This is a genomic window from Micromonospora sp. MH99, from assembly GCF_021442385.1.
Classification (GTDB): Bacteria; Actinomycetota; Actinomycetes; order Mycobacteriales; family Micromonosporaceae; genus Micromonospora.
In genome coordinates this window covers 1-55,303 of record NZ_MUZA01000040.1, presented here as the reverse complement: position 1 = coordinate 55,303, position 55,303 = coordinate 1, and the positions used below count along the sequence as shown (strand labels likewise).

Here is a 55,303-nt window from a genome sequence, read left to right as displayed (position 1 = left end):
CGACGTGCTGGCCCTGGTTCGGGCGCCGGACAACGCCGCCCTGCGGGACGTGGTGCTCGATCGGGTGCAGCGCATCGCCGGGGTGCTGTCGACGCGGTCATGGCTGGTCTTCGAGGAGTTCGACGGCACGCAGAGCCCGTGGCAGTAGGGCGGGCCGCGCCGTTCACCGCTCGGGCGGCGCCTCCAGGCCCTCGGAGTCGGCCAGCTCCAGCAGGGGCTCCAGCGAGTGCCGGTCACCGTCGAGGCCGGCGTGCGGGTCGCCGCGCTCGGCGAAGCGGGCCGGCATGCTGAGCACGTCGAAGTCCTCCGGCCGGGCGTCGTCCAGCTCCGCCCAGTCCAGCGGCGCCGACACCAGGGCCTGCGGTGTCGGCCGGATCGAGTACGCCGACGTCACCGTGTGGTCGCGGGCCATCTGGTTGTAGTCGACGAAGACCGGCCGGTCCCGCTGCTCCCGCCACCAGGTGGTGGTGACCAGCTCCGGCAGCCTGCGCTGCATCTGCAGGCCCAGCGCGAGCACCGCCCGGCGGCACTCGCCGAAACTCCACCTCGGCTCGATCGACAGGTAGACGTGCAGGCCGCGCCCGCCGGTGGTCTTCGGATAGCCGGTCATGCCCAGCTCGGCGAGGAACGCCCGCACCTCGTGCGCCACCGGCACCACCTGCTCGAAGCCCACGCCGGGCATCGGGTCGAGGTCGATGCGCAGCTGGTCGGGGCGTTCCACGTCGGCGGCGGTGACCGGCCACGGGTGGAACCGGAGGGTGCCCAGGTTGGCCGCCCAGATCACCACGGCCAGTTCGCTCGGCGCGACCTCGTCGGCGGTCCGGCCGCTGGGGAAGGTGATGTGCGCGGTCCGCACCCATTCCGGGGCGCCCGCCGGCAGACGCTTCTGATAGAAGGCGTCACCACGGTTGGTCTGCCGGGTGGCGATCGTCGCGCCCTCGAAGACACCGCGCGGCCAGCGTTCCAGCATGGTTGGCCGGTCGCGCAGCGCCCGCAGGATGCCGTCGCCGACCGCCAGGAAGTAACGGACCACGTCCAGCTTGGTCAGTCCGCGTTCCGGGAAGTACGGCTTGTCGGGGCTGGAGACGCGGACCAGCCGCTCCCCCACCCGGATCTCCTCCGCCGCCGTGGCCACGCACCCGAGGGTACGACGTCCCGGCGGGCCCGGTGGGCTACCGGCCGGGGACCAGCGTGGCGGCGCGGCTGAGACGACGCACCGGCCGTCCGGTGCCCAGCCGGGCGCGGTTACCGCGCCCGGCGCCCGGGTAGGGGGTCGGCATGGCGGAAATGTCGACCCTCTGGATCATCAGGCACGGTGAGAGCACCGCGAACGTGGCGGCCACCCGGGCCGAGGAGAACGGCGCGGACGTGATCGGGCTCAGCCACCGCGACGCCGACGTGCCGCTCTCGGGCACCGGCGAGGAGCAGGCGCGGGCGACCGGCCGCTGGCTCGCCGGGCTGCCCGAGGATCGGCGGCCCGACGTGGCGGTGGTCTCGCCGTACCTGCGGGCGGTGTCCACGGCCGAGCTGGCGCTGCACGGCACCGGGGTGCCGGTGAGCCGGGACGAGCGGCTGCGCGACCGGGAGCTGGGCATTCTCGACGGCCTGACCGGGCACGGGGTCCGCCGCCGGTTCCCCGACGAGGCCGAGCGCCGCACCCGGCTGGGCAAGTTCTACTACCGGCCGCCCGGCGGTGAGGCCTGGACCGACGTGGCGCTGCGGCTGCGCACGCTCCTCGGCGACCTGCGCCGCGACCACGAGGGCCAGCGGGTGCTGCTCTTCGGCCACGACGCGCTGGTCTTCCTCCTGCGGTACCTGGTGGAGGGGCTGACCGAGCCGGAGCTGATGGCGTTGACCCGCGAACACGTCATCGCCAACTGCTCGATCACCGACTGGTCCGCCGACGACCAGGGCAGGCTGACGCTTGGCGGTTTCAACGAGGTCGGCCACCTGCACCGGCAGGGCGCCGAGTCGACCAGGGAGGACGAGATCCATGCCGAACCGGTCTGAGGTCAAGGTGATCACGCCAGGGCTGCTGCGCGACTGGGAGCTGCCGGTGCCGGCCGGCGGCAAGGAGAGCCGGGGCACCGTCCTGGTGATCGGCGGCTCCCGCTTCACGCCCGGGGCGGTCCTGCTCGCCGGGGTGGCCGCGCTGCGCGCCGGCGCCGGGGTCCTCCAGCTCGCCGCCGCCGAGTCCACCGCCGCCACGCTGAGCATCCAGGTGCCCGAGGCGCTGGTGGTCGGGCTGCCCGAGACGTCCGACGGCGCGGTCGCCGCGGACCGGGCCGGCCAGCTCGGCGAACTGGTCGGCGCGGCCGACGTGGTGGCGCTCGGCCCCGGACTGAAGGGCATCGACGAGACCACCGAGCTGCTGGGTCTCGTCCTGGAGGCGGCGGGGACACGCACCCCGCTGGTCCTCGACGCGTACGCCCTGGGCGCGCTCAGCCACGAGCCGAAGCTGCTGGTCGGCTCGGGCCGTCCGGTGGTGCTCACCCCCAACGTGACCGAGGCCGGGCACCTGCTCGGCCGCGAACCCGGCGACGACCTGGGCGCCGAAGCCGCCGAACTGGCGCACCGGTACGAGGCAGTCGTCTCGCTCTACGGCCACGTGGCCGCCCCGGACGGGCGCGGGTGGCGGGAGGAGAGCGGCGACGCGGGCCTCGGCACGTCCGGCAGCGGAGACGTGCTCGCCGGCCTGCTCGCCGGGCTGCTCTCCCGGGGCGCCGACCCGGCGCAGGCCGCGTGCTGGGGAGCGTTCGCGCACGCCGTGAGCGGCCAGCGGCTCATCCCCCGGTACGGCCGGATCGGTTTTCTGGCACGGGAACTGCTCGACGAGATCCCGCGCACACTGGCCACCGTCTGACCAGGCGAGATCGGCCACATTCGCCCGTTTCGCCACTGACCGTCGGGGTACCGGATCAACACCCAGCCGAGCTACGAAAGGGGGCACGCCGGTGTCAACCGATGCCATCGTCCTGCTCAAAGAGGACCACAAGGAGATGCGTCGCCTGTTCAAGGCCTTCCAGGACGCCGAGGAGGGGCCGGCGAGCCAGCGGCAGAAGCTGGTGAACCAGATCCTCGAGGCCCTGACGGTGCACACCTACCTGGAGAACGAGGTGATGTACCCGGAGGTCCGCCGGCTCCTGCCCGACCTGGAGGACGACATCCTCGAGTCGTACGAGGAGCACCACGTGGCCGACGTGCTCTGCCTCGAACTGGCCGCGATGGACGCCGACGACGAGCGCTTCACCGCCAAGACGACGGTGCTGATCGAGAACGTCACGCACCACGTCGAGGAGGAAGAGGAGGAGTGGTTCCCCAAGGTCCGCGAGGCGCTCGGCCGTAAGCAGCTCCAGGAGATCGGCGAGAAGATGATCGCGCTGCGCGCGGACGCGCCGCGTACCCCCACCCAGCCGAAGGCGATCAAGAAGGCGCGCGACGCGGTGACCGCCTGAGCCACCAACTGTTCGACGAGGGGCCCGGCCGGACCGGGCCCCTCGTCGTGTCCGGCCGGGCAGCAGCGCCGTCCCACCACCTCGCCCGGCGCACGTCGGGAGGTCGGCCGGGTCGCCCCGGGCCGGCCCGGTAGGATCGGCGCGGGCCGTTACTGGCGCGTGGGGATGGACAACCATCGGGAAGCGGTCCCGTCACGAGGACGTTTTTGCCGAGCGCCTGGGCCTTCCGCACGTCTGTAGGAGGTCGTATGTCGCACAACGCCGAGTCCACCGCATTCCGGAGCGCCCTTGAGGTGATCCGGGCTGTCGAGCCGCGGGTGGCCGACGCCATCGGCGCCGAGCTGACCGACCAGCGGGAGTCGCTCAAGCTCATCGCCAGCGAGAACTACGCCTCCCCGGCCACCCTGCTGGCCATGGGCAACTGGTTCAGCGACAAGTACGCCGAGGGCACCGTCGGCCGCCGCTTCTACGCCGGCTGCCAGAACGTCGACACCGTCGAGGCGCTCGCCGCCGAGCACGCCCGGGAGCTGTTCGGCGCCGCCCACGCGTACGTGCAGCCGCACTCCGGCATCGACGCCAACCTGGTCGCCTTCTGGGCGATCCTGGCCGACCGGGTCGAGTCCCCGGCGCTCAAGAAGGCCCAGGTCCGCCAGGTCAACGACCTCACCGAGGCCGACTGGTTCGCGCTGCGCCGCGAGCTGGGCAACCAGCGGATGCTCGGCATGTCGCTGGACGCCGGCGGTCACCTCACCCACGGTTTCCGGCCGAACATCTCCGGCAAGATGTTCGACCAGCGCAGCTACGGCACCGACCCGGCCACCGGCCTCATCGACTACGACCGGGTCGCCGAGGCGGCCCGCGAGTTCAAGCCGCTGATCCTGGTCGGCGGCTACTCGGCGTACCCCCGGAAGGTGAACTTCCGGATCCTGCGGGAGATCGCCGACTCGGTCGGCGCCACCTTCATGGTCGACATGGCGCACTTCGCGGGCCTGGTTGCCGGCAAGGTCTTCACCGGCGACTTCGACCCGGTGCCGCACGCGCACATCGTCACCACCACCACCCACAAGTCGCTGCGCGGCCCGCGCGGCGGCATGGTGCTCTGCCAGCCGGAGCTGGCCGACCAGGTGGACCGGGGTTGCCCGATGGTGCTCGGCGGTCCGCTGCCGCACGTGATGGCCGCGAAGGCCGTCGCTCTCGCCGAGGCCCGCCGCCCCGACTTCGCCGACTACGCCCAGCGGATCGTGGACAACGCGCAGGCCCTCGCCGACGGGCTGCTACGCCGGGGCGCGACGCTGGTAACCGGCGGCACCGACAACCACCTGGTGCTGATCGACGTGTCCGGCTACGGGCTCACCGGCCGGCAGGCCGAGCAGGCCCTGCTCGACTCCGGCATCGTCACCAACCGCAACTCGGTCCCGCAGGACCCGAACGGCGCCTGGTACACGTCCGGCATCCGGATCGGCACCCCGGCGCTGACCACCCGCGGGCTGGGCACCGCCGAGATGGACCAGACCGCCGAGCTGATCCACACCGTGCTGACCCAGACCACGGCCGGCGCCAACGCCGACGGCACCCCGTCCAAGGCGAAGTACACGCTCGACGCCGACCTGGCCGACAAGATCGCACGCCAGGCCACCGACCTGCTGGCCCCCCACCCGCTCTACCCGGCCATCAACCTGACCTGACGCCGGCCCGCGAACCCCCACGTGAGTTCTGCGTCGATCATGGAGTCGTGGTGCCCGAATCAGGGCGGGTGGCAACCTTTGTCCACCACCACAACCCCATGATCGACGCGGACGGGGGCGGGGGCGCGCGGCGGGGGCGCGGCGGGGGGTTAGTTCAGGGGGCGCTTGAGGTGGTAGCGGTGGACTTCGGTGCTGCCCTGGACGTTGTTCACGTCCTCGGCGGCCGAGACCAGCTCCCAGCCCTCCCGGCCGGCGCGGTTCAGGTGCGCTATGGCCGTGTCGCCGTAGGGGGTGATGTCCTTACGCGACCCGTCCGGGCCGTACCAGACGAACGAGACGGTGAAATTGCGGCCCTGTCCCTGATAGCGGCGGACGAGCAAGGCGTACTCCCAGGCAACCATGCGGCCCATTATGACCGTCCACGCAGGAGCTCGTCAGCGATGAGGGCGGCGAGCCGGTCCAACCCCCTGTCGATCTGCTCGGGTGTCACCGCGCTCACCGACAACCGCAGCGCGCACACCGGCGCCGTGTCGTCGTAGAAGTGCGCCATCGGCGTCCAGAGCACCCCGTAGTCACGCGCCGAGGTGTCCAGCAGCGCGTCGTCGACAGCGAACGGCACTGTCACCACCACGAAGAACCCGCCGGCCGGCACCGTCCACCGCACCGCCGCCGGCCGGTCCGGCTTATCGGGGAAACGCCGGGCCAGCCCGGCGACCAGGTGACGCAGATTGCGGGCGTACGCGGCCCGCTCCCGGGTGTTCGCGGGCACCAGGCTGCACCCGTGCTCCAGCAACCGCCCACCGATCACCGCCTGCGCGATAGGTGAGGTGTTCACCGTGACCATGCTCTTGATCATCGCGAGCTGGTCGGCGAGCGGGCCCACCCGACCGTCGGAGCCGGCCACCCGCTGGTCGGCGACCACGTAGCCGACCCGCGCCCCCGGCAGCACCGTCTTGGCGAACGAGCCGAGGTAGACCACCCGCCGGTCGGTGTCCAGCGCCTTGAGCGTGGGCGGGCGCGGCCCCTCGTCGACGGGGAACAACCCATACGGGTTGTCCTCCAGCAGCAGCAGGTCCTCCTCGGCGGCCAGCGCCAGCAGCCGCTGCCGGTCCGGGACGCTCATGCTGATCCCGGACGGGTTGGCGAAGTCCGGCAGCACGTAGCAGGCGCGCGGCCGAAGACCCTCCGCCCGGGCTCGGCGGACCTGCGCGCGCAGGTCCGCCAGGTCCACACCGGACGGTCCACCGGCGACCGGCCACACCGGCAGGTCCACCAGCCGGGCCGCCCCGGTCAGCCCCACGTAGGTCGGGGCGACCGCCAGCAGCACGTCCTGCGGGCCGGCCCGCAACGCCCGCAGCACCAGGAACATCGCCTCCTGGCAGCCGACGGTCACCACGACGGCCTCCGGGTCGACAGTGATCCCCTCGTCGACCGCGAGGTTGCGGGCGATGAGGTGGTGCACGACGCCCTTGGTCCGGCCGTACTGCAACAGCAGCCGTCGGGCCTGCTCGGGCGTGTGACCCAGGTCGTCGACGAGGTGCCGGTGGAACGTGTCCAGGTGCCGGTGCACCGCCGCGACGTCGAAGAACTCCTCGTACGGGCGTCCGGCCGCGAGCGACACCGCCGCCGGATAGCGTTCGGACACCTCGTTGAGGAAGTTCATCGAGGTCAGCGCCGGGTCACCCAGCGCGGGGTGCAGGTCGGCGACGCTCAGGTCGACCGCCTCGGTCGGTGTCACCACTCAGCCCACCCCGAGCGTACGCAGCTCGGCCGCCGCCGCCGGATCGGCGCAGCCGGCCAGGATCAACGCGTCCCGCACCTCCGCGGCGAGCAGCGCCAACGCGTCCTGCGCGCCGCCCCGCCCCCCGACGGCCAGCGCCCAGAGCATCGGACGGCCGACCAGGACGCCCGCCGCGCCCAACGCCAGCGCCCGCAGCACGTCCGTGCCCCCACGGATGCCGCTGTCCAGCAGCACCTGAGCACCGTCGCCGACGGCGTCGACGACCTCCGGCAGCATGGTGACGCTGGCCGGCGTCCCGTCCAACTGACGCCCGCCGTGGTTGGACACCACCACCGCGTCCGCCCCGATCCGCACCGCCTCGACCGCGTCCCGGGGATCCAGCACCCCCTTGACGACCAGCGGCAGGTCGACGTGCTCCCGCAGCCAGGCCAGGTCCGCCCAGCGCAGGGCCGACTCGAACGACGCGTCGGTGTGGGTGGCGATCGCGGACACACCGGGGGCGCCGGCGTGCGCCAGCGCGTCCCGGCCGTGCGGCAGGTTCGCGGCGACCACGTCGGCCGGGAGGCGGAACGCGTTGCGCAGGTCGCGAGGGCGTCGGCCGAGCACCGGGACGTCCACGGTGACCACCAGCGCGTGGCAGCCCGCCGCGACGACCCGGTCCAGAAGATCGCGGACCAGCGCCCGGTCGCGCAGCCAGTAGAGCTGGAACCACACGTCCGCGCCCGCTTCGGTGATCTCCTCGATCGGCGTGCTGCTCAACGTGCTCGCCAGGTACGGCACGCCGGCGGCGCCGGCCGCCGCCGCGAGGCCCGGTTCCCCGTCCGGGTGCACGAGCCGCTGGTACGCCATCGGCGCGACCCCGACCGGCATCGCGTACGGCCGGCCGAGCAGCCGGGCGCCGAGGTCCACAGCGTCGTTGCCGCGCAGCACCCGGGGTAGCACGGCCACCCGGTCCAGCGCGGCCCGGTTGGCGGCCAGGGTCACCTCGGCGGCGCTGCCGCCGGCAATGTAGTCCCACACGTCCGGGGCCAGCACCGCCCGCGCCCGCTGGCCGTAGTCGGCGAACGTCACCGCCGCCGCAGGAACGATCGGCAGGTCCGCCAGCACCGGCTCAGCCACCGCGCACCTCCAGGTCGGCAGCGGCGGCGGCTGCGCCGACACCTGAGCCCGCGGCGGCCGGGTCACCGTCAGCCTCACCAGCGGCCGGTTCGTCCGGGCGGGGCGGCAGCCCGAACCGTTCCCGCAGGAACGCCGCCGCCCGCCGCTGCGCCCGCTGGCCGTCGGTGAAGGCACCGGGCATGGCGAAGAACCCGTGGATCATCCGCGGATAGTGGTCGAGGCGGGCGGGCACACCGCAGGCGCGCAGCCGCTGCGCGTAGCGCTGCCCCTCGGCGCACAGCGGGTCCAGCTCGGCGGTGACCACCAGCGCCGGAGGCAGGCCGGACAGGTCGTCGGCGAGCAGCGGCGACGCCAGCGGGTCCCGGGAGTGCGCCGGGTCGGCCAGGTAGTGCGTCCGGTACCAGGCCACCGACCGGCGGTTGAACAGCGCCGGGTCGTCGTCGAGCGGGCCGGACGGCTCGCCGCTGACGTCGGTGTTCGGATAGACCAGCAGCTGCGCGGCGAGCGGGGGCCCGTCGGCGCGGCAGAGCAGCGTCACCGCCGCGGCCAGGTTCCCGCCCGCGCTGTCCCCGCCCACCGCCAGCCGGGTCGGGTCCACGCCGAACCGGTCGGCGTTCGCGGCGATCCACACGGTGGCGGCGTGACAGTCGTGCACCGCGGCCGGAAAGGGGTGCTCGGGGGCCAGTCGGTAGCCGACGGTCACCACCTGGCATCCGGCCGCGTTGGCCAGTCGCCGGCAGATGCCGTCGGCGGTGTCCACGCTGCCGAGCGTCCACCCGCCGCCGAAGAAGTACAGCAGAGTGGGCAGCGGTCCCGACCCCGCCGGCCGGTACACCCGGATGGGCAGGTCACCGCCCGGCCCGAGGATACGCTCGTCGCGTACCTCATCGACCTGCTCGACCACGCCGCCGCCGGCGCGGATCGCGGCCAGGTCCGCGGCGCGCGCCTCGCCGAGGGTCTGCGTGTAGAGCGGCGGCGTGCCGGCCGCGACGCGGGCGGCGCGGTAGGCCGCCACCTCCGGGTGCAGGGCCATGCCGGTCTCCTATCCGCCGGTGCTGACCAGCAGCTTGTCGATGCCGCGCAGGAAGAGACTGCCGCTGTACGTCGGGGTCTCGGTGACCGCGAGCCGGGGGAACCGGGCGAACAGGCGGGGCAGGGCGAGGCGTCCCTCCAGCCGGGACACCGCCGCGCCGAGGCAGAAGTGCAGGCCCACGCCGAAGGCCAGCGACGGCGGGCCGGAACGGGTGGGGTCGAAGACGTCCGGGTCGGGAAACCGCGCCGGGTCGCGGTTGGCGGCGCCGATGATGATGAGCACGTTGTCGTCGCGGGCGACCGGCACGCCGGCCAGCACGGTGTCCTGCGGCGCGGCCCGGGCGAGGAAGTGCACCGGGCTCTGCAGACGCAGCACCTCGTCGACGCAGCCCCGGGCGAGGTCGTCGTCGGTGGGCAGCGTGGCGACCGCCCCCGGGTGGGCCAGCAGCAGCGGCAGGCCGTTGCTGAACATGTAGACAGTGGTGACGAAGCTGGCGTTGAACAGGACGATCAGGTTGCTGATCAGCTCCTCCTCGGTCAGCTCCACCTCGCCCGAGCCGACGGCCTCGACCAGCGCGCTGATCAAATCCTCGCCGGGAGCGCGGCGGCGGTGGGCCAGCAACTCCCGGTAGAACGCCCGCAGCTCCCCCGCCGCCGTGTTCGCGGCGGCCAGCCGCTGCGGGGTCTTTCCCGCCACGTCCAGGAACTCGTCGATGCGCTCCACCTGGTCCCGGTACCAGGGCAGCTCCCCCGCCGGGATGCCGATGAACTCCGCCATCACCAGGGCGGGAATCGGGTACGCGAAGTCGGCCACGAAGTCGACGACCCCGCCACCGGCGTCGGCCATCCGGTCCAGCAGCTCGTCGACGACCCGCAGGATCACCGGCTCCAGCGCGCCGAGGCGGCGCGGCGTGAAGGTACGGGAGAAGACGTGCCGCATCCGGGTGTGATCGGGCGGGTTGAGGAACATCATCGAGGTCTGGAAGGTGCGCAGGATCTCGTGCTCCTCCCAACCCGGCGGCGGCTGTTTGGTCCACTGCGGATCGCGCAGCAGCCCGTCGATCAGGTCGTACCCGACCGCCACCGCGGCCACCGTGCGGTGTTCGGCGCGGGGCGGCACCGCGCTGACCGGCCCGAGCCGGTGCAGTTCGGCGTACCACGGGTACGGATTCTGGCGGCCCTCTTCGCTGTAGAGGCCGGTGAGCAGGTCCTGCACCGTCACGACGTTCTCCTCCCCAGGATGTCGGTGCCCGGGGACGGCGGGATCGGCCGCCGCCCCCGGACCGGTGTCACAGGTTGAGCAGTCGCAGCGGGACGGCGTCGGCCATCGCCTGGTTGCCGGCGTCGTTCGGGTGGATGTGGTCCCCCGAGTCGTACGCGGGCAGCAACTGGCTGGGCCGGGCCGGGTCGCGCACCACCCGGTCGAAGTCGAGCAGCCCGTCGAACTCCCGGCTGCCCCGCAGGTACGCGTTCACTGCCTGCCGGGTGGCCTCCTTCTCCGGCGTCCACACACCAGGGGCGCCGTGCCCCTCGTACGGGGTCAGCGTGGCGACCAGGCTGGTCAGCCCGCGCTGCTGAAGCTGCTGGTTGATCTGCCGGAGCGTGGCGATGATCGCCTCCGGCGAGTCGTTGGACATCCAGATGTCGTTGATGCCCAGGTGCGTGACGACCGTACGGACCCCGGTCTGGGGGAAGACGTCCTCGTTGAGGCGGGCCGCCGCGTTCGGGCCGAGCTGGTAGTAGCCGGGGTAGTCGCCGGCGCCCGGCTCGGTGCCCTCGTGGTTGAGGCGGTTGCCGGCCAGGCTCAGGTTGAGCACGCCGGGGGTGCGCCGGTCCGGCCGGTCCGCGAGCAGCCGGTCGGAGAGCAGGTCCGGCCAGCGCCGGTTGGCGTTGACAGTGCTGCCGTTGCCGTCGCCGATGGAGTCACTGAGCACGACCAGCGCCCCCGGGCTGCCCTTGCGCTGCACGTCGACACCGGACAGGAAGAACCAGCAGCAGGTGGGTCGGATGGTGAACCCGCCGCCGTCGGCGGCCCCGGTCAGGTCGCCGGCGCCGATGAAGTTGCTCTGCTGGGACTGCCCGTGGAACGTCGTCGGCCCGGTCGGCGTCGGGAAGTGCAGCGTGACCACCAGGTCGCTGTCGTCCGCGACGGTGAAGGTCAGCGGGTCGCTGAGCAGCTCGGCGCCCCGGTTCATGGTGGCCGAGGCGGCGCCGGTGAACGTCAGCGCGCGCAGCGAGGCCGGGTCGATGTCGGAGACGTCGTCGACTGTCGCGGTGTTCGGCCGGGCGACTGTGGCGCGGCCCACCCGGACCGCCTGCTCGCCGTAGAGGTTGCTCAGCCGTACGCGCAACGCCGGGCCACCCACGGAGACGTGCACGACCATCCGGACGCTCTGGTCGTTCAGGCCGGTGTTGGTCAATCCGACCGAGTTGCCCCGGGTGACCGCGGCGGCCCAGCTGCCCGCCCACTCGCCCCGGTCCGGCCGGGCCGCGACGGTCGGGGATCCGCCGGCGGTGGCGACGACGGCGGGTGTTGCCGTGACCAGCAGCGCCGCGGCCGCGGCGACGACATGCCATCTCTTCGGGGTCGACATTGAACCTCCATCGTGTGGCAGCCCAGGGCCGTCCGCTGACGGCTCCCGCCTGGACGATGGTCCAGAAACCTAGCCGCCGCCGATGACGGGCGTCAATCAACCTGATCGACGCGATCAAATGTCCACCGGGCCTGCCGGATCGCCCTTCGGCCCGGTCCCGCAGCGCCCTCGCCGGCCTAGGCTCGCAGGCGGCGGCGGTGCGGTCGCCGAACGCGCGCCCACCGCCCGCGACGTCACCGGGAAGACCGACCCGGAGACCGCCGCTTCCTTGCGACGATGGGGGTTTGCCGGATGACTGACGGGCCCGGGCACGCGACCTATGTGGACAGGGCGCTGGATTTCTTCGCCGACTTCGGCGACCGGGAGGCGCTTGTCGGCGGTGGCCGCCGCATCACGTACACCGAGGCCGCCGCGCTGGTGCGGGCGATGGCGGGGGCTCTGACCCGGCACGGCGTACGGCCCGGCTCGGCGGTGCTGGTGACCGTCGCGAACGCCGTGGAGGGGCCGCTGCTCCAGCTCGCCCTGCACCTGATCGGCTGCCGGACGATGTGGGTCGTCCCGGTCACCGCCCGCCGGGAGGTCGACGAGTTCATCCGGCTGGCCCGCCCCGACGCCCTCGTCTACGACGCCCGCGACCCCGCCAGCCTGGGGCCGGAGCTGGCCGCCGCGCTGCCCGGCGTGCCGGTGTGCTGCCTGGGCCCCGGCGGCGCCGGCCCGGACGTCACGGCCGACAGCGATCAGGCCGGTTCCGTGGCGCTGCCGGCGGCCGCCCGCGCGCCGGAGTCGTTCCTGCAGACCAGCGGCACCACCGGCACACCCAAGCTGGTGCACCACACCGAGAGCTTCTACGCCCAGATCCTCACCCTCGCGGCCGACTTCCGCGCCGCCGGGTTCCCCCTGCTGCGGCACCTGTCGCACTCGCCGATGTGGCTGGCCAGCGGCCAGATCACCGCCCTGATCAACCTGTTCAGCGGTGGCGTGCTGTTCCTGCGCGACGACTGGGACCCGGCGGCGTTCGTGGCCACCGTGCAGCGGGAGCGGATCAACTCCACGTTCGTCACCCCGCCGATGCTCTACGAACTGCTGGACCATCCGGCGCTGGTGGGCGCCGACTTCTCGGCCATGTTCATGTTCAACGTGGGCGCCGGGCCCGCCGCGCCCGCCCGGCTGCGCCAGGCCATCGCGCGGTTCGGCCCGGTACTGCGCATCGTGTACGGCCTCAGCGAGGCCGTGGTCATCACCGCTCTGCCCGGCCTGACCGACGATCCGGAGCACCCGGAGCGGCTGCGCTCCTGCGGGCGGCCCTACGGCGACGTACGCGTCGAGATCCGCGACGACGACGGCACCGTGCTGCCGCCGGGCCGCGACGGCGAGGTGTGGGTGCACACGAAGCTGAGCTTCGCCGGCTACCACGGCGAGCCGGAACTGACCGCGCAGACGCTGGTCGACGGCTGGGTCCGCAGCCGCGACATCGGCCACCTCGACGCCGACGGCTACCTCTACCTGGTCGACCGGACCCACGACATGATCCTGACCCGCCAGCGCAGCTGGCCCATCTACAGCCGCCCGATCGAGGACGTGCTCGCCGGGCACCCGCAGGTACGCGCCGCCGCGGTGATCGGCGTGCCGGACCCCACGGCCGGCGAGGTGCCGTACGCCTACGTCGTGCCGGCGCCGGACGCGACAGTCACCGAACGGGAGCTGATCGACCTGGTGACCGCCGAGCTCAACGAGATGTGGGCGCCCGCCGGGGTGGAGTTCGTCGACAGGTTGCCGTTGAACCGGTCGGTGAAGGTGGACAAGCAGGCGCTGCGCGCGCGGTACGCCGCACGCCGGGCGGCGGCGGTCGGGACATGACGCCCCGCCGGCAGCTGGTCGTTCTGGTCAGCGCGGACCTGATCTCCAACCTGGGCACCCGCATCTCGGTGGTGACCATCCCCTGGCTGGTGCTGGTCACCACCGGCAGCCCGACCAAGATGGGACTGGTCGCGTTCGCCGAGACGCTGCCGTACCTGCTGTCCAGCGCCCTCGGCACGCCCTGGGCGGACCGGATCGGCCTGCGCCGCACCTCCATCCTGTGCGACGCGGGCAGCGCGGTGGCCATGGCCGTCGTCGCGCTGACCCCGTGGCTGGGCTTCGCCCCCCTGGTGGCGCTGGTCGCGGTGGCCGGCGCGCTGCGGGGCATCGGGGACCGGGTCAAGCACGTCATGTTCCGGCCAGTCGCCGAGGCCGCCGGGGTGCCGCTGATCCGCCTGACCTCGGCGTACGACGGGTTGAGCCGGGTGGTGACGCTGTTCGGCGCCGCCGTGGGCGGTCTGTTGATCGCCGCGTTCGGGGTGAGCCAGGCGATCCTCATCGACGCGGCCAGCTTCGCGATCTGCGCCCTGCTGATCGGCCTCCTGGTCCGCCCTTCGGCCGCCCCGGCGCAGCCCGCCGCCCCGGTCGGCTACCTGCGCGCGCTCGGCGACGGGTTCGGCTACCTCGTTCGGGACCGGCCGCTGCTGGGGATGCTTGTCGTCGTCTCGGCGCTGAACATGGTCGCCAACGCCAGCGTGGCCGTCTACATCCCGTTCTGGGTCGCCCGGGAGCTGCACGGCCCGAGCGGCCTCGGTCTCGTGCTGGCCGCGTTCTCGGCCGGCGCGCTGCTGGGCAACGTGCTGTTCACCGCGCTCGGCCCGCGGCTACCCGGCCGGCTGACATTCCTGCTCGGGGCAATGGTCGCCGGCACGCCCCGACTGATCGCACTGGCGATCAGCGACGAGTTGCCGGTCGTGCTCGTGGTGACGTTCCTGTCCGGCATCGGCATCGCGGCGGTCAACCCGCTGCTCGGGGTGGCGCTCTACGAGCGCGTGCCGCCGGAGCTGCAGACCCGGGTGCTCGGCATCGCCGGATCGCTGGCCTTCGTGGGCCTGCCGGTCGGCGCGCTGCTCGGCGGCTGGTCGGTGGACGCGCTCGGGCTCACCCCGGCGCTGCTGGTCATGGCCGTGGCGTGCCTGCTCGTCACCGCGTTCCCGCTGGTGGTCAGGGCATCCACCCCGAAGACACCAACGCGACCCACACCTGCCGCCGCCTGACGTCCTGCTGGCCGGCTGGCCGCCTGACGTCCTGCTGGCCTGCTGGCCGGCGGCTCGCGACCACCTCGCGCGTCGCCTTTGCTCTGCTTCAACGGAGGCAACAGTGCGAGGCCCCAATCGTTGCGTGGGTGGAAGCAGAGCAAAGGACCCAGTTGTGGTACGGCCAGGCGCGGACCTCCCGCACGCCTGGCCCAGGTACTGGCCCGACCGGTCACGCTTTCGGCGCATATCGGTTGCGGACGGCCGGCGGGGCCCGCAGGCTCGAGCGGATGAGCGCACAGCCCGCACCCCACGTACCGCACACCGACGAGACGACGGCCCGGCGCATCAACGTGGGCCTGGTCCGTCGACTGGTCGCCGAGCAGTTTCCCCGCTGGGCCGAGCTGCCGGTGCGCCCGGTCGAGGTCGGCGGCTGGGACAACCGCACCTTCCACCTGGGTGACGAGATGACCGTCCGGCTGCCCAGCGGCGAGGGGTACGCGTTGCAGGTCGCCAAGGAACAGCGCTGGTTACCCGTGCTCGGCGCGCGGCTGCCGCTGGACATCCCCACCCCGCTGGCCCACGGCCGACCCGGGGCCGGCTACCCGTACCCGTGGTCGGTCTACGGCTGGATCGACGGCCGGACCGCAGCCGTCGAGCGGATCGACGACCTGACCCGATTCGGGACCGACCTCGCCGCCTTCCTGCGGGCCCTGCGAGACGTCGACACGACCGACGGCCCGGCGGCCGGCCCGCACAGCGCCTGGCGCGGTGGCCCGCTGTCCACGTACGACGCGGAGACCCACGCGGCCATCGGGACGCACCGCGACCGGCTGCCCGTCGACGCTGTCACCGACATCTGGCAGGCCGCGCTCGACGCCACCTGGGACGGGCCCCCGGTCTGGTTCCACGGCGACATCGCGGACGGCAACCTGCTGGTCCGCGACGGCCGGCTCGCCGCCGTCATCGACTTCGGCTGCTGCGGTGTCGGCGACCCCGCCTGCGACACGGTGATCGCCTGGACCCTGCTGCGCGGCGCCGCCCGGGCGGCGTTCCGCGACGCGCTCGACGTCGACGCGGCCACCTGGGCGCGCGGACGCGGGTGGGCGCTGTGGAAGGCGCTCATCACGCTGGACGCCCCGGAGCCGGCCACGGCGGCCTGGGCCCGGCGGGTGCTCGGCGAACTGCTCGCCGAGCACCCCGTGTCGCGCTGATCCCCCGCGCACCGGCCCCGGCTGGGGCGTCTCGTCAGTGACCAGTTCGGACCGGGGTGGCGTGTTCGGTCCGGCAGCGCGGGCAGCGCAGCTTCGCCCCGGCGGCGGTCGGCACGCGCAGTCGCTGCCCGCAGCCGCAGGTGAACTCCCGGGCCGAGCGCAGGTACTCGGTGCGGTCGCGCCGTGGCCAGCGGCTGTGGCAGCGGGCGCACCACTTCGGCGGGTAGCTGTTGTACCAGGCCAGCCCGAACGCTCCCCCGACCATCAGGGCGCCGGGGACCAGCAGGCCCAGCGGCGCGAGCACGGCGGGCCACAGGGCGCCGACGCCGTCGGACAGCACCGCGCCGACCACGACCACAACGACCATCGGCACGCCCAGCAGGGTGAACCCGAAGCCCCACGCGAAGGCCAGCAGCGACAGCAGGAACACCGCCCACATGCCGCCGGGGGCCCACCGCCGGACGCCGTACCCGCCGCAGCGTGGACAGTTCGGAGAGGCGCGGTGCGGCACGGCCCGCAGCGCCTTCGGCGCGAGCCACTCGGTCAGTTTGCCGAGGATCGCCTCGACCAGCTTGCTCGCCAGCGCCTGCAGAAAGGCGTTGAGCACCGCCACCTCCCTCCGACTGAGTCGCCAGCCCCGCAGCGGCCGGCCCACCGTCATCGTGGCGGACCCGTGCCAGCACACCGGCCCACCGCGCCGACGCCACCGCCCCGACGACGCCAATCCGACAGGGGCAACGAACCTCGTCGTTCGTCGTCAGTTCCACCTGGCCGAGGTCAGCCTGGCCGAGGAGGCGACGGTCGGTTAGCGTGCCGGCATGCCATCGACGCTCGACGAATCGACAGACCCGTACTGTCTCCGCCCCGGTGAGGCCGCCGAGCTGCTGCGCGGGCACCCGTGGCGGCGGTTCGTGGCGATCGGCGACAGCGTCGTGGAGGGCATGTGCGAGCCGACGCCGGGATACCCGGAGGTGCAGTGGGTGGACCGGGTCGCCGCCGAGCTGAGCGCCGTGCGCCCCGAGCTGGCGTACCGCAATCTGGGTCGACGCGGGCTGCGCGCGCACCAGGTGCGGGCCGCGCAGCTCGCCCCGGCGCTGGCCTTCGAGCCGGACCTGGCGCTTGTCGTCTGCGGCGGCAACGACGCCTTTCACCCGGCATACGACGCGGACGCGGTGGACGCCGAGCTGACCGCGATGATCAGCGCGCTACGGGACGTCGGCGCGGACGTGATCACGGTGGGCATGTTCGACGTGTCGCACAGCCCGGCCGTGCCCGAGCACGTGCGGGCCGGCCTCGGGGAGCGGATGCGCCGCCTCTCGGCGCACACGGCGCGGCTGGCCGACCGCCTGGGAACTGTCCACGTGCACCTCACCGACCACCCGCTGACGGCCGACCCGACCCTCTACAGCACCGACGGCCGCCACGGCAGCGCCCGCAGCGACGCGATAGCGACTGCCGAAACCCTGCGCGCCCTCCGACGACCGCCTCCGTCCCACCGCGACCGGTGATCATGAAGTTGTTGCCCTCCGGCGCGGCGTGGCGCGGCAATAACTTCATGATCAACCGGGGGTTGGGGGGTCGGACAGGAGGACTCCGGTCAGGAGGACTCCGTGGGCCAGGTTGAGGATTCCGTCGCCGCCGGGGAAGCCGACTCTCGCCAGGCCGCCGGAGGCCTGGCGGCCGAACAGGTACGGGGCGAGGGAGTACGGGACATCGGCCGTCACCGTTTCGCCGGTCTCGATCTGCACGAAGTCCATCGGCACCCGGTCGGCCGGCAGGTACTGCTGCAGGATGTTGCCGCCCCGGTCGACGGCCGCGCGCAGGCCCTCGGCCCACTCCGCCGGGCTCAGCTCGGGGCCGATCAGCACCCCGTGCCCGGCGGAGCCGTCCGCCGGCTTCGCCACCAGCTCGGCCTGCTCGGCGATCGCGCGGTCGAGCACCGCGACTGTCAACGGCACCGTGTACGGCACGTGCCGGCGGATCAGGGTCTGGTCGTCGGCGGGCAGGGCGTCCACGTCCTCCCACAGCCAGGCGAAGGTGGTCTTGTTGCCGAGCAGCCAGGCCGCCGCCGACACGAACATCGGCAGCGTGCCGGTGGCCAGCGCGCCGGCCACCGCGTCCAGGCCGGCGGTCGGGGTGACCCGGTTGGGCACGAAGAGGCGGAACAGCGCGTCGACCGGCGCACCGTCCACCACGAGCCGCTTGTCGTCCGCCAGGGTGGCGGTGGCCAGGGGCGCGATGACCAGGTCGATGCCGAAGTCGCGGGCCCGCACGGCGAGTGGGCTGAGGATGCGGATGAACGTCTCCGGGTCGTCCAGCCCCGGATAGTCGGCGTCGAAGTCCATCAGCAGCGCCAGCCGGGCGCCGTCGGGCAACCCCAGCTCCTCGCGGATCGCCACGAAACGCTGGTCCAGCAGCGACGGCGCGGCGCGTACCGGCAGGTCGTCGAGGATGCCGTGCTCGGCGTAGAGCTGCGCGAACCGCTGGATGACGGTGTCGGCGTCGAATCCTCCCCCGAGGCTGCTGTCGATGTTGTACTCGACGAACTTCGGCACGCCCTCGGTGAAGATCACATCCGGTCGGTACGCGGCCAGCAGCGCCTCGGTCAGCGGCTCCGACTCGTCCAGCAGCCGGGTCTCCCCCGCCGGGACGCCGAGCAGCCGGCGCAACTCGCCGGCGGTGTCCACCCGGCGCCGGCAGGTGTCCAGGATGAGCTGGGCCAGCCGGTCGCAGACCTCGTTCAGCTCCCGCCAGGCGTCGGCGGTCAGGATCGGGGGGCGGGCCAACCGCCACTCCTTGTTGTAGGTGGCCCGTCCGTGAAAGACGCGTTCCCAGGCGGCCGCGCCGCTGGCCACCATGGCCTGGCGGGCCGGCTCCGGCAGGTCGGTCCAGGCCCGGTCGGCCGGCGGCCACGAGTAGTTCGGGTCGATCATGATGAGTCCTTCATGGTCAGGTGGATGGCGGTGGCGAGCTGCTCCCGGGAGGGCTGCACGGCGCGGTCCAGGGCGGGGGCGAACGGCAGCACCGCCCCGTCCGGGCGGGTGACCCGGCGCGGCGGGGCGAGCAGTCGGACCCGCTCCACCACCGAGGCGATGATCTCGGCGGCGATGCCGCAGGAGCGGTTGGCGTCGTCGAGCACCACGAGACGCCCGGTGCGGGCCACCGACTCGGTCAACCCGTCGATGTCGAAGGGGTACAGGGTGCGCGGGTCGAACACCTCCACCGAGACCTGGTCGGCAAGCTCCTCGGCGACCGCGAGCGCGTCGTGCACGAGGTGCCCGACCGCGACGACCGTGACGTCGTCACCGAAGCGGTGGATGCGCCCCCGGCCCAGCGGCACCGGCTCCAGATCGGACACGTCGTCGCGGACGTCCATCGCGCCCGCCGGGGCGAACACCACCACCGGGTCGTCGTGTCGGATCGCGCTGACCAGCAGCCCGTACGCGTCGGCCGGGGTGGCCGGCACGACGGTGACCACGCCGACGTGGGCGAAGAGGCTGTACGGGTGGTCGGAGTGCTGCCCCGCCCAGCCGGTACGCGACCCGGAGCCGGGCACCAGGTAGGTGACCGGCACCGCGCACTGCCCGCCGGTCATCAACGGGAACTTGTGCGCGTGGTTGACGATCTGCTCGAAGACCAGGAACAGCAGCGACGGGATCTGGAACTCGATCACCGGCCGCAGCCCGGCCAGCGCCGCCCCGGTGGCGAAGCTGGTGAACGCCTGCTCCGACAGCGGTGTGTCGCGGACCCGGTCGACGCCGAAGCGTTTGGCCAGCCCGGTGGTCACCAGCGACGCGCCGACCTGGATGTCCTCGCCGAGCAGGAACACCGCCTCGTCGCGGGCCAGCTCGTCGGCGAGGGCCCGGGTCAGGGCCCGGCGGTACGACAGTCGGGGCACCTCAGCCACCTCCGGTGCGCAGGGTCATTCAGCCACCTCCGGTGCGGGCGGTCATTCCGCTGGCGTACAGGTAGGTCAGCGCGTCGGCCGGGTCGGGTTCCGGGCTGTCCAGGGCGAAACGCACCGCCGCGTCGACTGTCGCCTCGACCTCGGCGTCCACCGCGGCGCGGTCGGCGTCGGAGAGCCGTTCGCCCTGGATGTGCACCGGGTCCCGGGCCCGACCCCGGGTCACCTCGTCGGGCGGTCGGTAGTCGAGGCGTACCGCGTGTTCGAAGGTGTGGTGGGCGTCGAAGCGGTAGGTCCGGGCCTCGATCAGCTCGGGGCCGCCGCCGGCGCGCATCCGGTCGACGGCGGCGGCCGCGGCGTCGCGTACCGCCTCGGGGTCCTGGCCGTCGACCTCGACGGCCCGGATGCCGAAGGCGGCGGCGCGACCGGCGATGCTGCCGGCCACCGCGCCGGCGACCGGCATGGTGGTGGCGTAGCCGTTGTTCTCGCAGACGAACAGCACCGGCACCCGCCACAGCGCGGCGAGGTTGAACGCCTCCAGCAGCATCCCCTCGTTGACCGCGCCGTCGCCGAAGAAGCTCACCCCGACGGTGTCGTGGCCCTGCCGTCGCCGGGCCCACACCGCGCCCGTGATGATCGCCCCGGACGCGCCGACGATGGCGTTCGCGCCGAGCACGCCGATGCTGAGGTCGGCGGCGTGCATCGAGCCGCCCCGCCCGGCGTTGAGGCCGGTCAGCCGGCCGCACAGCTCGGCGAACATCCGGGCGGGGTCGGCGCCGCGGGCCAGCACGTGCCCGTGCCCGCGGTGGGTGCCGGCGAGCACGTCGTCGGTCCCGAGCGCGGCGCAGACGCCGGCGGCGATCCCCTCCTGACCGAGGTACGGGTGGATGCCGCCGACGATCTGCCCGCCGTGGACCAGCTCCACCGCACGCTGTTCGAACCGGCGGATCAGCCGGACCGTGCGGTAGAGGCGGACCGGGTCGGCGTCGGTCACGCCGGCGCCTTGATCGCCGCGAGGATGTCGTCCCAGAGCCGGGCGCGGGCGGCCAGCGCGGTGTTGACCGTGTCGGCGCACTCCTGCCACTTCGTGTCGTCGTCACCGCACAGGTCGGCGAGCATCTGCATCGCCATCGGGGTGTGCTGTTCGCCGTCGACCTCGATGTGCCGTTCCAGGTAGTCGACGAAGGTGTGCAGCCGGTTGCTGCGCTCGTTGATCGACACGACCTGCGTGAACATGTCCGGGATCAGGTCCTCCCGGCCGAACGCGAAGGCCGCCGCCTGGCAGTGCACCGGTGTGGACTCGATGATGTGCCAGGTGGTAGCGGCGAACCGCGCGGACGCGGCCGGCACCCCCGCCTCGGCGAGCGCGTCGGTCACCGGCCGGCCGGCGCGCAGCAGGTCGACGAGGCTGTTCACGGCTGTGGTGTCCGCGCCGGCCTCGGCCATGCCCCGCACGTACAGCTCGAAGTGGCTGATGTAGCCCTCACCCAGCTCGTCGCTCTCCTCCACCATCACGATGTCGTTTATGAGGCGGCGGCTGCCGGTCGGACCGGTCGGGATCCAGGGAACGGTCACGCAGGTCAACTGCCGCTGCAACGACTTGAGCAGCGACATGAAGTCCCAGACCGCGAAGACGTGGTGCTCCATGAAGGTGACGAGCGACTCGTGGGTGTCCAGGTTGGCGTAGAGCGGGTGCTTGACCACGGCGTCGCGCCGCTCGGTCACCGCCGTTTCCAGCCGCTCGATGCCCGGGTGCGTCCTACCCCAGTCGTACCGTGACATTGTCAGCCTCCCTGCTGGGCGCGGTGGCGCCAGATGACCGGGCAGTAGTCGGGGTCCGCGTAGTCCGGCCGCCCGTCGTGGGTGCGGCGGACCAGCACGTCGTGGTTGTACGCGGCGAGCGTGCCGTCGGAGAGCGGATACTTCCGCCAGGCGTTGTCGCCGTCCTGCAGGTGCAGCGAGATCGCCTGTCGGGGGCGACCGCTGACGTTGGGGCCGCTGCCGTGGTAGGTGCGGCAGTGGTGGAAGCTCACGTGTCCCTTGGGGATCACCATCGGGACCTTGCGGATCTCCGCGCCGTTGTACGCGGCGTTCTCGGCCAGCATCTCCTCCAGCTGGCTGCGGTCGCGGTCGGCGAAGTGCCGCACGACCGTGTCGTCGGCGCCGATCTCTTTCCACCGGTGCGAGCCGTCGACCATGGTGATGGTGCCCATCTCCTGGCCGCAGTCGTGGAACGGGATGAACGCGGTGAGCATCTTTTCCGACGACGACGACGCCCAGTAGTGCTTGTCGAAGTGCCACGGCACGATGTTGCTCGGCTCGCCGGAGATCGGCGGCTTGTAGATCAGCGTCGACTGGAAGACGCGGATCTCGTCGGCCTCGGCGAGCCGGGCGGCGACCGCGCCGATCAGCGGCTTGCGCAGGATCGCGCCCAGCCCGTCGTGCTCGTGGTGGACGTAGTCGTTGTGCCGCTGCACCGGCCCCTTGGCGGGCTCCCAGTAGGCGAGCTTCGGTGGGCGCACCGGCAGCCGCCGGTCCCGTTCGCCGTCGTAGTAGCGCTGCGCGGCCGCGGCGAGCGCGTCCACCTCGTCGTCGGTGAACAGCTTCTTCGACAGGTACCAGCCGTGCTCGGCGTAGTGCCGCACGTCGTCGTCGGACGGCAGCAGCGCCTGCTCGATCGTGGTCAACGTCGACTCGTAACCGGTCGCGGTCATGCGCCCACCGCCGCGGCCGCGGCCAGTTCCCGCTCCTTGGCCTCGTACAGCGCCTTGATGTTGCCGCTGCCGAAGCCGCTCGCGCCGCGCCGCTCGATCAGCTCCAGGAACAGCGTGCGGCGCACGTGCATCGACTCGGCGAAGATCTGCAACAGCTGCCCGCCGTGATCGGAGTCGACAAGCACCCCCAGCTCGCGCAGTCGTTCCAGCGGTGCGTCCACCCGGCCCACCCGCGCCTCCAGGGCTTCGTAGTAGCTGGCGGGGGTGCCGGCGAAGCGGACCCCGCGCCGGCCCAGCGACTCCACGGCGGCCACGATGTCGTCGGTACGCAGCCCCAGGTGCTGCACTCCCCCACCGGCGTGCTGGTCGAGGAACGCGTCGATCTGCCCCGGCCGGCGGGTCCGGTCGGGCTCGAGCAGCACCACGGTCACCTGTCCGGACGGGCTCTGCACCACCTTGGAGTTCATCCCCTGCCCGTCGACCTCGATGTGCTCCTCGAAGATCTGCGCGAAGTCGAACAACCCCTGGAAGTGCCGGACCGTCTCGTCCAGCTGGCCGGGCGGCACGCAGACCGCCAGGTGGTCGACCTCGGCGAGGACCGGCTTGCCCTCGTCCGCAGTGAACGGCGTCGGCGTGATCACGCCGGGCAGGAAGTCGGCGCGGCTCCCCCGGCGCTGCACCAGGCGGTGCCGCACGTCGGCGAAGCCGTCCACCTCGGCGGTCACCACCTCGGCGTCCGCGCCGGTCAGCGTGGTCGGTGGCGTCACGCCTGCCGCGCCCCGGCCGACCAGCTCGGCGTACGCCTGCTCGACGTCGCCGACCTCGACCGCGACGACAGCGATGCCGTCGCCGTGGCGCTGCACGTACCGGGCCGCCGGATGCTCGGCGCTCAGCCCGGAGGTGAGCAGCAGGCGGATGTCGCCGTGGCAGAGCAGCAGCGAGCGCTGCCCGGCCAGGCCGGTCTCCGGGCCGCCCTGGCCGCAGATCTGGAAACCGACTGCGGTGCTGAAGTAGAAGGCCGCCTGTCGGGCGTCACCTACGTAGAGTTCGATGTGGTCGATCCCACGGATGTCCATGTTCAGTGCCCTTCCCCATGCTTCCCCCGTGTTGCCGTCCGGACGCCCCCCGTCCGGGATGCCGCGTCGCTCACCTCCTCGGCTCGGCGACCCGCGCGAGCAGCAGGCTCACGTTCTGGCCGCCGAACCCGAACGAGTTGGTCAGCGCGTACTCCGGGTCGGCCTTGCGGGGCGTGCCACGGATGTGGTCCGCCGGGCAGGCCGGGTCCGGGTCGTCGAGGTGGTACGTCGGTGGCAGCAGCCCTCGACCGAGCGCCACCGCGGTCACCGCCGCCTCCAGCACCCCGGAGGCGCCGAGCAGGTGGCCGGTGAGCGCCTTGGTGGAGCTGACCGGCACACCGCCGTCGCCGAAGACGTCCGCGAGCGCGGTGGTCTCGGCGATGTCGCCGAGCTTCGTGCCGGTGCCGTGCGCGTTGACGTAGCCGACCGCGGCCGCCGGCACGCCCGAGCTGCGCAGCGCGCCACGGATGCACGCGGCGGCGCCGGCGCCGTCGGGGCGCGGGGCGGTCGGGTGGTACGCGTCGGTGGTCGCGCCGTAGCCGGCCACCTCGGCGTACCCGTTGGCACCACGTGCGGCGGCGTGCTCGGCACGTTCGACCACCAGCAGCGCCGCGCCCTCGGCCAGCACGAACCCGGAGCGGGACGTGTCGAACGGCCGGCTCGCCCGGGACGGGTCGTCCCCGGCGCGGGCCAGCGCCCGCGCGTTGCCGAAGGTGTCGGCGAAGGTGGGAAACAGCGGCGCCTCGCTGGCCCCGCAGAGCACCACGTCGGCCTCCCCCGCCCGGATCAACCGGACCGCGTCGGCGACCGCCTGCGCGCCGGACGCGCAGGCCGTGCCGACCGACGAGCTGTAGCCCCGGATGCCGTGCGCGATGGCGATCCGCGCCGCCGGCATGTTCGGCAGGATGCCGGTGAGCAGGTACGGGCTGACCGCCGCGCGACCCCGCGCGGCCCGGGCGAGCACCTGGGTCTCCAGGGTCGCCATCCCGCCGACCCCGCCGACGATCACGCCGATCCGGGACTCGTCGACGTCGCGGCCCACCTCGATGCCGGCGTCGGCGAGCGCGTCGGCGGCGGCGAGCAGAGCGAGCACCACGATCCGGTCCAGCACCCGGCTCTCCGGCCCGGACACGACGCTGCGCGGGTCGATGTCCGGCAGCAGGCCGGCGACGTCCAGCGACTCGCGCGCCGGATGACCGGCGGGCGGCCGGGTCAGCCCGGAACGGCCGGTGGTCAGCGCGTCGAAGGTCTCCTCGACGCCCCGCCCGACCGGGGTGAACAGGCCCATCCCGGTGATCAGCGCGCTCACGCCGCCACCCCGGATCGCCCGCTCACGACGACGCCTCGGTCAGGTAGCGCTCGCGCAGGGCCACCTTGCGGACCTTGCCGGTGACGGTGACCGGGATGTCGTCCGAGCGCACCGGCACCACCCGGCGCAGCGTGGCGCCGACGTCCGCGCCGAGCGCCGCGCGGACCCGTTCGGTGCGGTCCTGCGCCTCGTCGGCGCCGGCCGCCAACTCGAGCAGCACGTCGGTGACCACACCCCCGGCCCCGGCGACGATCACCACGGTGCAGTCGGTGACGTCCGGGCAGCTGGCGAGGATCTTCTCCTCGGACAGGGCGGTGAAGAACCGCCGGCCGTCTCCGGTGTCGACCGAGTCGACCGCCCGGTCCAGGTGGTAGTAGCGGCCGTCGGCGTCGGCCCGGACCAGATCGCCAGTGAGGTACCAGCCGCGCTGGCGGAACCGGTGGGTGGTGACCGAGTCGTTCCAGTAACCCCGGAACAGCGACGGCGAGTCCACGCCCAGGAAACCCACCTCCCCGACCGGCACCGGCTCGCCGTCGGCGTCGAGCACCGCGACCCGGGCGAACTCGTAGGGCCGGCCGATGCAGCGGCCGTACCTGTCGGTGTCGGCGCGGTGGGTGATGTGGAACATGGAGTGCCCCATCTCGCTGGAGCCCAGCCCGTCGATGAAGACCGAGCCGGGCACCCGGGCCACGCCGTCGCGGGTGACGGTGTCCCGCCGGCCGGTCGCGACCAGCCGGCGGATGTGCGGCTCGTGCGAGCAGTCGCCGGTGTTGAACCACAGCCGCACCGAGTCCAGGTCGTAGCCGGACAGGTCGAAGCGGGCCAGCTCGGCCCAGGTGACCGAGAAACCGAACACCCCGTCGGGACGCCAGCGTTGGATGGCGTCGAGCACCCGCTCGCCGCCCTGCTCGGACAGCAGGAACATCTCCGCGCGGTTGCCCAGCGCCTGGTTGACCATCAGCACGGTGGCCGTGTGCGGTGCGGGCAGCGCGTTGAGGATCCGGCGGGTGCCCTGCGCCTGCGGCATGGTGAGCAGGTGCCGGGTGGCGGCGAAGAGGCTCGCGTGCGAGTGCAGCACCGCCTTGGGCACCCCGGTCGTCCCGGAGGTGTGGGTGATCACGATCGGGTCGTCGCTGTGGTGCCGGTAGTGCGCCGGTGCGGCGGCCGGGTCGCCCGTGCCGGCCCGCGCGGGCGTGCCCAGCAGCGGTACGCCCAGGTCGTGCCCGGCCAGCAGCGCGGTGTGCGCGTCGTCGGCGAGCACACCGACGCCGCGCAGGCGGCGGATGTACTCGGCGGCGATCTCGGGACGGAGCTTGCCGTTCATCAGCGCCGGGATCGCACCGAGCCGGGCCAGCGCCAGGAAGCTCAGCACCATGTCGGCGGCGGCGGTGGCCCAGACGGCGACCGGGTCGCGGGGGCGTACTCCGCGCTCGTGCAGCCAGGCGGCGCGGGCGGCGACCCGCTCGTCGAGCTGGCCGAGCGTGAGCGGTTCCTCGGCCGGGTGCCCGTCGACGGCGGTGTCGAAGGTCAGGCCGGGCCCGTCCGGGTCGGCGCCGTGCGCCAGCACCCGGGCCAGCATGTTGCCCGCGCCCAGCTCGGTGTCGGCGGCCAGTGCGCCGCGCAGTCCCCGTGTCCTCATGGTCGTGCTCCTTCACCCAGCAGCACCGCGACCGCCTCGGTGGACGTGTCGGGCGCCTGTTCGATCAGGACCAGCAACACCTCGTCGGCGTCGCCGTCGTCGCGCAGCAGGGTCGCCTCGGCGGTGCCGTCGGCGTACGGGTCGCCGGTCGGGCTGAGGCAGATCACCGGGCCGCGCAGCCCCCAGCGGGCCGCGATGTGCCCGGCGACGCTGTTGGGCACGGACTGGTAGAAGAACAGTGGGCCGACCCGCCCGCCGGCCTCGACAGTGGCCCGCACGTGCTCGGCGCTGGCCCGGTCGCCGCTGGCGGTGACCAGCACGATCGCCGTCCGTGTGGCGGCCGGCACCGGTCCCGTGCCGTACCGTCGCCGCAGACACCGCTCGGCGACGGCCACCACGACCGGTGCGAACCCGGAGAACACGAACCCCGGCACGCCCGGCACGTCCCCGTCGTCGGCCTCGGGCCAGCAGGCCCGCGCCAGCTCCCGCATCCCCGCCTGGCGCGCTCGTGCGGTTTCGGTGGTCGTTTCGCGTGCGTCAGCGGATTCGTCGGGACAGAAGGTGCCGGACCGCGGGGAGGTCGGGGTGGTCACGGGGCGCCGACCAGAAGTGCCGTGTTGGCGCCACCGAAGGCGGCGTTGAGGGTCAGGGCGTGCGTCGCGGTCGTCCTCCGGGGACGATCCGTGATGACATCCAGCGGGCACGCCTCGTCCGGGCCCCGCCAGCCGGCGTTGACTGGCAGTTCGCCGTGGCGCAGCGCCAACGCGGTGACCACCAGTTCGAGCAGCCCGGACGCCTCCAACGCGTGCCCGTGCAGCGCCTTGGTGGAGCTGACCGGCACCTGAGCGGCGTACCCGTCGAGGGCCTGACGCAGCGCTGCCGCCTCGGCGGCGTCGCTCTGCGCGGTGCCGGTGGCGTTGGCGTTGACGTAGCCGACGGCCTGCGGTGACAGCCCGGCCCGGCGCAGCGCGGCGCGGACCGCGTGCGCCAGGCCGGTGCCGGACGGGTCCGGCTGGCAGGGGTGGAACGCGTCCCCGGCCCGCCCCCAACCGACCAGTGTGGCCACCGGTCCACCGTCCCGACGACGGGCTGCCGCGCGGGACTCGAGCACCACCGCGGCCACCCCGTCGCCGAGCAGCAACCCCCGTCGGCCGGCGCTGAACGGGCGTACCGCACCGTCGTCGGCGAGAGCCCTGCCGGCGTCGAAGAGCGCGAACTGGTCCGGTTCGACGAGGTAGCCGGCGGCCACCACCGCCCGGTCCAGGTCGCCCCGGGCGATCAGGGCGGCGGCGTCGGCCACCGCCGTGCTCGCCGACACGCAGGCGCTCGTGTAGACGCGGGTCGGCCCGGACAGTCCGGTGCGCAGCGCGAGCTGGCCGGCGAGCGCGGCCGGGGCGGGCCCCGCGCCCGGCGCCGGGCCTCCGTGCACGGCGAGCAGCAACGCACACCCCGCCCGCCGTACGTCGGTCAGGCCGGCCGCCGCGCAGGCCGCGTCGATCGCGGCGGCCAGTTCGTCGGCGAGGGTGCCGACGTCGGGCAGGGTGGCGGCCACGGCGACCCGGCGGGTGGTGGTGTCGAAGCGGCGTACCGGGCCGAACGCCGGCGCACCGGCCAGGACGCCGGCGAGCTGCGCGTCGGCGCCGCGACCGAGGGCGCTGACCGCGTACACACCGGTGAGCTGGGCGACGGGTGGCTCAGCCATCTGCGGTAGCGATCAGCGACGCCCGGAAGACCACCAGGGCGTCGTCAACGGTACGGATGCCGGCCAGGTCGTCGTCGGTGAGGTCGAGCCGACGCTCGTAGCGCTGCTCGATGAGGTGCACGAGCCAGGCGAGTTCCATCGAGCCGATCCGGTCGGGGACCTCGGCGGCGGGTTTCGCGGTGAGTTCGGCGAGCATGGTCAGCAGGTCAGCTCGCCCCAGGTCGGGCTGACCGGGCATCAGGCGCTGTCGCTCGTCGCCTCGGCGACACGGTCGGCGACCATCGTGGTGAACTCGCCTACCGTCATGAGGGCCAACTTCTCCGACTCGTCGTCGGCGAACGTCACGCCGTAGCGGTCCTCGACGCGGACGGACAGGTCGGCCAGTGCCAGCGATTCCAGGTCGACGCCGGACGGGCCGAGCGTGGTGTCGTCGTCGAGCCCCTCGACGTCGTAGTTCATGTCGGCGAGCTGCTCGACGACGAAGGCACGGACCTCGGCTCTCATGGATACCCTCTCTGCGTGGACCAACTGACGGTGTCCGATCGGGACACCGCGTACGTGTGGGTCGGTCGGGACACCGGCGGTCGGCCGGGTCCCGCCGTGCGGTTGCTGCGGCGGGCGGGCGCGGCGCTGCTCGGCCGCGCCGAGGCGGAGGTGGTGCTGGCACACGGCCCCGCCGGCAACCCGGTCGTACGCGTCGCCGGGCCGGAGTCCGTCGAGCTGCCGGTCAGCGTCAGCCGCGCCGGTCGGGTCGTGGTGGTCGCCGCCCGTGCGGCCGGCCCGGTCGGCGTGGATGTGGAGCAGGTCCGTGCGCTGCCCGCGCTCGCGCTGGCCCGCCGCTGGTTCCCGCCGGCCGAGCTGGCCTGGCTGGCCGATCGACCCGAGGCCGGCCGGGCGGTCGATTTCCTGCGGCTGTGGACCGCCAAGGAGGCGGTCGGCAAGGCGCTCGGTGTCGGGCTGCGCGGCGGCGGGCTGCTCCGGGGGATGCCCCCGCCGGCCGGGCCCGGCCTGCCGCTGCGCCAGGTGCCCGGCGGCGAGCCCCTGCGGGTCGGTCATCCGGAGCTGGGCGGCGGTCTCGTGCTGGCCGTCGCGGTACGCGCCGAGGCGGGCGTCGAGGTCGCCGTCGAGGTGGTGCAGCGGCCCGGTCCCGGCATCGACGTCGGCGTGGCGCAGCGGCCCGGAGTCGGTGTCGACGTGGTGCAGCGGCCCGGTCCCGACGTCGAGGTGGTGCAGGGGGCCGGTCACGGTCTCGCCGCCGACCGCAGTGCGCCGGTCGAGCGGACCAGCTTGCCGGTGGTGGTGCGGGGCAACGCGTCGAGCAGGCGCAACACCCTGGGTCGCTTGTAGCCGGCCAACCGCTCGGCGAGGAGCTTGTCCAGCATCTCCTCCGACAGCGGGCCGTCGGGCTGGACGTACGCGGTGATGCCGTCGTCCCACACCACCACGGCGGCGGCCACGCCGGGCAGCTCGGCAACGGTGGCCTCCACCTCGGTGAGGTCGACCTTCATCCCGCCCACCGAGACCTGCGAGTCGAGCCGGCCGCGCACGGTGACCAGCCCGGAGTCGGCGTCGACGGTGCCGGCGTCACGGGTGTGCAGCCAGCCGTCAGCCCAGCGGGTCGGGTCGCTCAGCCCGACGTACGGCGACGCCGGGCAGGACACCCACAGTTCGCCGTCGGACTCGCGGACCTCGATGCCGGGCGCCGGGGCGATCGACGGCCGGTGTGCTCCGTGCAGGTCGGTGCCGATCACCCCGACCTCGGTCATCCCGTACATGTTGCCCAGCGGCACCCCGTACCGGTCGGTGAACGCCTGTGCGACAGCGGCCGGCACCAGTTCGCCACCGGTGGTCATCCGCCGCAGCTGTGGCAGGGGGCCGGACGGCCGGGTGGAGGCGAGCAGACCGATGTGGAACGGCACGCCCAGCACGGTGGCCGGTGTCGGGTCGGCGGCGATCGCGGCCAGCACGGCGTCGCCGCTGAGTCGCTGCGGTGGCACCAGCTCGACTCCGGCGTGCAGGCCGTAGAGCAGGCCGCCGACGAGCCCGAGCACGTGCACCATGGAGGGCAGCAGGATGATGCGTTCGCCGGGCAGCGGCACGCCGTCGATGCGGGTGTAGCGGCCCACCTCGGCGACCAGGTCGGCTGCGGTACGGCCGATCACCTTGGACGGGCCGGTGGAGCCGGAGCTGAGCTGGATCACGGCGTGCCCGCTGACCGCCGGACGGTCGGCGTGGCGGGTGACGCTCTCGGTGACGTCGACGAAGACCTTCAGCGCGCCGCCGGCGGTGCGCAGCGGCGCGATCACCACCTGCGGGGTGAGTCGGGTCAGCGCCCGATCCACCTCGTGGTCGGTCAGCCGGTGGTCGAGCAGGATCGCCTGTGCGCCAGCGCGCCAGGTGGCCAGCAGGTTCACCACGTACGCCAGTGACGGTGGCAGTCGTAGCGCGGCGGCGCCACCGGGGCGCAGGCCGGCAGCGATCAGCCGGTCCTGCGCGGCGGTCACCAGCCGGTGCAGGGTGACCCGGTCGATCGGTTCCGGCAGGCGGAGACAAACGTCGGTCGGATGGCCGGAGAACAGGATGTCGTCCACCCATCCGGGGTCTTCAGCCGTAAGGTTTCCTGTCGATTGATCCATCGCCCTCGCCGTTCAACCCGCAGCACAAAGTAGGGCATAGCAACCGTTTGTGAACAACTTTCTAGGTGCTGACGGAACCCTACGACAGCCGCGCGGAGCATCGCTAGATGCAAATGGCTAGATCAAACAGAGCGCCCGGACCGATTGCCACATACCGGTGCCCACCGTCACGCGGGCCGCCATCCCGGCCCATCGCCACGGCCCACCGTCCATGATCGACTCGGGTTCCGGAAGGCGGGGTGTCCGGGCAAGCGGGACACCCCGGCTTCCGGGAACCCGAGTCGATCATGCGCCTCGCGCCGGTACGGCAGCCGCCGTTGGGGATCCACGGCAGCGCCGGTGGACGCAGGGCGGCCACCGCGTGATCAGAGCCGCGCTGTGGGCTGCGGCCGGGGTGCTCCGTCGGGTAGGACGCGTTCGTAGCAGACCGAGTCGTCGGAACCCACGTACGCGCCGAACAGCGGGATCTCGCGGTAGCCCTCGCGCTCATAGAAACGAATCGCGTCCGGTTGGGCGGTGCCGGTCTCCAGCCGGACGGTCGTCCAACCACGCTCCCGGGCGGCCTCCTCCAGCCTGCGGAGCAGGTCGGTCGCCAACCCCGAGCCGCGGCTCTCCGGTACCACGTACATCCGCTTCACCTCGACCGTGACCGGGTCGAGGCGGCGCAGCGCGGCGCAGCCGAGCGGTTGGCCTGTGGCGTCGTCGACCGCGACCAGGAACAGGTCGATGTTCTCGGCCGTCGGCGGCGTGCCGGGCTCATGGTCGTCGGTACCGTAGCGGAGGTCGAGTTCGGCTTTCTGCGCCACACGCAACGCCTCGCCCACCGGGTCGGTCCACGGCCGCTGCGTGATGATCCAGGCCATGCCGCTCCTCACCGAGACTCGGTAACAAGCGTTACGGTAACATTCGTTACGACGATGGAGGGGTGAGAGCCGTGTCACCGCCGCCTGCAGACCGAGCGGCCCAGGGCGAGGCGCTGTCGCGCGCGGTCTGGGACGTGCTCGCGCAGCAGGGCCTGGAAAAGCTGACTGTGCGCGCGGTCGCCGCGGCGGCCGGCTGCACGACGGGCCTGGTCATGCACCGCTTCCCGAACCGTCGAGCGCTGCTGCTGCACGCCCGGCAACTGCTGCACGACACCACCCGGCAACGGGTCGAGGCACTCGAGGCCGCGGCCACCTCGCCGCGGGAAGCATTGCGCGCGGTGCTCCGCCAGTGCATGGCGACTGATCCGGAGACGATCACCTGGAGCGTCGTCTGGGTGGGCTTCCTGGCCGCGGCGGTGGCGGACGCCGAACTGACCGACATGCACCGCCGCAACAACCGAGCCTGGCGGCAACGGGTCGAACGACTGGTCGCCGCGGCCGCCCCGGACTGGCCGGTCGACCAGGTCGGCGCGGTCGCCCTGGGGCTGATCGCCATGACCGAGGGCGTCGCGGCTCTCGCCGCCGCGGATCCCGCTGCGTACCCGGCGGATCAGCAGGAACGCATGCTCGACGCCGCCCTGTCGGCCTACGGCCTGAGCTGCTGAGGGGCAGCAGGAACCGGACGGTGGCTGGCGTACTAGTCCGGTCTGATGCTGGCGAGCTGGACGAGCAGTTGAATGAGCCGGTAGACCTCGGGGACGTCAGCGGCGTGGAAGGCGACAGTCCGGCCGCCGCGGACGCGGGTCACACCCGGCACCAGCACCGCGAGGTCGACCATGTACGGGCCGTACAGGTCGACCTCGACGTCCAACGGCCCGGCCATCGTCCACGGGGGAATCGAGGCGCGTCGGGAGATGGCGCCGGCGGCAGCGCGGCGCAGCCGCTCGCGTGCCTCCTGCGGATGGAGGGCCACCGCGGCGGCCTGGCCCAGGGTCTGCTTGACGGCGACGGTGACCGCCGAGGGCACCAGCTCACCGAATTCCGCGCAGGCGGTGTCGTCTCCGCTGAGCAGGACGACCGGAGCGTCCAGGTGCCCAGCCATGGCGGTGTTGAGACCGATCTCGCCCAGCGTCCGCCCCGCTACGCGTACGTCGAGGATCGCGTCGCTCATCGTGTGCGCCAGTACGGCAGGCCCGGCGCCGGCCCGAGCGTGATACCCGATCAACATGACGGCATCCGTGTGCTCGTCCAGCCCCGCCAGCATGCCCAGCGGGCGGGGTTTGCCGCGCACGAGATGAGCACGTCGATCGAGGTCCTCCGGCAGAAGGTTCCGAAACGGTCCGTGCGCGTCGGCGACCCACACCACGGCGTCGGGTGCGGCATCGAGAACGCCGTCGATCACCGCGTTCGCCTCGGCCGTCATCAGGGCACGGCCGCGCTCGTAGTCGTACCGATCCGGATTCGTCTCGGTGGGATGCACGATCCCCGAGATGCCTTCCATGTCGACAGAGATCAGGACCTTCATGACCCCAGGACCCTACGCACCTCCAGCACCTGCGGCGACCCGGACGTACCGGCGCGGACGTGCCCTCTCCAAGGGTGGTCGCCGCGACGTTCGCCGATCGAACCGGTGGTGTGCAGAGGGTGATATGCGAGCGTGCCCCGATGCCGTGGGTACACTCGCCGCGCATGAACGGTTCGGCAAATCAGATCGCGTACTGGGACAGCGTCGGCGCGACCAAGACGTTCACTCATCCGGTCAATCTCACGTGGCTGTCAGGGCTACGGCCGTCCGCGCGGATCTTGGACTTTGGCTGCGGCTACGGCCGGGTCATGGGCGAGTTGGCCGAACACGGCTTCCGCGACGTGTCCGGCGTGGACCCGTCCCCCGCCCTGATCGAGCGGGGCCGTCAGGTGTGGCCCGATCTGCGGTTCGCCGTCCTGGAGTCGTCGCCGGCGCTCGCGTACCCCGCGGCGAGCTTCGATGCCGTCGTGCTGTTCGCGGTACTCACCTGCGTCCCCGACGATGACGCTCAGCGGGCACTGATCGCCGAGCTGAGCCGTGTCCTGGTGCCCGGCGGACTGCTCTACGTCAGCGACCTGCTCCTTCAGGACGACGACGCGCGAAACCGTCAGCGCTACCGCGCACACGCCCAGCGTTTCGGGGCGCCGTACGGGGTCTTCACCACGGACGACGGTGCCGTGTGCCGGCATCACGAGATAACGCACCTGCGTGGTCTGCTCGCCGACTTCGACCTGGCCGAGGAGGACCGGATCGAGGTCGCCACGATGAACGGCCACCGGTCGCAGGCGGTGCAGGTGTTGGGCCGGCGGCGGTGACGGTCACCGCCGCCGGGCGGTTTTAGCGGACCGTGACCTCATCGCGGGCCCGCTCCGGGGTCTGGGCGTGGATGTGGAAGCGCAGTGAACGGGCGTCGGTGAAGCACTCCCGCATCGGGCGTACCAGGTCCCGGTGCTCTTCAGTGCGCTCCCAGTTCTCGAAGTCGGCCAGGCTCGCCCACTCGCTGGTGATCAGCCACTGCTCCGGGTCGGTCGACGAGCGGCAGACCTGGTCGACCAGATGCCCCGGTACGCCGTCGGCGACCAGATGCCGGACCTGCTCGTACGCGGCGAGGAACTCCTCGGTGCGGGGCGTCGGCACCCGGACCAAAAAGACCACTCGGGCCCGCTGCTCGCTCATGGCGTCTCTCCCGTCGTCGGCGCGGCCCCCCGCAGGACCAGCGCGCTGTTGAATCCGTCGAAGCCCCGCGCGCAGACCAGCGCGAGCCGACTGCGCGGCCGGCGGTGCTCGCGCAGGAAGTCCAGCTCGCACCCGTCGGCCACCTCGTCCGGGCCGGCGGACGCGGGCAGCGTGTCGTGCGCGAACGCGAGCAGCGCGGTCGCCACGTCCAGCGCCGAGCCGCCCTGGTGTGCCCGCCCGGTCAACGGTTTCTGGGTGGTGACCGGGGGCGGCCGGTCGGCGAAAACGGCGCGCAGCGCCTGGGCCTCGCTGCGGTCGTAGCGGGGCACACCGAGAGCGTCCGGCAGCACCACGTCGATCCCGGCCGCCGCGACACCCGCCCGGTCCAGGGCCAGCCGCATCGCGCGGGCGTACTGGCTGACGTCGCCGGCGCTGTCGGCGGTGGTGTGCGCGGCGTCGTGGGTCGAGCCCCAGCCGCTCACCTCGCCGTAGATCCGGGCGCCCCGCGACAGCGCGTGCCCCAGCTCCTCCACCACGAACACCGCGCCGCCCTCGGCCGGCAGGTAGCCGCTGGCCGCCGCGTCGAACGGCCGGTACGCCCGCTCCGGGTCGGCGACGTCGCTGAGCAGCCCGGAGCGCAGTTGGCAGGCCAGCGCGTACGGGCTCAGTGGACACTCGGTCGCCCCGGCGATCACCACGGGCGTGCCCCGGCGTACCGCGCGGGCGGCGTGCGCGAGGCTGTCCAGCCCGCCTGCCGTCTCGGCGACCAGCACCCCGCTCGGGCCCTTGAACTGGTGGTGGATGGAGAGCTGCCCGACGCTTGCGGCGTAGAACCAGGCGATCGACTGGTACGCCCCGACGGTGCGCGACGTGCCGCCCCACAGCCGTTGCAGCTCCCGCTGGCCGAACAGGTTGCCCCCGGACGAGCTGGCCAGAGCCACCGCGTAGCCGTACGGGTCGGGTGCCCGCTCGGGCAGGCCGGCGTCGGTCAGCGCCAGCCGGGTGGCGGCGAAGCCGAGGTGCGTCCACCTGTCGGTCTGCACCAGTTGCCGGCTGTCGGCGTACGAGTCCGCCGCGAAGTCGGGCACCTCGCCGCCGAAGCGGGTCGGGTAGCTGGCCGGGTCGAACAGGGTGATCGGCCCGGTGCGCCGGGCGCCGGCCAGCACGGTACGCCAGTGCGCGTCCACGCCGACGCCGCTCGGCGCGACCACCCCGATGCCGGTGACGACCGCCCGGGCGGTGCTCACGCCGCCACCGGGGGGAGCCGACGGAACACCATCGCCGACTGGAAGCCGCCGAACCCGCTGCCTACCGACAGGGCCACGTTGACGGGCACCTCCCGCGCCTCGTTGGGTACGTAGTCCAGGTCGCACTCCGGGTCGCGGGTGCTCCAGTTGGCCGTGGGCGGCACGACGCCGAACTCGATCGCGAGGGCGCAGGCGGCCATCTCGATCGACCCGATCGCGCCGAGCGAGTGCCCCACCATCGACTTGATCGAGCTGATCGGCACGCGGTACGCGGCCTGGCCCAACGCCCGCTTGAACGCGGCCGTCTCGTGCCTGTCGTTCTGCCGCGTCCCCGAGCCGTGGGCGCTGATGTAGGAGACCTGCTCCGGGATGATCCGGCCCTGCCGCAACGCGTCGGTGACGGCGAGGCCCATCTCCAGCCCGTCCGGGCGCAGCCCGGTCATGTGGTAGCCGTTGCTGCGGCTCGCGTAGCCGGCGACCTCGCAGTAGATGTGCGCGCCACGCCGGCGGGCGTGCCCGGCCTCCTCCAGCACCAGCACCGCCGCGCCCTCGGCCAGCACGAACCCGTGCCGATCCGCGTCGAAGGGACGGGAGGCGTGTGCGGGGTCGTCGTTGTCGGGGCTGGTCGCCTTGATCGCGTCGAACGAGGCGACGGTCACCGGCGAGATCGGCGAGTCCGCCGCGCCGGCCAGCACGATGTCCGCCTCGCCGTCCACGATCAGCTGGTGGGCGTAGCCGATGGCGTCGATGCCCGACGTGCAGCCGGTCGAGACCACCTGCGCCGGACCGTGCAGCCCGTGCCGGCAGGCCACGTCGGCGGCCAGGCTGCTGGGCACCAGCGCCTGGTACAGGTACGGGCCGCCGAGCGCCGCGTCGACCAGCCAACGCCGGCCGTGCTCGCTGACCCGCACGTACTCCTGTTCCAGGGCCATCGTGCCGCCCACGGCGGTCCCGAGCACCACACCGGTGCGGTCCCGCTCGGCGTCGCTGAGCACCAGGCCGGCGTCGGCGATCGCCTCGGTGGAACAGGCGAGCGCGAACTGCACGTACCGGTCGGCGCGGCTCCGTTCGGCGTCGGTGAGCCCCGCGGCGATCGGGTTGAAGTCGCACTCGGCGGCGATCTGGGAGCGGAACGGCGACGGGTCGAAGAAGCTGATCCGCCGGGTGGCCGTACGTCCCTCGGTGATGGTCTTCCAGAAGCGGTCCCGGCTCGCGCCGCCGGGAGCGACCACCCCGATGCCGGTCACCACCGTGCGACGCCCGGTCATCGCGCCACCTCTGTTCGCGACTGCGGGGCTCGCAAACCTGGCTCACTCCTCGCGCTCACGACGCCACCTTCAGATCGCGACTGCGGGGCTCGCAAACCCGGCTCACTCCTCGCGCTCACGACCCGCCCCGTTGCTCGACCAGCTCGGTGTCGACGTGTCCCAGCTCCGGCCGCGGGGCCAGCGGGCCCAGGTGGAAGACCACCTCGGCCGGCTCGGATCCGGTGTTGCGCAGCCGGTGTCGCACGTTGACCGGCACGAACAGCGCCTCCCCCGCGGTGACCTCGGTGGGCTGGTCGTCCAGGTCGACAGTGATCGCGCCACGCGCCACGTACAGGAACTCCTCGCTGTACGGGTGGTAGTGCTCGGCGATCCGCTCCCCCGGTGCGAGGGTGGCCACCCCGAGGAAGCCGGAGGTGCTGCCGACGGTGCGGGGTCCGAGGAGCACCCGCAGTTCGCCGCCGCGCCGCCGGTCGGCAGGTACGTCCGCCGCGGCGATCGGCCGGGTGCCCAGGTCACTCATCGCGGGCCCCCGTCGGCTCGTCGCCGGCAACCGTGCTGTCCTGCGCGGTCGCCGTGCGGCCCTGCTCCTCGCGCTGGCGGGCGATCCGTTCCACCCGGTCCTTGATCACCGCGAGTTGGATGACGCTGTTGGTGTTGATCCGCTCGGTCATCCCGGCGTTGTCGACAGGCGCGGTGGGCTTCATGGCGAAGTCCTGCGTCCAGGTCATCCGGGTGCCGTCGGCCTCCTCGGTGTAGCGCCAGTGGATCCGCATGTACTCGAACGGCCCGGTCTCCACCCGGTGCGCCCGCACCTGCCGGCTGACCGGGTCGGCGGTGCGTTCGCTGACCCAGCTCCACGACACCCCGTTCTCGTCGGGGTACATGGTGAGCCGGAACCGCACGGTGTGCCCGTCGCGGTGCAGGATCTCCACCACTGCGTACTCGGTGAACAGCTCGGTCCAGTTCGCCACGTCGTTGGTGACGTCCCACACCAGCGGGAGCGGCGCGTCGATGACCACGGAGTTCTCGGTGTGCCCGGGCGGGTCGGTGCGTCGGGCGACCAGGTCGGCCACCGCCGGGATGCTCAGCTGCCCGGCCTGCTCGGGGATGCTCACCTGCCACCGGTCGGCGACGACCGCGGAGAGTTCCAGCAGCGCGAGCGAGTCCATGCCCAGTTCCTCAAGTGACGCGGCGGGCGCCCGCGCGGCGGCGTCGGCGTCCAGCCCGCAGTGCGCCACCAGGATGTCGGTGATCTCGGCGGTCATCGAGCGACCATGGGTGACGGTCATCGGGTCCTCCGGTTGGGTACGTCGGGCTCCGCGGCGGGCGCGGCGCGGGGTGTGGGGGTGGCCGTCGACCGCTGCGCGGGCACCGGCGGCGGCGTGGTGAGCAGTCGGTCGACCAGGCCGGTGGTGTAGCGGCCCTTGCGGAACGCGGCGTCGTCGAGCACCCGCCGGACGAACCCGATGGTGGTGTGCACGCCCGGCCCGGCGATGTCGAACTCCTCCAGGGCACGCTCCAGCCGGTTGAGCGCCAGTTCCCGGTCGGGCGCCCAGACGATCACCTTGGCCAGCAGCGAGTCGTACCAGGGGCCGACCAGGTAGCCGGCGCTGGCGTGGGTGTCCACGCGGGTGAACGGCCCTCCGGGCGGGGTGAACCGTTCCAGGCGGCCGGGCGTGGGCGCGAAGTCACGCTCGGGATCCTCGGTGTTGACGCGGCACTCCACGGCGACGCCGTGCAGCCGGATCTCCTCCTGCCGCCACCGCAGCGGCACGCCGGCCGCGATGTGCAGTTGCTCGTGCACCAGGTCGATCCCGGTGACCATCTCGGTGGCGGGATGTTCCACCTGGATCCGACAGTTGATCTCCAGGAAGTGGAAGCGTTCCTCGGCGTCCACCAGGAACTCCAGCGTGCCCGCGCCGACGAAGCCGACCTCCAGGGCGCCCCGCAGCGCGGTCTCGGCGATGGTGTCGAGCACGGCGGCGGACAGCGCGGGAGCGGGGGCCTCCTCGACGAGTTTCTGGTGCCGGCGCTGCACCGAGCAGTCGCGGGTGCCCAGGTGCACGCCGTTGCCGTGGGAGTCGCAGAGCACCTGCACCTCGACGTGCCGGGCCTCGGTGAGGTACCGCTCGACGTACACCCGGTCGTCGCCGAAGGCGGCCTGCGCGGCGGCCCGTGTCCGCGCGTACGCCCGGGCCAGCTCGCCCGGATGGTGCACCACTGTCATCCCCCGGCCCCCGCCACCGGCGGCGGCCTTCACGATGACCGGGTAACCGACGGCCTCGGCGACCTCGGCCGCTGCGGCGGCGGTCGCCACCGGCGCGACGCTGCCCGCCGGAAGCGGCAGCCCGGCCCGGCTCATGAGGGCCCGGGCCGAGGACTTGTCGGCCAGCGCCGCCATCACCGCCGGCGGCGGGCCGATGAACGTCAGGCCGTTGTCCGCGCAGATCTCGGCGAAGTCGGCGTCCTCGGACAGGAAGCCGTACCCGGGATGCACGGCCTGCGCGCCCACCTGCCGGGCCGCCTCCATGATCGCTGCGGCGTTGAGGTAGCTGCGCCGGCTCGACGCCGGCCCGATGCGCACGGCCTGGTCGGCGAGGCGTACGGCCGCCGAGTCGGCGTCGGCGGCGGAGTAGACCACCGCCGTGCGCACGCCCAGCTCCCGACACGCCCGCAGCACCCGCAGCGCGATCTCGCCACGGTTGGCGATCAGCACGGTCTCGAACATCGCTCACCCATTCCCGACGTCAGGCCGGATCCAGCTCGACCAGTGGCTGGTCGTACTCCACCGGCTGGCCGTCCTCGACGAGGATCGCGGCCACCCGCCCGGCCCGGTCGGCGGTCACCTCGTTCATCAGCTTCATCGCCTCGACGATCGCGACCGGCTGGCCGGGGCGGACCAGGTCGCCCACCGCGACGAACGGTCTCGCGCCGGGCTCCGGCGCGCGGTAGAAGGTGCCGACGATCGGCGCCCGGACCGCCGGACGCCCGGGAACCGGCGGCCGGATCAGCGCGGCCGGCGGGCCGGGCACGCGCGCGCCCCCCGACGGCGGGAAGCCGGCCGGTGGCGGTGCCGGGGGTACGTCCGGTCGGGCGGCCGGCTCGTCCGGGTGCCACTGGACGTCCAGCACCGTCGTCCCGCTGCGCAGCCGGATCCGACGCACCGGGCCGGGGAGTTCGGCGAGCAGGTGCCGCGCCTGTCGACGCAGCACGGCCAGCACCTCCTCGACGTCCGCGTCGGCCCCCGGTTGCCCGTCCGCCGGCTGACGTCCGGCCGGGAGGACAGTGTCGGCGGGCTCGGGGCCGGTCTGCGCCACGCGCCCGCCGTCCACGTCGACCCGGCCCTCGTCGGTGCGGACCTCGGCGTCCGGCCTACCGTTCGAGCTGTCCACTGTGGAGACCGTGGGCGCGGCGGTCATCGGGCACCCGCCCGGGCACCGGCGCGATTGGCGCCGAACCGGCGGAACCGCTGGCGGCGCAGGCGGACCAGCATGGCGGGCGGCACGTCCAGCAGCGGCAGCAGGTTCGCCAGCAGCGCGGCGCGCAGCCGTCGGGCGGTCTCCGCAGGGTCGTCGTGGGCGGCCGTCGCCGGTTCGGGGACGATCTCGTCGACGACGCCGAGACGACACAGGTCGGGCGCCGTCAGCCGGAGCGCGCGGGCGGCCTGCGGCGCGGCGGAACGGTCCGGCCAGAGGATCGCGGCGCAGCCCTCCGGGCTGATCACCGAGTACACCGCGTGTTGGAGCATCAGCACCCGGTCGGCGACGGCGAGGGCCAGCGCGCCACCGCTGCCGCCCTCACCGGTGATCACCGCGAGGACGGGGGTGGGCAGCACGGTGAGGGTGAGGATGTTCTCCGCGATGGCGGCCGCCTGGCCCTGCTCCTCGGCGCTGATCCCCGGGTCGGCGCCGGGGGTGTCGACGAGGGTGACCACCGGCAGGCCGAGGCGGGCGGCGAGCCGCATCAGTCGCAGCGCCTTGCGGTGCCCGGCGGGGCTGGCCATCCCGAAGTTGCGGGCGACCAGGTCGGCGGTGGTGTGCCCCTTCTGGTGGCCGATGACCATGACGTGCCGGCCGGCGAGCCGGGCGACACCGCCGACGATGGCGGGGCAGTCCCCGCCGAGCCGGTCGCCGTGCAGCTCGACGAACCCGTCGAAGACCGAGTCGAGATAGTCCAGGGTGGTGGGTCGACCCGGGTGGCGGGCCGTGCGCACGGTGTCCCACGCGTCACGTACCGCAGGTGTCGGGCCGTCGTCGGCCGGCAGGTGGCCGTCCGCCTCCGCCGTCGGGGTCGCGTCGGCCAGGCGTTCGTGGTGCCGCGCCGGCTCCTGACGGGGTACGGGTGCCCGCGCCGGGCGGCCGGCGCGGGCCGCGGCCAGCAGCGCCGCGAGTCGACCCCGCAGCGACCGGCGCTGCACCACCATGTCCACCTGACCGTGGCGCAGCAGGAAGTCGGCGGTCTGGAACCCCTCGGGCAACGCCCGGCCGGTGACCTGGCGGATCACCCGTGGTCCGGCGAAACCCATCCGGGCGCCGCTCTCGGCGAGCACCAGGTCGGTGTTGGTGGCGAACGACGCCGCCACCCCGCCGTAGGTCGGGTCGGTCAGCACGCTGACGGTGAGCAGACCCGCCTCGCGCAGCGCGGCGATGGCCTGGCTGACCGTGGCCATCTGCATCAGCGACAGGGCGCCCTCCTGCATCCGCGCCCCACCGGACGCGGTGACCAGGATCAGTGGCAGGCGATCGTCAAGCGCTTGCTCGGCGGTTCGGGTGATGAGCTCACCCACCGCGCAGCCGAGGCTGCCGCCGAGGAAGCGGAAGTCCATCACGGCCAGGGCGGCCGGTTGTCCGCCGATGGTGGCGGTGCCGCACAGGACCGCCTCGGCCAGGCCCGTGCTGACCCGCGCGGCGCTGAGCCGGTGCGGGTAGGGCAGCACGTCGACGAAGTCGAGCGGGTCCGCCTCGCTCGGCCGGTCGGGCAGGAGGCGCAGGGAGCCCGGGTCCACGAGCTGGCGCAGTCGTTCCGGGGCGCCGAGCCGGGTGTGTTCACCGCACTCCGGGCAGACGTCCAGGTTGCGGCGCAGCCGCTTGCGGTAGAGCAGGCTCGCACAGCCGGCGCAGCGGGACCAGAGTTGCTCCGCGGGCCCGGCGGTGGCGGTCACGAGCGCCCTCCGGCGTCCGGGGCGTCGAAGCGGTAGAAGCAGTGCGCCATCGCGTCGCGCGGTGAACGCCAGGTCGGCAGGTACGGCGAGACGTACGGCCGCAGCCGCTCGCTGACCCGGACGAACTCGGGGTGACCACGGGCGGACTCCACCGCCTCCTGCGCCGGATGCTCGGTGTCGAGCAGGTGCACGTAGAGGTCGTGCAGTCGGTACAGCGCGCGGTGCCGGACGCCGACCAGGCGCGGCAGCTCGGTCGCGTCCGACTCGGCGAAGATGTCCGCGACCTGTTCCTCGGCGGTCGGTACGACCTTCGCGACGATCAGCGATCGCTCCATGGCTGGGCCTCCCCCCACGGCGTCCGGGCCGGCCGGTGAACCTCCGGTCGCGCTGGACGACTGCCGCCACGATGCGGCAGTCGTCGTCACGGCGGCGTCACCGTGACGAACCGACCGTCGACGCTGCACGGTGACGCTGCGTTGACGCAACCTGTGTATGAGCTATGCGTCCCATGTGTGCATCACGAGCCAAAGGAATGACGTTTTACCAGTTCAGAACCGATCTCATGGTTGCTCGCGGTCGAGGGAAGGCCAACATCGGCGTTGACTCACCGTGACCATTATTGATAATCTTCACGGTGGTCAGCCCGGCGGCTCCGGCGGGCGGTGCCGCGTCTTCACAGCCGTGGTCGCATTCCATCGACGGGGTCGACGGTGGCGAGGCGGCAGCCGATCCGGGACACAGCAGACAGTCGGGACGAGCGTTCCGCAGGGGGTGCCGCCGTGGCCGTTGAGCCGTCCGTGCCGACCGCCGCAGGTCCCGGCGAGGCCGACCTCGCACTGCATCTGCTCGGCGGCTTCCGTCTCCTGCACGCCACCGCGCACATCGTGGTGCCGCGCGGCCTGCAACGGGTGATCGCGCTGATCGGGCTGCGTCCCGGCGCCACCCGCAGCCAACTGGCCGGGCTGCTCTGGCCCGACGTGTCGGAGGAACGGGCGCTGTCGTCGCTGCGTACCGCGCTGTGGCGGCTGCGGCAGGACCCGTGCTGCCCGATGGTCGTGGCCGGCGACACGGTCCGACTGGCCCCGGCGGTACGCCTCGACGTGGACGACCTCGTCCAGACGGCCGCCCGCGTCCGCAACGGCGACGACCCGCGGACCACCGCCGGCGCGCTCGCCGCCGGCCGGCACGACCTGCTGCCCGGCTGGTACGACGACTGGGTCCTGCTGGACCGGGAACGGTTGCGACAACTGCGCCTGCACATGCTGGAGCAGGTGGCCGCGCAGCACCTCGCGGCGGGCCGGCACGGCGAGGCGCTGGAGGCCGCGTTGGAGGCGATGGCCGCCGAGCCGCTGCGCGAGACGCCCCACCGACTGGTGGTACGCATCCATCTCGCCGAGGGCAACGCCTTCGAGGCGGTGCACGCCTTCTACGTCTACCGCGACCTGTTGCGCCGGGAGCTGCGCCTGGAGCCCAGCCCGGCGATGAGCGCCCTGCTCGACGACACGCTCGCCCCGATCCGGGCGGCCACCCGCCCCGCGACCGTCGGCCCGGTGACCGCCGCCCGGCCGTCACCGGCCGGGCGGCCCACGTGACGGTGACGTGACACACCCTGCGGCACGGTGGGCACAACGAGCACGTGACCACCGGCCCACGGGTCGGAACCGGCCACCGGCGGAAGGGTTCCCATGAGTCGTCTACTGATCGTCAGCCGGATCATCCCGGGCGCGGAGGAGCGGGTCGCCCAGATCTTCGCCGAGTCCGACGCCACCGAACTACCGGGTCTGACCGGCGTCACGCACCGGTCCCTGTACTGCCTGCACGACGTGTTCGTGCACCTCATCGAAACCTCGGACGTCGACCCGGGCGCGCTCGCCGCAGCCCGCAACCACCCGCTCTTTGCGCAGGTGAACGAGCGGCTCGCGGCCCACACCTCGCCGTACCTGTCGAGCTGGCGCTCCCCCCGCGACGCCATCGCCGACTGCTTCTACCGGTGGGACGCGGCCGACGTGGCAGCGCCCCACCCGGCCGGCTGACATGTCCGCCGCCGGACCGCACGTCCTGATCATCGGCGCCGGCACCGGAGGTCTGTGCCTCGCGCACGGGCTGCGCCGCGCCGGGATCAGCGTCGCCGTCTACGAACGCCACCGGCACAGCGCCGAAGGGCTGCTCGGTTACCGGGTGGGCATCGGCCCCACCGGCAGCCTGGCGCTGCGCGAGTGCCTGTCGCCGAAGCTGTTCGCCACGTTCCTGGCCACCTGCGCCCGACCGCCGAGCTACTTCAACGTCGTCACCCAGCGGCTGCGCCAGACCGCCTCGTTCGAGTTGCGGCCGGCCGTCGACCCGGTGCACACCGAACACTCGGTGGCCCGGATGGTGCTGCGGCAGGTGCTGCTGACCGACCTGGGCGACGTGGTGCGCTTCGACAAGACCTTCGTCCGGTACGAGCAGCACGACGACGGCACGGTCACCGCGCACTTCGCCGACGGGACCAGCGCCACCGGCGACCTGCTGGTGGCGGCGGACGGCACACACTCGGCGGTCCGCCGCCAGTACCTGCCACACGCGGTGACCCGCGACGCCGGCACCATCAACATCGCCACCCGCATTCCGCTGACGGCGCAGACCCGCGACCTCGTACCCGAGCGGGTCCGCAAGGGCATCTCGCTGATCTTCGGCGCCGGCGGGACCATGGGTGTGCTGCACGTGATGGAGTTCAAGTGGGACGCCGACCGGGCGATCAAGCCGGGCGTCAGCGACGACGACGCCGCCCTGCTGCGGGCCTGGTCCGGCCTGTCGGCGCAGACCAGCGCCGACTACATCAACCTGATCATCTGGAGCACGGCCCGCCGCTTCCCGGCCGACGTGCTGCAACGCCGAGGTGCGGACCTGATCCGCGTCGCCCTGGACCTCACCCCCAACTGGCATCCGCACCTGCGGGAGCTGTTGCGGATGAGCGATCCGGACAGCGCCCTGCCGATCAAGGTGAGCACGTCCGAGCCGACGCCGCCCTGGAAGAGCAGCACGGTCACGCTGCTCGGCGACGCCATCCACACCATGACGCCGGGGCGTGGGGTGGGCGCGAACACCGCGCTGCGCGACGCACGCCTGCTCTGCAAGCACCTCACCCGCGCCGCCGCCGGGGACACGACGCTGGTGCAGGCGGTCGCGGACTACGAGGCCGCCATGGTGCCGTACGGCTTCGCGCGGGTCGCCGACTCGCTGCACCGCAGCGGCACCAGCGGCGACGACCGGATGTACCGGCCGGTGGTGGGCCGACTCGCGCTGCTCGGTGCGCGCGGCTACTTCGGAGTGACCAGCTGGGTGCCCCCACTGCGGCGCCGCTTCGTCGACGACTTCCACACCTACGAGGGCGACCAGGACTGAACGCGGCACCACCGACCCGGGCACGGCGACAGGCGCCGGCCCGGGTCGCTTCGTGTGCGGGGTCCGGCCCTGGTCGTCGCGCGCATCGGTGGCGTGGCCGCTGCCTGTCGCGTCCTGTCGGGGCTGCGACGCTGCGTCACCCGCCGGGCACCCCACGGGGTGACCGTCCCGACGGCCGGTCCTCTCTGTCGTCGGCAAAGCGCGTGTGCAAAGCTGCGGCGAGTTTTTCTCGTGACTTATTCGACGAGCAGAGAGGGAGGTTCGCCGTGGAGTGGTCTATCGGACACTCGCTGATAGTGGTACTGGCGTTGTTGCTGGGCCTGGCCGCCGGATGGTTGCTGCGCGGCCGGCAGGACACGCGGGCCAGCGGGCGGGGTCAGTCGATCGTGGACGGTGACCCCGTCGCCGGCCTGGCCGTGATCGACGCTCCGGTGCCGCCGGCCGCCACCGACGAGTCCACCCCGGCGGCGGCCGTGGACGCTCCCCCGGCCGCGGTCAGCGAGGAGCCGGTCCCGGTGGACACGGTCAGCGCGCCGGCCGCGGTGACCACGCGTGACGACTCCGCCCCGGACGCCGTCGACACAAGCGACATGGCCCTCACCGACGCGCCGCCGCCCGCCCCCGAGCGGACCGGCGCGGTCGACGAGGTGCCCGCGTTCACGACGGACCCCGAGCCGGTAGCGGTCGACGAGCAGCCCGCCCCGGCGACCGTGATCGCCCCGCGCCAGCCGATGGACGACAGCACCGACACCCTGCCGTCCGAGGCGTCCCACGCCGAGGTGACCCCTGCGGAGGTCCCGCAAGCGGAGACCAGCCCGGCCGAGACCACCGACGTCGAGACCAGCCCGGTCGAGACCAGCCCGGCCGCGACCAGCCCGGCGGACACCGCCGACGCCGGGACCGACCCGGCGGAGGCCCCGCAGACCGAGACCACGTACACCGAGGTCACCCCGGCCGAGGCGGCGCCGGCGGTCGCGGCGGTCGCGTCCTCGGCGGACGTCGAGGACGCCGAGCCGGTGCGGGCCGCCCCGCCGGTACGGACGGCCGACACCACGGCGACGCAGGTCGACACCGAGCCGACGGGCCCGGCGGACGACTTCCGCCGGATCCAGGGGGTCGGGCCGAAGATGGCGGCCGCCCTGCAGGCGGCCGGCGTACGCACCTACCGCCAGCTCGGCGAGCTGGACGAGCCGGCGCTGCGCGACCTGATCCGGGCCGCCGGTCTGCGTGCGGCACCCGCGCTGGCCACCTGGCCGCAGCAGGCGCGGGTGCTGGCCGGCGCCGGTGACCAGGCGACAGCGGTGTTGCCGGGCGGCAGCCAGGGCTGAGTGCCGACAGCGAACCCCCGGGGCCGCCCGTCTTCTCGACGGTCGGGCCCGGGGGTTCCGTCGTTTCAGCGGAGCGGACGGGGCCCCTCCCCGGTCGGGGGACGACCGGACGAATCCCCACTGGCGTGGCCGGCCGCCGGCTAGCGTCCGTCAAGGTGGGCCGGACGGCTCGCCGAGTCCACCGGCACCGCGGGAGCGATCGTGCAGTACTCCGCGCCGGAGCCCGGGCACCGCAAGACCCGACCGCCGGTGCGCGACCCGGACGCCCCCCGCCGGGTGACGCTGCTCGAACTCTTCTTCGACCTGGTGTTCGTGGTCGCGCTCGCGCTCATCTCGCGCGGCATGGTCAACCAGCTCGACTGGCATCGGGCCGGCCAGTCGTTGATCCTGCTGGCCGCCGTCTGGTGGACGTGGGCGATCACCACCCTCGTCACCGACCTGTACGACCCGGAACGCACCGAGATCAAGCTGCTGATCAGCGCCGTCATGTTCGGCGCCCTGCTGATGACCACCGCGATCCCGGAGGCGTTCGGCGCACGGGGAATCGTCTTCGCCGCCACGTACGTGACCATCCACCTCGGGCGCGGGCTGTTCCTGATGCCTGCCGTGCGCCGGGAGCCGCAGACCCAACGCAGGGCCGTGCGCATCTTCGTCTGGTTCGCGGTGTCGGCGATCCCCTGGATCATCGGCGCGTTCGTCAGCGGCGACGCCCGGCTGGCCTGCTGGGCCATCGCGCTCGCCATCGACTACAGCGGCTTCCGGCTCGCGTACCCGGTGCCCGGGTTGGGGGTGGTGCCCGAGCCGCAGCGCAACGTCACCGCCGAGCATCTCTCCGAGCGGTACCAGCAGTTCTTCATCATCGCCCTCGGCGACGCCATCCTGACCATCGGCACCATGTTCAACCTGGCCCACTCCGAGGCGCAGAACATCGCGTCGTTCGCCGTGGCGTTCGCGACCACCCTGCTGCTCTGGCGGATCTACGTCCACAAGTCCGGCCAGCTGCTGCCGACGGCCATCAAGATGTCCGGAGCGCCGGGCAAGTTCCTGTTCACCGCGCCGTACACCCACCTGCTGATGATCGCCGGGGTGGTGGTCACGGCCTCCGGGTTCGACCTGGTGCTGCACGACGACCCCGGCCGTACGCCGCCGGCCTGGGCGGCGGTGATCCTGGGCGGCCCGGCGCTGTTCCTGGTCGGTCGGTCCTCATTCGAGTACGAGGTGTTCAGCCGGGTGTCGCCGTCGCGGGCCGGCGGTCTCCTGGCGTTGCTGACGATCGCACCGGGGGTGCTGTACCTGCCGCCGTTGTGCGCCTCCCTCGGCGCCCTGCTGGTGCTGGTCGGCGTCGCGTACGCCGACTACCGCCGCAGCCGCGGCAAACCGCCGGAGGCTCCCGCTCCGCCGCACTGAGCCGCCGCGGGGCACCACCCGGCCGACCGGCGGTGGCTCACACCAGCGCTCCCGCGTACCCCCGGACCTGCAACCGTTGTCCGGCGGCGGTACCGAGGCGCACCTGAAGGCCCAGCGGTGCGGCCGCCCGGCGCACGTCGTCCAGGTGCAGCGAACCGTGCCGGTCCACGGTCAGCACCGGCGGCTCCTCCAGCTCGCACTCCGGCGCGTGGAAGGAGAGCAGGGTCACCGACGTGGTGAGGTAACCGGGGTAGGCGGCACGGGCGGCCGCCTCGTCCGGGTGGGCCAGCACCAGCAGGTCGTCGAGGTGGGCAAAGTCGGCGGCGAGCGCGCCGGCCTTCCAGTGCGCCGGCTCCTCGACGGCCCCGGTGTGGTGCCGGGACCGGTTCGCCGACGTGATGTACAGGTGATCGGTGCCGGTCTCGGCGAGTGCCCGCTCGAAGAACGTGTTGGACGGGCAGGTCAGACCGGGGGCGATGACCTGGGTGGTACGCAGGCCGCGGTCGAGCTGGGTGACGTGCTCGGGCAGCCGGTCGGCGGCGGGGCCCCGGAAGCCGAACGGCCCGGCGCCGTAGAGGGCGTCCATCAGCGCCCGCACCCGGGCGATCGGCAACCGGGGCGAGACCCTGGACCAGTCGAACATTCCCGGGATCCGCCCGATGGCTGTGGTGATGCTGCCGACCTGGTGGACCGGGCGGCCCTTGGCTAGGTTGACCCGGCCGACGGTGGCCGCGTCGGGCCGGGTGACTATCGCGTAGAAGTTGGCGAACGCCACCGCGACGACCGCGCCGCCGGCGAGCGCGCGGGCCGCGACCGCGACGTCCTCGGGGCGGTCGATGTACAGGGACGGGGTCGGGGCGTTCATGGGTCCTCCTCGGCGGGGCCGTGACGCAGTTCTACGTCCGGTGGCCCGCCCGGGGGCCGGGTCGGTCGGCGATCCGATAGCCGACGGTCGGTACGCGATGCGGGCGGCCGATGCCGGTGCGGTACCGACGGCGGACGGCATCGGCCGGACGGATGATCCGGCGGGGGTGTCGGACGCCCACCGTTAGCCGCGCGACCCGATTGGGTACAACGCCTGCACCTCAGATCCACCACATTCCTTCAGGAGGCAGCGATGCGCGGCACCTCGATACTCGGAGTCATCGTCGTGATCTGGCTGGTGATCGGCGCCATCGCCGGCGGTCAGCGGGGCTACTACAGCGGCGACGACACCAACTGCGCCGAGGCCGGCACGATCCTGGTCACCATCGTGGCCGGACCGCTGAACTACATCGGGGCCAACCCCAAGGTCGACTGCAAGCTGCCCGAGCCGTCCAAGTAGGACGCGTACGCGACCCACCGGCCCGCGCCCCTTCAAACGGGGCGCGGGCCGTCCGCTGTCCAGGGTCCGGGGGCGCCGCCACACCGCGTAGGGCGTCCTAGGAGGCTGGTTTGGACGCGGGACGGCGTTTGTCGGTCCCGCAGGCGGGAACCGACCCGGGTCAGCTGGCGGACGGAATCGGGAGCGTGCCATGCAGATCGGCTACAAGCTCGCCTCGGAGGGCTTCGGACCGCAGGAGATCATCCGCCAGGCCGTCCGGGCCGAGGAGGCCGGTTTCGACTTCGTCGAGATGAGCGACCACTTCCACCCCTGGCTGAACGCGCAGGGCCACTCGTCCTTCACCTGGAGCGTGCTCGGCGCGATCGCGGCGCGCACCACCACGCTGGGCCTGGCCACCGGCGTGACCTGCCCGACCGTGCGCTACCACCCGGCGATCATCGCGCAGGCGGCGGCGACCATGGCGCTGATCTCCGACGGACGTTTCACCCTCGGCGTCGGGGCCGGCGAACGGCTCAACGAACACGTCGTGGGCCAGGGCTTTCCCAGCGTGCGGGGCCGGCACGAACGACTGCGCGAGGCGCTGGAAATCATCCGGTTGCTCTGGCAGGGCGGCTACCAGTCGTACGAGGGACGACACCTGCAACTGGAGGACGCCCGGGTCTTCGACCTGCCGGACACCCCGCCGGTGATCGCGGTCGCGGCGAGCGGCGAGGCATCGGCCCGGCTCGCCGCCGAACTCGGCGACGGGCTGTTCGCCACCGATCCGGACCCCTCGATCGTCGAGCACTACCGGCGTGCCGACGGGTCGGGCCCGCGCTACGCAGAGGTGCCCCTGGCCTGGGCCACCGACGAGCAACAGGCGGTGCAGGCGGTGTTGCAGACCAGCCGGTGGATGGTCACCGGTTGGAAGGTGATGAGCGAGCTGCCGAATCCGGTCAACTTCGACGCGGCCAGCGCGCACGTGGAGGAGAAGCACATCCGCGAGCTCTTCGCCGTCGGCCCCGACCCCGAGCCGCACGTGGCGAAGGTCCGGTCGTACGTCGACGCCGGCTTCGACCACATCGTGCTGCAGAACGCCGGTGGCGACCCCGACGGCTTCCTCGACTTCTTCGCCGCCGACCTCTCCGGCCGGCTGCGCTCGCTGAGCTGAGCCTGCCAGCTCGGACGCTGGACCGACCGCGGTCGGGGCGCGGCGTGCGACCACGCCGGCAGCGGCGCACGGGGAACGCCCGCCCGCCCGGACGGTTGTCCGGGCGGGCGGGCTCAGGATGGCTGCGCTCGGGACGAGGCGCGCGGATCGACGCCTCAGCGGAAGCAGTGCGCGATCGGCACCGCGCTGCCCTCGCAGTTGGTCGGCTCGTTCTCGACGACCACGCTCTCATCGTCGATCTTGACCTGGGCGTGCTCGGCGAAGATGCCGCCGGGCTTCACCGTGGCCGCGTTGTGGGTGACCTTGCTCGTGTAGAGCGCCACCGAGCCGGCGGTGGCGTAGATGCCGCCGCCCTTGGACGTCGCGCCGACCGCCTCGTTGCCGGTCACGTCGCTGCCGCGCACGAGCAGGTTGGACTTCTCGGCGTAGATGCCGGCCCCGATGCCGTGCGTGGTGTTGCCGGCGACCACGCTGTCGTCCAGGGGCAGCAGGCCCTTGACTGTGGAGATGGCCCCGCCGTTGACGGTGGAGGTGTTGCCGCGGATGGTCATCTTGCGCATCACCAGCACCGCGTCGGAGTTGGCGGCGCCACCGCCGACCTGTGCGGTGTTGTTCAGCAGCTCGGTGTCGTACACCTTGGTGCGGGCCGAGAAGCTGGCCAGCCCGCCGCCCTGCGCGGCGCTGTTCTCGGCGAGCGTGGTGGTGTCCACGTCCGCCGCGCCCCGGTAGTTGCCGAGCCCGCCGCCGTAGCCGTTGGCGCTGTTGTGGCGGAACTCCGAGCGCTTCAGCGTCAGCACGCCGCCGTTGAGCAGGCCCCCGCCCTTGCCCGCGGCGCCGGAGGCGCTGTTGCCGATGAAGGTGGAGTCGGTGACCACCATGTTGCCGTCGTTGAAGATCCCGCCGCCGCCGCCCTCGGGCGAGAGCGAGGTGCTCTGGGTGACAGTCACCCGCTCCACCACTGCCGTCGCGCCGTGCACGACGTGCACGCTGCCGCCCTCGATGGCCGAACGGCCGTTGTGCAGCTCGACGTCGCGCAGGGTCAGCTCGCCACCGTCGCGGACGGTGAAGAAGCGGAACGGCGCGGCCTGGGCGTCGCGGGCGATCGTCGCGCCGGCGCCGTCGATGGTGATGGCCTGGTAGATCACCGGTAGACCGGACGTGTCGTCGGCCGGGTCGTGCGGCGGGGCGTCCGCGTCGCCGGGGGTTTCCGCCGCGTCGGCCTGCTCCCGGGCGTCGCGGATCCCGCCGTCGTACTGGTCGGTCTCGTGGAACGCCTCGGTGAGCGTGTACCGGCACCGGGGCGCGAGCCGCAGTTCCCCGCCGCCCTCCGCGTTGGCCGCCACCAGCGCGGCCACCAGCTTCGCCGCGTCGCACGGCACCTCGACCACGCCGCGCTTGCCGGTGCCCGGGGTGTGCGGTCGGGCCCGCTCGGCGTCGTCGCCGTCACGCTCCGGCCCGGAGCGGTCGTCGTCCCGCCGGTCGTCGTCGCGGCTGGCCGCGCTGGTCAGCCTGTCCAGGCCCGGGAGGGAGAGGTCGCGGTCGGCCGCCGCGGCAGCGCCGGCCGCTCCCACCACCAGGCTCCCGGCCAGGAGCCCGCCGGCTAAGAACCATCGGGACCGCCGTCGGGGTCGTGCTGGGCGGTCTCCTCCTCGGTACGTGGACATCAGGTGCCTGCCTTCCTGGGTACGTGACGGTCCACGCCAATCGGGGCGTGGGGTGCTCGACGTGCCGCCGACCACCAAAGGTCACCATATGACCGCAATCCGGACAGGAAGGTGTGAACGTGAATAGTGCTGCCATTCATCTTTAACGACACCAGACGGTGCGTGCGGTCACCCGCCGACGTGGATGCCCGGCCGGCGCAGCGGGTCCGGCTCGGTACGGCGGATGATCTCCCGTACCACCGGCGGGGTGTCCCCCCGGCCGAGGATCAGGTAGCGCAGCAGGTGCGCGATCGGGCTGCCCTCGGACCACTCGAAGTGCGCGTGCGGGCGTACCCCGGTGGCGTCGCGCAGCGCCAGCAGGATCGCGGCGATCGCGTTCGGCGCGGCCGGACTGCTGGCCCGCAGCACCCGAAAGCCCGCCACCTCGACGCCGTGCACCCGCAGCACCTGGCTGAACCCCGACGGATCCACCACGTCGATCTCCAGGAACAGCACGTCCGCGGCCCCGGGCACCGGGTTCATGCCCCGCTGCGCCCGCTCCTTGATCGTGTACTCCTTCACCGAGCCGCTCTGGCGCTTGTTCGCGATGAGGTGCAGCTGCCCGTCATGAGCCAGCGACTCGGCGACGAACCGGCGGGCCGGCTCGTCGAACTCGATCCGCTCCGCGCGCAGCTCCGTCGTCCGGGTTACCCGGGAGATCAGCGACACCACGATGATGCCGAGGATGAACAGCGCCGAGATGGTGATCCCGTCCGGCTGCTCGACGACGTTCTCCAGCAGCGCGTACAGCAGCACCAGGGTCAGCACCGTGAAGCCGATGCCGGCGACGCGCTGGCGGTGCCGGACCGCGGAGATGGTCACCGCCACCGCGCCGGAGACCATCATCGCCAGGATGCCCGTGGCGTACGCCCCGGCCTGGGCGTTGACGTCGGCCCGGAACGCGATCGTGATGGCGACGCTGACGACGGTGTAGACGACCACCACGGGGCGTACCGCGCGCGCCCACTCCGGGGCCATGCCGTACGAGGGCAGGTAGCGCGGCACGATGTTGATCAGCCCGGCCATGGCCGACGCGCCAGCGAACCAGAGGATGAGCACGCTGCTCACGTCGTAGACGGTGCCGAACACCTCGCCGAGATAGGTGTGCGCCAGAAAGGCCAGCGCCCGACCGTTCGCGGGGCCGCCCGGGCGGAACTCGGCAGCGGGAATGAGCGCGGTGGTCACGAAGGTCGTCGAGATCAGGTACACCGACATGATCAGCGCGGCGGTGGTGAGCAGCCGGCGGGTGTTGCGGATCCGGGCGGCCAGCCGGGCCGGCCGGTCCGGGCCGTCGGCCGACACCAGCGGCATCATGCTGACACCGGTCTCGAAGCCGGACAGCCCCAGCACCAGCAGCGGGAACGCCAGCACTGCCGTGAGCAGGACGTGACCCGGCCCGCCGCCGGCGGTCAGCGCGGTCGTCCAGTCCGACACGATGGCGGGGTCCTCGACGATCCGGGTCACCGCGACCACCACGATCACCGCGTTGAGGACGAGGAAGACCGCCACCAGCGGGATGGCCACCACGACGGCCTCGCGGAAGCCGAGCAGGAACACGCCGCCGAGGACGAGCAGCAGCGCCACGGTGACCAGCACCGGCACCGCCGGGCCGTGCAGGGCGTCCGGCAGGTACGGGTTCTCCAGCAGGTGCACTGTGGCGTCGGCCGAGGACAGGGTGATCGTGATGATCCACGAGGTGGCCACGAACCCGAGCAGCACGAGCACGAAGATCTTGCCCCGCCAGAACGGCAGCAGCCGCTCCAGCATCGCCACCGAGCCCTGCCCGTGCGGGCTCTCCTGGGCCACCCGGCGGTACATGGGCAACATGCCGAACAGGGTCAGCGCGACGATCAGCAGGGTCGCCAGCGGGGACAGCGCGCCGGCCGCCACCGCCGCGATGCCCGGCAGGTACGACAGGGTCGAGAAGTAGTCCACGCCGGTCAGGCACATCACCTGCCACCACGCGTGCCTGCGGTTCTGCCCCTCGGCCGTCTCCGGGCCCGGCGGCTGCACCTGGTGTTCGAAGAGCCACCGCCGCAGCGGGCTGGCCGGCGGCGCCGACCGGGCCGGGCTGTCGACCCGCTCGGGCACCACGACACCCTGACGGCCGCCGGAGTGCGGGCGGGCCGGGTCGCGGGCGGCGCGCAGCGCCGGGTCCGGTCCGGTAGGCGTATGGCGGCGTCCGCTCCAGCGTCGCGGTCTCGCCCGGTGCTCGTCAGCCATCGCCCGTCCCACCCTCGCAGGTCCTGCTCCGACGGTAGGTGGTGCGCGGCGGTCCGACCGGCGGAACCGGGTACGCGGATGGCCTACTCAGGGCAGGTCCTCATCCGGCGAGCAGCCGCGCCAGGGCCGGTGGGTCGGCGACGGTGACGGTGGCCGCCGGATGCCGGAGCCGGCCGCCGGGCGCCAGGGCCGGCACCGGTACGCCGAAGCGCAGGCAGACCCCGCCCGCCGTGCTGCTGCCGAAGCTCACGCCGCGGTCGACCATCGACAGGCGGGGGCCGATCACCCGCCACCAGCGGTACGGACCGCTCAGCTCGGCGCCGATCACGTTGTCCCGGCCGGTGCGCAGCCGCCACGGCCCGTACCGGATCACCAGGTCCTGGTCGGTGACGGTGACCCAGGCCGTCGCCGGCCGGACGCCCAGCAGCGCCAACGGCGGACGGAACGCCGGGTCGAAGCGGAACGGGAACCGGGCCGCAGCGGCGCTCATCGCGCCCCGGGTCGGGCGTCGGGTCGCGGCACCGGGCCGCCCGGCCGTAGCGGTCCGGGCCGCGCGGGGCGGGGTCGGGCGGCGGGGCGGCGCCGGGCCAGGACGGTCATGGCGCGGGCGTACCCCGTAGGAGCCAACCAACACCCCTTGGCCGGTGTCAGATCGGAAGAGCGTCGTGTAG

General features: G+C 73.0%; 54 protein-coding genes, 1 pseudogene and 1 riboswitch (1 of these 56 cut by a window edge). Of the genes and pseudogenes, 19 read left to right on the top strand and 36 right to left on the bottom strand.

Features of this window, described 5'->3' with window-relative positions:
• Nucleotides 1-148: the 3' portion of an Lrp/AsnC family transcriptional regulator gene (locus B0E54_RS20480; protein ID WP_374109294.1), read on the top strand. It extends 359 nt beyond the left edge of the window; 148 of the gene's 507 nt are visible here — the last part of the coding sequence; its start codon lies beyond the left edge, outside the window; its stop codon occupies nt 146-148.
• Nucleotides 149-163: 15 nt separating this feature from the next.
• On the opposite strand, the gene B0E54_RS20475 is transcribed toward B0E54_RS20480, so the two are convergent.
• The gene (locus tag B0E54_RS20475) at nt 164-1,135 is read right to left on the bottom strand and encodes a DNA polymerase domain-containing protein (protein WP_234587149.1); all 972 of its coding nucleotides are present in this window, start codon (nt 1,133-1,135) and stop codon (nt 164-166) included.
• 143 nt (nt 1,136-1,278) lie between these two features.
• On the opposite strand from B0E54_RS20475, the gene B0E54_RS20470 reads away from it, so the two are divergent.
• The 4 genes from B0E54_RS20470 (at nt 1,279) to B0E54_RS20455 (ending at nt 5,140) form a co-directional block, all read left to right on the top strand.
• Nucleotides 1,279-2,010 carry a histidine phosphatase family protein gene (locus B0E54_RS20470; protein ID WP_234587147.1) on the top strand — a complete coding sequence of 244 codons (732 nt, stop codon included), beginning with the start codon at nt 1,279-1,281 and terminating at the stop codon, nt 2,008-2,010.
• The gene (locus B0E54_RS20465; protein ID WP_234587145.1) at nt 1,994-2,863 is read left to right on the top strand and encodes an NAD(P)H-hydrate dehydratase; all 870 of its coding nucleotides are present in this window, start codon (nt 1,994-1,996) and stop codon (nt 2,861-2,863) included. Before B0E54_RS20470 ends, B0E54_RS20465 begins: the two co-directional genes overlap by 17 nt.
• A gap of 91 nt (nt 2,864-2,954) precedes the next feature.
• Nucleotides 2,955-3,455, top strand: a complete 501-nt coding sequence (locus B0E54_RS20460; protein ID WP_234587142.1) for a hemerythrin domain-containing protein — start codon at nt 2,955-2,957, stop codon at nt 3,453-3,455.
• A gap of 138 nt (nt 3,456-3,593) precedes the next feature.
• Nucleotides 3,594-3,685, top strand: a riboswitch (ZMP/ZTP riboswitch).
• Nucleotides 3,686-3,703: 18 nt separating this feature from the next.
• Nucleotides 3,704-5,140 carry a glycine hydroxymethyltransferase gene (locus B0E54_RS20455; protein WP_234587140.1) on the top strand — a complete coding sequence of 479 codons (1,437 nt, stop codon included), beginning with the start codon at nt 3,704-3,706 and terminating at the stop codon, nt 5,138-5,140.
• A 149-nt stretch (nt 5,141-5,289) separates the two neighbouring features.
• Here B0E54_RS20455 and B0E54_RS20450 read toward each other — a convergent pair whose 3' ends face one another.
• From B0E54_RS20450 to B0E54_RS20425, 6 genes and pseudogenes are all read right to left on the bottom strand, one after another.
• Nucleotides 5,290-5,550 carry a hypothetical protein gene (locus B0E54_RS20450; protein ID WP_234587138.1) on the bottom strand — a complete coding sequence of 87 codons (261 nt, stop codon included), beginning with the start codon at nt 5,548-5,550 and terminating at the stop codon, nt 5,290-5,292.
• Nucleotides 5,550-6,878 carry a PLP-dependent aminotransferase family protein gene (locus tag B0E54_RS20445; RefSeq protein WP_234587156.1) on the bottom strand — a complete coding sequence of 443 codons (1,329 nt, stop codon included), beginning with the start codon at nt 6,876-6,878 and terminating at the stop codon, nt 5,550-5,552. The genes B0E54_RS20450 and B0E54_RS20445 overlap by 1 nt, the downstream gene beginning before the upstream one ends.
• A 3-nt stretch (nt 6,879-6,881) precedes the next feature.
• The gene (locus tag B0E54_RS20440) at nt 6,882-7,985 is read right to left on the bottom strand and encodes an alpha-hydroxy acid oxidase (protein WP_234587154.1); all 1,104 of its coding nucleotides are present in this window, start codon (nt 7,983-7,985) and stop codon (nt 6,882-6,884) included.
• 127 nt (nt 7,986-8,112) lie between these two features.
• Nucleotides 8,113-9,033 (bottom strand): annotated as a pseudogene (locus B0E54_RS20435) (alpha/beta hydrolase); the annotation flags it as partial.
• 9 nt (nt 9,034-9,042) lie between these two features.
• Nucleotides 9,043-10,254 carry a cytochrome P450 gene (locus B0E54_RS20430; RefSeq protein WP_234587136.1) on the bottom strand — a complete coding sequence of 404 codons (1,212 nt, stop codon included), beginning with the start codon at nt 10,252-10,254 and terminating at the stop codon, nt 9,043-9,045.
• Nucleotides 10,255-10,321: 67 nt separating this feature from the next.
• Nucleotides 10,322-11,626, bottom strand: a complete 1,305-nt coding sequence (locus B0E54_RS20425) for an SGNH/GDSL hydrolase family protein (protein WP_234587133.1) — start codon at nt 11,624-11,626, stop codon at nt 10,322-10,324.
• Nucleotides 11,627-11,917: 291 nt separating this feature from the next.
• Here B0E54_RS20425 and B0E54_RS20420 point away from each other — a divergent pair, with 291 nt between their 5' ends.
• The 3 genes from B0E54_RS20420 (at nt 11,918) to B0E54_RS20410 (ending at nt 15,893) form a co-directional block, all read left to right on the top strand.
• The gene (locus tag B0E54_RS20420) at nt 11,918-13,483 is read left to right on the top strand and encodes a class I adenylate-forming enzyme family protein (RefSeq protein ID WP_234587131.1); all 1,566 of its coding nucleotides are present in this window, start codon (nt 11,918-11,920) and stop codon (nt 13,481-13,483) included.
• Entirely contained in the window at nt 13,480-14,700 is a 1,221-nt protein-coding gene (locus B0E54_RS20415; RefSeq protein WP_234587129.1) for an MFS transporter, read from the top strand. The genes B0E54_RS20420 and B0E54_RS20415 overlap by 4 nt, the downstream gene beginning before the upstream one ends.
• 269 nt (nt 14,701-14,969) lie before the next feature.
• Nucleotides 14,970-15,893 carry an aminoglycoside phosphotransferase family protein gene (locus B0E54_RS20410; RefSeq protein ID WP_234587126.1) on the top strand — a complete coding sequence of 308 codons (924 nt, stop codon included), beginning with the start codon at nt 14,970-14,972 and terminating at the stop codon, nt 15,891-15,893.
• Nucleotides 15,894-15,927: 34 nt separating this feature from the next.
• On the opposite strand, the gene B0E54_RS20405 is transcribed toward B0E54_RS20410, so the two are convergent.
• On the bottom strand, nt 15,928-16,500 hold the full coding sequence (locus tag B0E54_RS20405) for a hypothetical protein (RefSeq protein WP_234587123.1): 573 nt from the start codon (nt 16,498-16,500) through the stop codon (nt 15,928-15,930).
• Nucleotides 16,501-16,711: 211 nt separating this feature from the next.
• Here B0E54_RS20405 and B0E54_RS20400 point away from each other — a divergent pair, with 211 nt between their 5' ends.
• Nucleotides 16,712-17,401: an SGNH/GDSL hydrolase family protein gene (locus tag B0E54_RS20400; RefSeq protein ID WP_234587121.1), complete on the top strand. Its 690-nt coding sequence runs from the start codon at nt 16,712-16,714 to the stop codon at nt 17,399-17,401.
• Nucleotides 17,402-17,452: 51 nt separating this feature from the next.
• Here the strand turns inward: B0E54_RS20400 and B0E54_RS20395 are convergent, their stop codons facing one another.
• The 12 genes from B0E54_RS20395 to B0E54_RS20340 form a co-directional block, all read right to left on the bottom strand.
• The gene (locus B0E54_RS20395) at nt 17,453-18,826 is read right to left on the bottom strand and encodes a hypothetical protein (RefSeq protein ID WP_234587118.1); all 1,374 of its coding nucleotides are present in this window, start codon (nt 18,824-18,826) and stop codon (nt 17,453-17,455) included.
• Entirely contained in the window at nt 18,823-19,791 is a 969-nt protein-coding gene (locus B0E54_RS20390; RefSeq protein ID WP_234587116.1) for an alpha-ketoacid dehydrogenase subunit beta, read from the bottom strand. The genes B0E54_RS20395 and B0E54_RS20390 overlap by 4 nt, the downstream gene beginning before the upstream one ends.
• Before the next feature lie 28 nt (nt 19,792-19,819).
• On the bottom strand, nt 19,820-20,791 hold the full coding sequence (locus B0E54_RS20385) for a thiamine pyrophosphate-dependent dehydrogenase E1 component subunit alpha (protein ID WP_234587114.1): 972 nt from the start codon (nt 20,789-20,791) through the stop codon (nt 19,820-19,822).
• Entirely contained in the window at nt 20,788-21,579 is a 792-nt protein-coding gene (locus B0E54_RS20380) for a DUF3050 domain-containing protein (protein ID WP_234587112.1), read from the bottom strand. The genes B0E54_RS20385 and B0E54_RS20380 overlap by 4 nt, the downstream gene beginning before the upstream one ends.
• 2 nt (nt 21,580-21,581) lie before the next feature.
• The gene (locus B0E54_RS20375) at nt 21,582-22,511 is read right to left on the bottom strand and encodes a phytanoyl-CoA dioxygenase family protein (RefSeq protein ID WP_234587110.1); all 930 of its coding nucleotides are present in this window, start codon (nt 22,509-22,511) and stop codon (nt 21,582-21,584) included.
• Nucleotides 22,508-23,587: a 4-hydroxyphenylpyruvate dioxygenase gene (gene hppD / locus B0E54_RS20370; RefSeq protein WP_234587107.1), complete on the bottom strand. Its 1,080-nt coding sequence runs from the start codon at nt 23,585-23,587 to the stop codon at nt 22,508-22,510. Before hppD ends, B0E54_RS20375 begins: the two co-directional genes overlap by 4 nt.
• A gap of 70 nt (nt 23,588-23,657) precedes the next feature.
• Nucleotides 23,658-24,896 carry a beta-ketoacyl synthase gene (locus tag B0E54_RS20365; protein WP_234587105.1) on the bottom strand — a complete coding sequence of 413 codons (1,239 nt, stop codon included), beginning with the start codon at nt 24,894-24,896 and terminating at the stop codon, nt 23,658-23,660.
• Between the two features lie 22 nt (nt 24,897-24,918).
• The gene (locus B0E54_RS20360; RefSeq protein ID WP_234587102.1) at nt 24,919-26,535 is read right to left on the bottom strand and encodes a class I adenylate-forming enzyme family protein; all 1,617 of its coding nucleotides are present in this window, start codon (nt 26,533-26,535) and stop codon (nt 24,919-24,921) included.
• On the bottom strand, nt 26,532-27,026 hold the full coding sequence (locus B0E54_RS20355) for a beta-ketoacyl synthase chain length factor (protein ID WP_234587100.1): 495 nt from the start codon (nt 27,024-27,026) through the stop codon (nt 26,532-26,534). The genes B0E54_RS20360 and B0E54_RS20355 overlap by 4 nt, the downstream gene beginning before the upstream one ends.
• Before the next feature lie 98 nt (nt 27,027-27,124).
• On the bottom strand, nt 27,125-28,237 hold the full coding sequence (locus B0E54_RS20350) for a beta-ketoacyl synthase (protein ID WP_234587097.1): 1,113 nt from the start codon (nt 28,235-28,237) through the stop codon (nt 27,125-27,127).
• Nucleotides 28,230-28,475, bottom strand: a complete 246-nt coding sequence (locus B0E54_RS20345; RefSeq protein ID WP_234587095.1) for an acyl carrier protein — start codon at nt 28,473-28,475, stop codon at nt 28,230-28,232. The genes B0E54_RS20350 and B0E54_RS20345 overlap by 8 nt, the downstream gene beginning before the upstream one ends.
• Entirely contained in the window at nt 28,475-28,741 is a 267-nt protein-coding gene (locus B0E54_RS20340) for an acyl carrier protein (RefSeq protein ID WP_234587093.1), read from the bottom strand. Before B0E54_RS20340 ends, B0E54_RS20345 begins: the two co-directional genes overlap by 1 nt.
• Nucleotides 28,742-28,756: 15 nt before the next feature.
• On the opposite strand from B0E54_RS20340, the gene B0E54_RS20335 reads away from it, so the two are divergent.
• Nucleotides 28,757-29,584: a 4'-phosphopantetheinyl transferase superfamily protein gene (locus B0E54_RS20335; protein WP_234587091.1), complete on the top strand. Its 828-nt coding sequence runs from the start codon at nt 28,757-28,759 to the stop codon at nt 29,582-29,584.
• Here the strand turns inward: B0E54_RS20335 and B0E54_RS20330 are convergent.
• Together B0E54_RS20330 and B0E54_RS20325 are read right to left on the bottom strand one after the other, a co-directional pair.
• Nucleotides 29,479-30,873, bottom strand: coding sequence for a class I adenylate-forming enzyme family protein (locus tag B0E54_RS20330; RefSeq protein ID WP_234587089.1), 1,395 nt, complete (start codon nt 30,871-30,873; stop codon nt 29,479-29,481). The two genes, B0E54_RS20335 and B0E54_RS20330, sit on opposite strands and share 106 nt — an antisense overlap.
• A 365-nt stretch (nt 30,874-31,238) precedes the next feature.
• Nucleotides 31,239-31,736, bottom strand: coding sequence for a GNAT family N-acetyltransferase (locus B0E54_RS20325; RefSeq protein ID WP_234587087.1), 498 nt, complete (start codon nt 31,734-31,736; stop codon nt 31,239-31,241).
• 62 nt (nt 31,737-31,798) lie between these two features.
• Between B0E54_RS20325 and B0E54_RS20320 the strand changes: the two genes are divergently transcribed.
• Nucleotides 31,799-32,401 carry a TetR/AcrR family transcriptional regulator gene (locus B0E54_RS20320; RefSeq protein ID WP_234587085.1) on the top strand — a complete coding sequence of 201 codons (603 nt, stop codon included), beginning with the start codon at nt 31,799-31,801 and terminating at the stop codon, nt 32,399-32,401.
• A 32-nt stretch (nt 32,402-32,433) separates the two neighbouring features.
• On the opposite strand, the gene B0E54_RS20315 is transcribed toward B0E54_RS20320, so the two are convergent.
• Nucleotides 32,434-33,261, bottom strand: coding sequence for a M55 family metallopeptidase (locus B0E54_RS20315; protein ID WP_234587082.1), 828 nt, complete (start codon nt 33,259-33,261; stop codon nt 32,434-32,436).
• Nucleotides 33,262-33,425: 164 nt separating this feature from the next.
• Between B0E54_RS20315 and B0E54_RS20310 the strand changes: the two genes are divergently transcribed.
• Nucleotides 33,426-34,076 carry a bifunctional 2-polyprenyl-6-hydroxyphenol methylase/3-demethylubiquinol 3-O-methyltransferase UbiG gene (locus B0E54_RS20310; protein ID WP_234587080.1) on the top strand — a complete coding sequence of 217 codons (651 nt, stop codon included), beginning with the start codon at nt 33,426-33,428 and terminating at the stop codon, nt 34,074-34,076.
• A 22-nt stretch (nt 34,077-34,098) separates the two neighbouring features.
• On the opposite strand, the gene B0E54_RS20305 is transcribed toward B0E54_RS20310, so the two are convergent.
• The 9 genes from B0E54_RS20305 to B0E54_RS20265 all read right to left on the bottom strand — a co-directional run bounded on the left by B0E54_RS20305 (nt 34,099) and on the right by B0E54_RS20265 (nt 42,448).
• Entirely contained in the window at nt 34,099-34,437 is a 339-nt protein-coding gene (locus tag B0E54_RS20305) for an antibiotic biosynthesis monooxygenase (RefSeq protein WP_234587077.1), read from the bottom strand.
• Nucleotides 34,434-35,684 (bottom strand): beta-ketoacyl synthase N-terminal-like domain-containing protein, encoded by a 1,251-nt coding sequence (locus B0E54_RS20300; protein ID WP_234587075.1) that lies wholly within the window; start codon nt 35,682-35,684, stop codon nt 34,434-34,436. The genes B0E54_RS20305 and B0E54_RS20300 overlap by 4 nt, the downstream gene beginning before the upstream one ends.
• Nucleotides 35,681-36,952, bottom strand: a complete 1,272-nt coding sequence (locus tag B0E54_RS20295) for a beta-ketoacyl synthase (protein ID WP_234587072.1) — start codon at nt 36,950-36,952, stop codon at nt 35,681-35,683. The genes B0E54_RS20300 and B0E54_RS20295 overlap by 4 nt, the downstream gene beginning before the upstream one ends.
• 115 nt (nt 36,953-37,067) lie before the next feature.
• Nucleotides 37,068-37,472, bottom strand: coding sequence for a cupin domain-containing protein (locus B0E54_RS20290; RefSeq protein ID WP_234587070.1), 405 nt, complete (start codon nt 37,470-37,472; stop codon nt 37,068-37,070).
• Complete coding sequence (locus B0E54_RS20285; protein ID WP_234587068.1) at nt 37,465-38,241, bottom strand: SRPBCC family protein; 777 nt, start codon at nt 38,239-38,241, stop codon at nt 37,465-37,467. Before B0E54_RS20285 ends, B0E54_RS20290 begins: the two co-directional genes overlap by 8 nt.
• Nucleotides 38,238-39,680 carry an acetyl/propionyl/methylcrotonyl-CoA carboxylase subunit alpha gene (locus B0E54_RS20280; protein ID WP_234587066.1) on the bottom strand — a complete coding sequence of 481 codons (1,443 nt, stop codon included), beginning with the start codon at nt 39,678-39,680 and terminating at the stop codon, nt 38,238-38,240. Before B0E54_RS20280 ends, B0E54_RS20285 begins: the two co-directional genes overlap by 4 nt.
• A gap of 19 nt (nt 39,681-39,699) precedes the next feature.
• Nucleotides 39,700-40,371 carry a biotin/lipoyl-containing protein gene (locus B0E54_RS20275; RefSeq protein ID WP_234587061.1) on the bottom strand — a complete coding sequence of 224 codons (672 nt, stop codon included), beginning with the start codon at nt 40,369-40,371 and terminating at the stop codon, nt 39,700-39,702.
• The gene (locus tag B0E54_RS20270) at nt 40,368-42,113 is read right to left on the bottom strand and encodes an acetyl-CoA carboxylase carboxyltransferase subunit alpha (RefSeq protein WP_234587059.1); all 1,746 of its coding nucleotides are present in this window, start codon (nt 42,111-42,113) and stop codon (nt 40,368-40,370) included. The genes B0E54_RS20275 and B0E54_RS20270 overlap by 4 nt, the downstream gene beginning before the upstream one ends.
• Nucleotides 42,110-42,448, bottom strand: a complete 339-nt coding sequence (locus tag B0E54_RS20265; RefSeq protein ID WP_234587057.1) for a TcmI family type II polyketide cyclase — start codon at nt 42,446-42,448, stop codon at nt 42,110-42,112. The genes B0E54_RS20270 and B0E54_RS20265 overlap by 4 nt, the downstream gene beginning before the upstream one ends.
• A 444-nt stretch (nt 42,449-42,892) precedes the next feature.
• Here B0E54_RS20265 and B0E54_RS20260 point away from each other — a divergent pair, with 444 nt between their 5' ends.
• The 5 genes from B0E54_RS20260 to B0E54_RS20240 all read left to right on the top strand — a co-directional run bounded on the left by B0E54_RS20260 (nt 42,893) and on the right by B0E54_RS20240 (nt 48,232).
• A complete protein-coding gene (locus tag B0E54_RS20260; RefSeq protein ID WP_234587055.1) occupies nt 42,893-43,705 on the top strand; it encodes a BTAD domain-containing putative transcriptional regulator in 813 nt (270 codons plus the stop codon).
• Between the two features lie 93 nt (nt 43,706-43,798).
• A complete protein-coding gene (locus B0E54_RS20255; protein WP_234587053.1) occupies nt 43,799-44,146 on the top strand; it encodes a TcmI family type II polyketide cyclase in 348 nt (115 codons plus the stop codon).
• 1 nt (nt 44,147) lies between these two features.
• Nucleotides 44,148-45,497, top strand: coding sequence for an NAD(P)/FAD-dependent oxidoreductase (locus tag B0E54_RS20250; RefSeq protein WP_234587051.1), 1,350 nt, complete (start codon nt 44,148-44,150; stop codon nt 45,495-45,497).
• Nucleotides 45,498-45,763: 266 nt separating this feature from the next.
• Nucleotides 45,764-46,825, top strand: a complete 1,062-nt coding sequence (locus tag B0E54_RS20245) for a hypothetical protein (RefSeq protein ID WP_234587049.1) — start codon at nt 45,764-45,766, stop codon at nt 46,823-46,825.
• A 201-nt stretch (nt 46,826-47,026) separates the two neighbouring features.
• Nucleotides 47,027-48,232 carry a low temperature requirement protein A gene (locus B0E54_RS20240; protein WP_234587047.1) on the top strand — a complete coding sequence of 402 codons (1,206 nt, stop codon included), beginning with the start codon at nt 47,027-47,029 and terminating at the stop codon, nt 48,230-48,232.
• A gap of 37 nt (nt 48,233-48,269) precedes the next feature.
• Here the strand turns inward: B0E54_RS20240 and B0E54_RS20235 are convergent, their stop codons facing one another.
• A complete protein-coding gene (locus B0E54_RS20235) occupies nt 48,270-49,097 on the bottom strand; it encodes a hypothetical protein (protein ID WP_234587044.1) in 828 nt (275 codons plus the stop codon).
• A gap of 252 nt (nt 49,098-49,349) precedes the next feature.
• On the opposite strand from B0E54_RS20235, the gene B0E54_RS20230 reads away from it, so the two are divergent.
• Complete coding sequence (locus tag B0E54_RS20230; protein ID WP_007460667.1) at nt 49,350-49,556, top strand: hypothetical protein; 207 nt, start codon at nt 49,350-49,352, stop codon at nt 49,554-49,556.
• A gap of 190 nt (nt 49,557-49,746) precedes the next feature.
• Complete coding sequence (locus B0E54_RS20225; RefSeq protein ID WP_234587042.1) at nt 49,747-50,706, top strand: TIGR03557 family F420-dependent LLM class oxidoreductase; 960 nt, start codon at nt 49,747-49,749, stop codon at nt 50,704-50,706.
• Between the two features lie 155 nt (nt 50,707-50,861).
• Here the strand turns inward: B0E54_RS20225 and B0E54_RS20220 are convergent, their stop codons facing one another.
• The 3 genes from B0E54_RS20220 to B0E54_RS20210 form a co-directional block, all read right to left on the bottom strand.
• Nucleotides 50,862-52,370, bottom strand: a complete 1,509-nt coding sequence (locus B0E54_RS20220) for a hypothetical protein (RefSeq protein WP_234587040.1) — start codon at nt 52,368-52,370, stop codon at nt 50,862-50,864.
• Between the two features lie 168 nt (nt 52,371-52,538).
• Entirely contained in the window at nt 52,539-54,632 is a 2,094-nt protein-coding gene (locus B0E54_RS20215; protein ID WP_234587036.1) for an amino acid transporter, read from the bottom strand.
• A gap of 100 nt (nt 54,633-54,732) precedes the next feature.
• The gene (locus tag B0E54_RS20210) at nt 54,733-55,122 is read right to left on the bottom strand and encodes a hypothetical protein (RefSeq protein WP_234587034.1); all 390 of its coding nucleotides are present in this window, start codon (nt 55,120-55,122) and stop codon (nt 54,733-54,735) included.
• Between the last annotated feature and the right edge of the window lie 181 nt (nt 55,123-55,303).

What these genes read in the sequence shown, in the direction of transcription:
- B0E54_RS20470 (WP_234587147.1), top strand. Translation starts at nt 1,279, where the DNA reads ATGGCGGAAATGTCGACCCTCTGGATCATCAGGCACGGTGAGAGCACC.
- B0E54_RS20465 (WP_234587145.1), top strand. Translation starts at nt 1,994, where the DNA reads ATGCCGAACCGGTCTGAGGTCAAGGTGATCACGCCAGGGCTGCTGCGC.
- B0E54_RS20455 (WP_234587140.1), top strand. Translation starts at nt 3,704, where the DNA reads ATGTCGCACAACGCCGAGTCCACCGCATTCCGGAGCGCCCTTGAGGTG.
- B0E54_RS20450 (WP_234587138.1), bottom strand. Translation starts at nt 5,550, where the DNA reads ATGGGCCGCATGGTTGCCTGGGAGTACGCCTTGCTCGTCCGCCGCTAT.
- B0E54_RS20425 (WP_234587133.1), bottom strand. Translation starts at nt 11,626, where the DNA reads ATGTCGACCCCGAAGAGATGGCATGTCGTCGCCGCGGCCGCGGCGCTG.
- B0E54_RS20420 (WP_234587131.1), top strand. Translation starts at nt 11,918, where the DNA reads ATGACTGACGGGCCCGGGCACGCGACCTATGTGGACAGGGCGCTGGAT.
- B0E54_RS20415 (WP_234587129.1), top strand. Translation starts at nt 13,480, where the DNA reads ATGACGCCCCGCCGGCAGCTGGTCGTTCTGGTCAGCGCGGACCTGATC.
- B0E54_RS20410 (WP_234587126.1), top strand. Translation starts at nt 14,970, where the DNA reads ATGAGCGCACAGCCCGCACCCCACGTACCGCACACCGACGAGACGACG.
- B0E54_RS20400 (WP_234587121.1), top strand. Translation starts at nt 16,712, where the DNA reads ATGCCATCGACGCTCGACGAATCGACAGACCCGTACTGTCTCCGCCCC.
- B0E54_RS20395 (WP_234587118.1), bottom strand. Translation starts at nt 18,826, where the DNA reads ATGATCGACCCGAACTACTCGTGGCCGCCGGCCGACCGGGCCTGGACC.
- B0E54_RS20380 (WP_234587112.1), bottom strand. Translation starts at nt 21,579, where the DNA reads ATGTCACGGTACGACTGGGGTAGGACGCACCCGGGCATCGAGCGGCTG.
- B0E54_RS20375 (WP_234587110.1), bottom strand. Translation starts at nt 22,511, where the DNA reads ATGACCGCGACCGGTTACGAGTCGACGTTGACCACGATCGAGCAGGCG.
- hppD (WP_234587107.1), bottom strand. Translation starts at nt 23,587, where the DNA reads ATGGACATCCGTGGGATCGACCACATCGAACTCTACGTAGGTGACGCC.
- B0E54_RS20360 (WP_234587102.1), bottom strand. Translation starts at nt 26,535, where the DNA reads ATGAGGACACGGGGACTGCGCGGCGCACTGGCCGCCGACACCGAGCTG.
- B0E54_RS20355 (WP_234587100.1), bottom strand. Translation starts at nt 27,026, where the DNA reads ATGCGGGAGCTGGCGCGGGCCTGCTGGCCCGAGGCCGACGACGGGGAC.
- B0E54_RS20350 (WP_234587097.1), bottom strand. Translation starts at nt 28,237, where the DNA reads ATGGCTGAGCCACCCGTCGCCCAGCTCACCGGTGTGTACGCGGTCAGC.
- B0E54_RS20345 (WP_234587095.1), bottom strand. Translation starts at nt 28,475, where the DNA reads ATGCCCGGTCAGCCCGACCTGGGGCGAGCTGACCTGCTGACCATGCTC.
- B0E54_RS20340 (WP_234587093.1), bottom strand. Translation starts at nt 28,741, where the DNA reads ATGAGAGCCGAGGTCCGTGCCTTCGTCGTCGAGCAGCTCGCCGACATG.
- B0E54_RS20330 (WP_234587089.1), bottom strand. Translation starts at nt 30,873, where the DNA reads ATGGATCAATCGACAGGAAACCTTACGGCTGAAGACCCCGGATGGGTG.
- B0E54_RS20325 (WP_234587087.1), bottom strand. Translation starts at nt 31,736, where the DNA reads ATGGCCTGGATCATCACGCAGCGGCCGTGGACCGACCCGGTGGGCGAG.
- B0E54_RS20315 (WP_234587082.1), bottom strand. Translation starts at nt 33,261, where the DNA reads ATGAAGGTCCTGATCTCTGTCGACATGGAAGGCATCTCGGGGATCGTG.
- B0E54_RS20310 (WP_234587080.1), top strand. Translation starts at nt 33,426, where the DNA reads ATGAACGGTTCGGCAAATCAGATCGCGTACTGGGACAGCGTCGGCGCG.
- B0E54_RS20305 (WP_234587077.1), bottom strand. Translation starts at nt 34,437, where the DNA reads ATGAGCGAGCAGCGGGCCCGAGTGGTCTTTTTGGTCCGGGTGCCGACG.
- B0E54_RS20295 (WP_234587072.1), bottom strand. Translation starts at nt 36,952, where the DNA reads ATGACCGGGCGTCGCACGGTGGTGACCGGCATCGGGGTGGTCGCTCCC.
- B0E54_RS20290 (WP_234587070.1), bottom strand. Translation starts at nt 37,472, where the DNA reads ATGAGTGACCTGGGCACCCGGCCGATCGCCGCGGCGGACGTACCTGCC.
- B0E54_RS20285 (WP_234587068.1), bottom strand. Translation starts at nt 38,241, where the DNA reads ATGACCGTCACCCATGGTCGCTCGATGACCGCCGAGATCACCGACATC.
- B0E54_RS20280 (WP_234587066.1), bottom strand. Translation starts at nt 39,680, where the DNA reads ATGTTCGAGACCGTGCTGATCGCCAACCGTGGCGAGATCGCGCTGCGG.
- B0E54_RS20275 (WP_234587061.1), bottom strand. Translation starts at nt 40,371, where the DNA reads ATGACCGCCGCGCCCACGGTCTCCACAGTGGACAGCTCGAACGGTAGG.
- B0E54_RS20265 (WP_234587057.1), bottom strand. Translation starts at nt 42,448, where the DNA reads ATGGAGCGATCGCTGATCGTCGCGAAGGTCGTACCGACCGCCGAGGAA.
- B0E54_RS20255 (WP_234587053.1), top strand. Translation starts at nt 43,799, where the DNA reads ATGAGTCGTCTACTGATCGTCAGCCGGATCATCCCGGGCGCGGAGGAG.
- B0E54_RS20250 (WP_234587051.1), top strand. Translation starts at nt 44,148, where the DNA reads ATGTCCGCCGCCGGACCGCACGTCCTGATCATCGGCGCCGGCACCGGA.
- B0E54_RS20235 (WP_234587044.1), bottom strand. Translation starts at nt 49,097, where the DNA reads ATGAACGCCCCGACCCCGTCCCTGTACATCGACCGCCCCGAGGACGTC.
- B0E54_RS20230 (WP_007460667.1), top strand. Translation starts at nt 49,350, where the DNA reads ATGCGCGGCACCTCGATACTCGGAGTCATCGTCGTGATCTGGCTGGTG.
- B0E54_RS20225 (WP_234587042.1), top strand. Translation starts at nt 49,747, where the DNA reads ATGCAGATCGGCTACAAGCTCGCCTCGGAGGGCTTCGGACCGCAGGAG.
- B0E54_RS20220 (WP_234587040.1), bottom strand. Translation starts at nt 52,370, where the DNA reads ATGTCCACGTACCGAGGAGGAGACCGCCCAGCACGACCCCGACGGCGG.
- B0E54_RS20215 (WP_234587036.1), bottom strand. Translation starts at nt 54,632, where the DNA reads ATGGCTGACGAGCACCGGGCGAGACCGCGACGCTGGAGCGGACGCCGC.
- B0E54_RS20210 (WP_234587034.1), bottom strand. Translation starts at nt 55,122, where the DNA reads ATGAGCGCCGCTGCGGCCCGGTTCCCGTTCCGCTTCGACCCGGCGTTC.